We start from the raw sequence: 57,671 nt of genomic DNA, 5'->3' as shown, positions 1-57,671 counted from the left end.
AGGAGCACGAAGGTTGGCTAAGTACGGTCGGACATCGTACGGTTAGTGCAATGGCATAAGCCAGCTTAACTGCGAGACATACACGTCGAGCAGGTACGAAAGTAGGTCATAGTGATCCGGTGGTTCTGAATGGAAGGGCCATCGCTCAACGGATAAAAGGTACTCCGGGGATAACAGGCTGATACCGCCCAAGAGTTCATATCGACGGCGGTGTTTGGCACCTCGATGTCGGCTCATCACATCCTGGGGCTGAAGTCGGTCCCAAGGGTATGGCTGTTCGCCATTTAAAGTGGTACGCGAGCTGGGTTCAGAACGTCGTGAGACAGTTCGGTCCCTATCTGCCGTGGGCGTTGGATGATTGAAGGGAGCTGCTCCTAGTACGAGAGGACCGGAGTGGACGAACCGCTGGTGTTCGGGTTGTTATGCCAATAGCATTGCCCGGTAGCTACGTTCGGAATCGATAACCGCTGAAAGCATCTAAGCGGGAAGCGAGCCCTAAGATGAGTCATCCCTAGGTCTTTAAGACCTCTAAAGAGCCGTTCGAGACTAGGACGTTGATAGGCATGGTGTGTAAGCGTTGTGAGGCGTTGAGCTAACATGTACTAATGACTCGTGAGGCTTAACCATACAACCCAGATGGGTTTTACTGATACTTAGTATTAGAATGAAGCGCTTAAGCAGTGCAGAGAAACTCAAACAATCAGCTTTCCGAATTAACTAAATTTTGGTTATTAAGACGCAGGAAATTGTTAGGCTAACAAAGCCGTGACGAGCGAAGCGCGGAGTGTAGTTTACTACATGAGCACTAGAGCGAGGAAACAATGCCGTTAGACGGACAGTTAACCAGTATTTAGACAAAATTTGTCTGGAAACCATAGAGCTGTGGTACCACCTGATCCCATTCCGAACTCAGAAGTGAAACACAGTATCGCCGATGGTAGTGTGGGGTCTCCCCATGTGAGAGTAGGTCATTTCCAGACGCCTAATAAAACAATGAGGCCACCCTAATCGGGTGGCCTTTTTGTTTTGCGATAAAATACTTCTCGAATATTAACCATAAAATAGGTAATCGTGACTTATTAACTTTGGCTGGAACAGCCAGCGGCTCTTGCTCTCGTGAAGGTAAGTAATTTTTCCGCTGTAAGTAAAGCTTCAAATCACAATAAACACGGTACACGCGTTTATGGTTCCATTTATGCCCTAGGAGCCGTAATCGTTTAAATATTTTCCAAAACCATAAGCCCTATGCTTCTCAGCAATATCTGATATGGCCTCAATGATGTCATTATCATCGACACGTTTACGTTGGTAACAAAATGTGCAACGACTGATCCGTAATGCATCACAAGCCAACACAACTCCTAGGCCAAACTCATGAATGGCATAGTGGGCTAACACCTTCCGCTCAGCTGGCTTTATAGCTTTTTTTCAACAATATCTTTGAGTGCAATGTTTTGTAAGCTGACATCAGCAAACATCTTTTTAAGTTTGGCGTTCTCGGCTTCTCATTCCCGCATACGGGTTAAATCAGAGGCTTGCATACCACCATATTTAGATTTCCATTAGTAATAGGTATTTTGACCGACATTATGTTTGCGGCATAACTCTGGCACGTGAGTGCGCTAGACTCGTCTTCTTTGAGGATGTTGATAATTTGGCTTTCAGTAAAACATGTCTTTTTCATGTAATTTTCCATTTGGTTTAGTGTAAATGGAAAACTCTATTTAAAACATTCTGATTTTTAACGAGGGTTACAATATCAAGATGCCCAATATAGAAAAGTGAATGACTAATATTTTAATGACCATAAAATTGATAACGTCACCTCATGGAGCTGATTCTCTATAGTTTCGATTACTTTGGGCCGTTAAGCGTGACGCCTTTTCATTTATAATAATTATTCTACGAGTAAACAATGGGAATATAGCAAGTTAATGTACAATATCATCACTGTTTAGAAACGTAATCATCCTATGTCTATTTCACTAAAGCCGTTCAATACTTTTGGTCTGCAGCAGAATTGTTTATCTCTTATTAATGTAGACACAAAAAGTGATCTCATTTCGACTTGCGATAAACTTTATAAAGGCGATTTTCCCTTATTAATCTTGGGCGGCGGAAGTAACCTTATTTTCACTGAAAACTATCAAGGTTCTGTCGTCAAAGTATCGACAAAAGGGATAGAAATCACTAGTGATGACACACATTATTATCTAACGGTTCAGGCAGGCGAGAATTGGCATCAGCTTGTTGAATTTTGTTTAGCAAGAAAGATTTATGGTTTAGAAAATATGGCGCTGATTCCAGGTACGGTTGGAGCTGCTCCAATTCAAAATATTGGTGCTTATGGGGTCGAATTCAATCTTTTTTGCCATCAGGTTGAGTTTTGGCGGTTAGACACAGAACAATTGATAACATATAGCAACGAACAGTGCGAATTTGATTATCGTGAGTCAGTGTTTAAACAACGTTTAAAAAACTTAGCTGTGATAACTCAAGTGACATTGAAATTAGCTAAACACTGGGTACCTGTTATCAACTATGGACCATTACAGCACTTTGATCTTGCCACAGTGACAGCTAGGGATATATTTGAATGTGTTTGTCATGTTCGGCAGGCCAAATTACCCGATCCTACCATGTTAGGCAACGTTGGCAGTTTCTTTAAGAATCCTGTGATACCTGTTGAACATTACAATTCTTTGAAAGCATCATTTTCAAATTTGATTGCCTATGAGCAAGCTGACGGACAATTCAAGTTAGCCGCCGGTTGGCTTATTGACCAAGCTGGATTGAAAGGTGTTAAGGTAGGTGGTGCTGCAGTGCATCAAGATCAAGCTTTAGTACTGGTAAATCTTGGTAATGCAAATGGCAGTGACGTCTGCCAATTAGCGCGTAAAATCATTAATGCCGTTTATGATAAATTTTCGGTGGTTTTACATCCTGAACCTAGAGTTATTGGTTCTCAAGGGGAGATAGATATTAAATGAACGATCATTGGTTACGAAAACGCCAAATTCTCAATTGTTTAACTCATCAATATTTTGTCTCTGGAGAGGTGATAGCAAAGCAATTGTCACTTACTCGAGCTGCGATTAATCAACACATCGACGGCTTGAAAGATTACGGTATTGAAATTTATAGTGTTAAGGGTAAAGGGTACAAATTAGCCAATCCAATTTCATTAATTATTGAGAGTCAACTGGTTAATGCCATAGACAATCGCTGTTTTTATTTTGATGACACAAATAGTACCAATGCATTTATGTTAGGGCATGCCGCTGAACTTAAATCTGGAGATATTTGCGTAGCAGAGTATCAGTCTGCTGGTCGCGGACGGAGAGGTCGAAAGTGGATTTCACCCTACGGGCATCATATTTATGCATCGTTGTTTTGGCGTTTTAATCAGGATATTACTAAGGCAAGTGGTTTTAGTTTGGTTGTAGGTTGCGCAATAGTCGAAGTGTTAAAAGATTTTGGTGTGGAAGGGTTAGGTTTGAAATGGCCAAATGACATTTATTTAGATCATAAAAAATTAGCGGGAATTTTGATCGAGGTAAGCCAAACAACTTCACAATATACTGACTTAGTCATCGGATTCGGTATCAATATGAGTATGTCAGCTGAGCAAGGTGAACTCATAGATCAGCCATGGAGTGACTTATCAACTATGGCTCGTATGCCTGATAAAACAGCATTGTTAATTAAGCTGCATGCGCAACTTAAGCGTGATTTACAGTTATTTGAAAAGCATGGTTTATCTGAATTTGCAACGCGTTGGAATGCGCATGATTTATTCATTAATCGTGAAGTGACACTTACGATGTCACCTAATGCTGTCACAGGTATTTGTCGGGGTATCGATAGTCAAGGAGCTATTTTGTTGGAGACCGAGCAAGGTATTAGTGCATTTGTGGGCGGCGAAATCAGTTTGCGGGCAGCACAGTAAAGTTAATCTTCAAAAATCAATTTATACCGATTGTGCAAAATATTTACTTACGTAACAACACCTTGTCCATTAGATGGTTTGGGCCTTTTTGTAAGATTAAATGGGCTCTTTCACGTGTTGGTTGAATATTAAGATTTAAATTAGGTCCATTAATGGTATCCCAAATGTTTGCGGCAATTGCATTAGCTTCATCATCTGTTAATGATGAATAATGATGGAAGAAAGACTCTGGTTCGCTAAATGCGCCTTCTCTAAACTGCAAGAAACGTTGTTTATACCATTGTTTTAATAGTGATTCGTCAGCATCGACATAGATAGAAAAATCGACAAAATCAGAAACAAAAGGTCTTCTTGTATCAATAGGTGTGTCTAAGCCTGTTTGGAGTACGTTTAGGCCTTCAAGGATCAAAATATCTGGTTGTCGAATGGCTTGATGTTCGTCATGACGTCTGTCATAGGTAACATGTGAATATAACGGTGCTAATACTTCTTTGTTACCTGCTTTTACCGCTGAGATAAACTCAACCAACATTTTCATGTCGTAACTTTCAGGAAATCCTTTACGTTGTAATAACCCTTTTCGCTTCAGGTCTGCTAATGGGTATAAAAATCCATCAGTAGTGACAAGATCGACCTTAGGGTGCTCAGGCCAGCGTTGTAATAGGGTTTGTAGGATACGTGCTGTGGTACTTTTCCCCACAGCGACACTGCCGGCTATACTGATAATATAGGGGCTTGGGGTCGTTTGTTGTTCTAAAAACTTATCAAGAACAAGGCCTCGTTGTTGTTTAGAGCCTACAAACAGGTTGAGCAAGCGACTGAGAGGAAGGTAAATGTCGGTCACTTCATCGAGCGACAGTTTTTCATTCATGCCTCGTAAGTTTTCGAGTTCAGTTTGACTCAATGTGAGAGGCACTGATTTACGAAGTTCAGCCCAATGCTCGCGCTGAAAAGCAAAGTAAAGTGCATCTTGTATTGAGTTAATTGAAGTCATAACCATTCCTCTAGGTTGGTCAGGCACATTACACTATCGAATAATGACCGACAATACTTTGATATTGATTTGTGGTCATGCGTAATATAATCGATTATAAATTGTGCTTTTTTCATAAAACGAGACCAAAAAAGCGTCATTTGAAACTTTTTTTAAGTTTTTTAGCATTTATCTATTGCACTCCTGAGCACATTTACCTAATATCCGAACCCGAAATGACACGCCGGCATAGCTCAGTTGGTAGAGCAACTGACTTGTAATCAGTAGGTCCCGAGTTCGACTCTTGGTGCCGGCACCATTTTACTGGAGGGGTTCCCGAGTGGCCAAAGGGATCAGACTGTAAATCTGACGGCTCAGCCTTCGAAGGTTCGAATCCTTCTCCCTCCACCATTTTTTCTAGGTAGTTAGGTAGCCTATGTTAGGTTGCGCGGATGTCGTATAATGGTATTACTCCAGCCTTCCAAGCTGATAACGCGGGTTCGATTCCCGCCATCCGCTCCAAAATTTGATTGCTGATATGGCTCAGTTGGTAGAGCGCACCCTTGGTAAGGGTGAGGTCGGCAGTTCGAATCTGCCTATCAGCACCAGCCTGTCATTATTCTAACGCCTAAACGATAATTGATTCGATGTCATATATATGCATCGGATTTTTACTATATCTGTGTTTTCATCACCAAACTATTGGATTGAGGCAATACCATGGCAAAAGCTAAATTTGAACGTAATAAGCCCCACGTAAACGTAGGCACCATCGGTCACGTTGACCATGGTAAAACAACTCTTACTGCAGCTATCTCTGCAGTATTGTCTAAGACTTATGGTGGTGAAGCTCGTAACTTCGCTCAAATCGATAACGCTCCAGAAGAGCGTGAGCGCGGTATTACCATTAATACTTCTCACATCGAATATGACACACCTTCACGTCACTACGCACACGTAGACTGTCCAGGTCACGCGGATTATGTTAAAAACATGATCACGGGTGCTGCACAGATGGACGGCGCAATCCTAGTAGTAGCAGCGACAGATGGCCCAATGCCACAAACTCGTGAGCACATCCTACTTTCACGTCAGGTAGGTGTACCTTTCATCATCGTATTCATGAACAAGTGTGACATGGTAGATGACGAAGAGTTACTAGAATTAGTAGAAATGGAAGTTCGTGAACTTCTATCAGAATACGACTTCCCTGGTGATGATTTACCAGTAATCCAAGGTTCTGCATTAAAAGCGTTAGAAGGCGATGCAGCATGGGAAGGTAAAATTATCGAGCTTGCAGAAGCACTAGACTCTTACATTCCAGAGCCAGAGCGTGACATCGATAAGCCATTCCTACTACCAATCGAAGACGTATTCTCGATTTCAGGTCGTGGTACAGTGGTAACAGGTCGTGTTGAGCGTGGTATCATCCGTGTATCTGACGAAGTAGAAATCGTTGGTGTTCATGCGACTACTAAGACAACTTGTACTGGTGTTGAAATGTTCCGTAAACTGCTTGACGAAGGTCGTGCAGGTGAGAACTGTGGTGTGTTATTACGTGGTACTAAGCGTGATGACGTAGAACGTGGTCAAGTACTAGCTAAGCCTGGTTCAATCACGCCTCACACAACGTTCGAATCAGAAGTATACGTGTTATCAAAAGAAGAAGGCGGACGTCACACTCCATTCTTCAAAGGTTACCGTCCACAGTTCTACTTCCGTACAACAGACGTAACTGGTACTATCGAGCTTCCAGAAGGCGTGGAAATGGTAATGCCTGGTGATAACATCAAGATGGTTGTTACACTAATCTACCCAATCGCGATGGACGACGGTTTACGTTTCGCTATCCGTGAAGGTGGCCGTACAGTTGGTGCTGGTGTTGTAGCTAAAATCATCGCGTAATAGCGACTTTAGTGAACACTGAAAAAGGAAGCTTCGGCTTCCTTTTTTGTTTTTAGATAAAAAAAACAGATTAATTGGTTTTTTTATCTAATTTGTCGCGCTAACTTTACCTGTATTGTTGCGAACAAAGCTGAATAAGAATACAATCTATGGCCGATTTTTGACCCTGTGCTTATGCATTTTCTGGGAAAGCTCGGAAATGCGGATTTGGTAAATATGCTGTTTACCAAGCTAAGCTCAGGTCGTAGTGAGTAACGGAATTAACCGATGACAACAAATACTGAAAACCAGAGTAATTCTTTGGATATCGTTAAGTGGAGCGTAGCAGCATTGCTCATCGCTGCCGCTGTTATAGGCAATCAATTTTATGCAGATGCTAGTGTTGTGGCACGTGTTGCTGGGGTAATTATTGCCTTTGCTATTGCAGGTGGTATTGCATTGCAAACTATCAAAGGTAAGCAAGCATTATCATTTGCTCGCGAAGCACACATTGAAGTGCGTAAAGTGGTATGGCCAACTCGCCAAGAGGCGCTAAACACTACATTTATTGTACTTGCAGCAACAGCTGTAGTGGCACTGATCCTTTGGGGATTAGATGCTGTATTGTTACGAGTAGTCAATTTAATTACTGGCGTATAGGCATCTAAAAATGACTGAAGCTACAGAAGCGAAAAAAAGATGGTATGTAATTCAAGCCTTTTCGGGTTATGAAGGTCGTGTGCTTAAAACACTGCTTGAACATATCAAAATGCATAACATGGAACACTACTTTGGTGAGATTTTAGTTCCTACTGAAGAAGTGGTAGAAATGCGTGCGGGTCAGCGTCGTAAAAGCGAACGTAAATTTTTCCCTGGCTATGTACTCGTTCAGATGGAAATGAACGATGAAAGCTGGCACTTAGTAAAGAGCATTCCACGTGTAATGGGCTTTATTGGTGGAACATCTGATCGTCCAGCGCCGATTTCTGACAAAGAAGCTAATGCTATTCTTCAGCGTCTACAAGATACCGTTGAGTCTCCAACTCATCGCGTGATGTATGAACCAGGTGAAGTAGTTCGCGTATGTGATGGCCCATTTGCTGACTTTAACGGCACTATCGAAGAAGTTGATTACGATAAAAACCGTGTTAAGGTTTCGGTAATGATCTTCGGCCGTTCAACACCAGTTGAGTTAGACTTTAATCAGGTTGAAAAAAGCTGATTAAAATAACTACAAAATAAATATTGTTTGCGGGTGCGTATTTTACTATAATTCGCACCCGTTGTTTTGAGGGGAGCAAATTGGCATGTCGCCGAGATGCGTTTGAACCCAAATAGAGGAAATGTCGACATGGCAAAGAAAATTGAAGCTTATATTAAGCTACAAGTAGCAGCCGGTGCTGCAAACCCGTCTCCACCAGTTGGTCCTGCTTTAGGTCAAAAAGGTGTGAACATCATGGAATTCTGTAAAGCATTCAACGCTCGTACTGAAAAGTTCGAGAAAGGCATGCCAATTCCTGTTGTTATCACTGTATATAACGACCGTTCTTTCACTTTTGAAACTAAGACTCCACCTGCGTCTTTCCTACTGCTTAAAGCAGCTGGTTTGAAATCAGGTTCTGGCCGTCCTAACACTCAAAAAGTAGGAACTATCAAGCGTAGCGCAGTTCAGGAAATCGCTGAAACTAAAGCCGCTGATATGACTGGTGCTGATATTGAAGCGATGATTCGCTCAATTGAAGGTACTGCACGTTCAATGGGTTTGGTAGTAGAGGACTAATATAATGGCAAAGCTAACTAAGCGCGCTCGCGTAATCCGCGAAAAAGTTGATGCAACTAAACAGTACGACATCAACGAAGCAGTAGCACTTTTAAAAGAACTAGCAACTGCTAAGTTCGTAGAAAGTGTTGACGTAGCTGTTAACCTTGGTATCGATCCTCGTAAATCAGACCAAAACGTGCGTGGTGCTACTGTACTTCCACACGGTACTGGTCGTGACGTTCGTGTTGCTGTATTCACTCAAGGTGCAAACGCTGAAGCTGCTAAAGCTGCTGGCGCAGAACTAGTGGGTATGGAAGATTTAGCTGAACAAGTTAAAGCTGGCGAAATGAACTTCGACGTAGTTATCGCATCACCAGACGCAATGCGCGTTGTTGGTATGTTAGGTCAAATCCTAGGCCCACGTGGTTTAATGCCTAACCCTAAAACTGGCACTGTAACACCTAACGTTGCAGAAGCAGTTAAAAATGCTAAAGCTGGTCAGGTTCGTTACCGCAACGACAAAAACGGTATTATCCACACTACTATCGGTAAAGTGGATTTCACCGCTGAACAGTTGAAAGACAATTTAGAAGCGTTAGTGTCTGCACTGAAAAAGGCTAAGCCTGCAGTTGCAAAAGGCGTTTACGTGAAAAAAGTAAGCATCTCTACCACTATGGGTGCAGGTGTTTCTGTTGACCAAGCTAGCTTGGAAGACATTAAGTAATTTTACAAAATGTGCGGATTAGTCTATAATGCGCGCACTTTGTGGGTTGAAGCTGTTTTTAGCCAATAATTATCCAATTACTGGCCAATAATTAGCTTCCGTCCAAGACCGCAGGCGTCAATCGTAAGGTTAACTTAATTTCCTGCGTAGACGGTGTCAGGCCCCAGCTAAATTTTTTTACTGGAATATCTGCACCGTAAGTAACTAGGTACATGTTGTGCTTAGTTTGGTAAATTCTAGGGGGATCCCTAGGTAGAATCCAGGAGTAAAGCCAATGGCATTAAGACTCGAAGACAAAAAGGCAATTGTTGCTGAAGTCAACGAAGCTGCCAAAGGTGCACTTTCTGCAGTAGCCGCTGATTCTCGCGGTGTAACTGTAGGTGCTATGACTGTTTTGCGTAAAACAGCTCGCGCTAATGGCGTTTATGTACGTGTAGTACGTAACACTTTAGCTCGTCGTGCTGTTCAAGGTACTGCTTTTGAGTGCCTAGCCGAAACATTCACTGGCCCAACTTTACTTGCTTTCTCTACTGAGCACCCAGGTGCTGCAGCGCGTCTTTTAAAAGATTTCGCTAAAGAGCAAGCTAAGTTTGAAGTTAAAGGTGCAGCTTTCGAAGGGGAATTTATCCCTGCAGCTGATATTGATCGTTTAGCGAAACTACCAACATACGAAGAAGCACTAGCTCAGTTAATGATGACTATGAAAGAAGCATCTGCTGGCAAGTTCGTTCGTACATTGGCCGCCCTTCGCGATCAAAAACAAGACGCCGCTTAATTTTAAGTCGGCCGCTTAATCAAATTGAATTCAGAACAATAGGAAATATTTCTAATGTCTATCACTAAAGACCAAATTTTAGAAGCTTTTGCAGCTATGTCTGTAATGGAAGTTGTTGAACTAATCGAAGCAATGGAAGAGAAGTTCGGCGTATCTGCTGCAGCTGCTGCTGTTGCTGTTGGCGGTGACGCTGGCGCTGCTGCTGAAGAGCAAACAGAATTCGACGTAATTCTTACTTCTCACGGCGACAACAAAGTAGCTGTTATTAAAGCTCTACGTGGCGCTACAGGTCTAGGCCTGAAAGAAGCTAAGACTATGGCTGAATCTTCGCCAATCGCTGTTAAAGAAGCGGTAAGCAAAGAAGAAGCTGAAGCTCTTAAAGCTGATCTAGAAGCAGCTGGTGCAGCTGTTGAAATCAAGTAAGCTATAACTTACTTGCTCACCCAAGCAATTGGGTGAAGGCTGGCGGTTTTTTAACCGTCGGCCTTTTTTGCGCTTTATGCGCAGGCGATTTTTATTCACCGTTTGTCGCCAGTTTTAGCAGTCCCTAGCAGAGATTACTGGTTAGGTTCTTGCCATCAACGGTGATGGGCAAACGTGCTGATTTAATTATATTATTTCAGTCTTGGTCACATCTCGTAAGCAGAGGAAACCCATGGTTTACTCCTATTCTGAAAAGAAGCGTATTCGCAAAGACTTTGGTAAGCGTCCAAAAGTTTTGGATATCCCTTATTTATTGTCTATCCAGTTAGACTCTTTTAAGAAGTTCACCGATCAAGACCCTACGGGTGAGCGCGGCTTAGAAGCTGCATTCCGTAGCGTTTTTCCTATCAAGAGCTTTTCTGGCTATTCTGAGCTGCAATATGTCAGCTACAAGCTAGGTGAGCCAGTTTTTGATGTGAAAGAATGTCAGATCCGCGGTGTTACTTATTCAGCACCACTTCGCGTTAAATTACGCATGGTGTTGTTTGACCGTGAAGCTGCTGCTGGCACTGTTAAAGACATTAAAGAGCAAGAAGTCTATATGGGTGATATCCCATTGATGACTGATAACGGCACTTTCGTTATTAATGGTACTGAGCGCGTTATCGTATCTCAGTTACACCGCTCTCCAGGTGTGTTCTTTGATCATGACCGTGGTAAAACCCACTCTTCAGGTAAGGTGCTGTATAACGCACGTATTATTCCTTACCGTGGTTCATGGCTTGATTTTGAATTCGATCCTAAAGATGCGTTATTTGTGCGTATTGACCGTCGTCGTAAATTACCGGCAACGATTATTTTACGTGCACTTGAATACTCTACTCAGGACATCTTAGATTTATTCTTTGAGCGTATTGAGTTTAAGATCAAGAAAGATTCACTTGTTATGGCACTTGTGCCTGACCGTTTACGTGGCGAAACGGCAAGTTATGACATTAAAGATGCTGAAGGCACTTTATTGGTTGAAGCTGGCCGTCGTATTACTGCGCGTCATATTAAACAACTTGAAAAAACCAACACCACTGAGCTCGAAGTGCCAGTTGATTACATTGTTGGTAAGTATGCTGCACAAGACTATATCGATGAAGATACAGGTGAAGTATTAGTTACTGCAAACAGCGAAATTACCTTAGAAGATTTAGCTAAGTTATCGCTTGCTGGTATTAAGAACATTGATACATTATTTATCAATGATCTTGATCATGGTGCTTATATTGCTGACACATTACGCATTGACTCTACAACTAACCGCCTAGAAGCTTTAGTTGAGATTTACCGTATGATGCGTCCTGGCGAGCCACCAACCAAAGATGCAGCAGAAGGTTTATTCCAAAACCTATTCTTCAGTGAAGAACGTTATGACTTATCTAAAGTAGGTCGTATGAAGTTTAACCGTCGTCTTGAGATTGCTGAAGACGAAGGTAACGGTGTGTTGTCTAAAGAAGACATCGTATCGGTAATGAAGAAAATTATCGAAATCCGTAACGGCTACGATGAAGTCGACGATATTGACCACTTAGGTAACCGTCGTATTCGTAGCGTAGGTGAAATGGCTGAAAACCAATTCCGTGTTGGTTTAGTTCGTGTAGAGCGCGCTGTTCGTGAACGTCTATCACTAGGCGATTTAAACGAGCTTATGCCACAGGACTTAATTAACGCTAAGCCAATTTCTGCGGCAGTGAAAGAATTCTTTGGTTCTTCACAGTTGTCACAGTTTATGGATCAAAACAACCCGCTATCAGAAGTCACGCACAAGCGTCGTATTTCTGCACTTGGCCCAGGTGGTTTGACTCGTGAACGTGCTGGCTTCGAAGTCCGTGACGTACATCCAACTCACTACGGTCGTTTATGTCCAATTGAGACCCCTGAAGGTCCAAACATTGGTCTAATCAACTCGCTAGCAAGTTTTGCTCGCACTAACTCTTATGGTTTCTTAGAAACACCTTACCGCAAAGTGGTTGATGGTGTGATTACTGATGAAGTTGAATATTTATCAGCAATCGAAGAAGGCCGTTATGTTATTGCACAGGCAAACATTGAAGTTGATGCTGACGGTCGTATGGTTGAAGAACAGATCGCGTGTCGTCATAAAGGTGAATCTACCTTTATGCGTGCTGCTGATGTTCAATATATGGACGTATCACCACAACAGATTATTTCTGTTGCGGCATCACTTATTCCATTCTTAGAACACGATGATGCTAACCGCGCATTGATGGGTGCAAACATGCAACGTCAAGCCGTTCCTACTTTACGTGCTGATAAGCCGTTAGTGGGTACAGGTATTGAGCGTACGCTTGCTGTTGACTCTGGTGTGGTTGTTGCTGCGAAACGTGGTGGTGTTGTTGACTACGTTGACGCTAGCCGTATCGTTGTTAAAGTTAATGAAGATGAGCTACGCCCAGGCGAAGCCGGTATCGACATTTATAACTTAACGAAATATACCCGTTCAAACCAAAACACCTGTATTAACCAACGTCCTTGTTGTTTCGTTGGTGAGCCAGTGGTTCGTGGTGACGTATTAGCCGATGGTCCATCTACCGATTTAGGTGATTTGGCTCTTGGTCAAAACATGCGTATCGCGTTCATGCCTTGGAACGGTTATAACTTCGAAGATTCGATCTTAATTTCTGAGCGCGTTGCGCAAGAAGATCGTTTCACTACTATCCATATCCAAGAGCTTTCTTGTATTGCTCGTGATACGAAATTGGGTAGCGAAGAAATCACAGCTGATATTCCAAACGTAGGTGAGTCTGCTCTATCTAAATTAGATGAATCAGGTATCGTTTACATTGGTGCAGAAGTGAAGGGTGGCGACATTCTAGTGGGTAAAGTGACACCTAAAGGTGAAACACAGTTAACCCCAGAAGAGAAACTACTCCGTGCTATTTTTGGTGAGAAAGCTTCTGACGTTAAGGACAGCTCATTACGTGTACCTAACTCAGTGAAAGGCACCATCATCGACGTTCAGGTATTTACCCGTGACGGCGTTGAAAAAGACAAGCGCGCGCTTGAAATCGAAGAAATGCATGTTCGCCAAGCTCGTAAAGACCTAGGTGAAGAGTTCAAAATCCTTGAAGAAGGTGTATTGAGCCGTGCACGTAACTTGTTACTGTCTGTAGGTTATTCTGAAGCTAAATTAGCCGAAATCCCACGTAAAGACGTGTTAATTCAAGTTATCGACGATGAAGCAAAACAAACTGAATTAGAACAGTTAGCTGAACAGCACGAAGAGCTAAAAGCTGACTTTGACAAGAAGTTTGAAGTCAAGCGTCGTAAGATCACCCAAGGTGATGATTTGGCACCAGGTGTACTGAAAATTGTTAAGGTTTACTTAGCCGTTAAACGTACCATCCAACCAGGTGACAAAATGGCGGGTCGTCATGGTAACAAAGGTGTTATCTCGAAGATCTGTCCAATCGAAGACATGCCATACGATGAAGAAGGTAACCCTGTAGACATCGTACTTAACCCATTGGGCGTACCATCGCGTATGAACATCGGTCAGGTACTTGAAGTTCACATGGGTGCTGCAGCCAAAGGCATTGGTAACAAGATTACCGCTATGCTTGAAGAGCAGCGTGAAATTGCCGAACTTCGTAACTACATCAAGCAAGTTTACGAGTTAGGTGACGACGTGCTACAGCGTGTTGACATTGATTCGTTTAGCGATGATGAGATCGTGCGTCTGGCTACTCACCTTAAAGGTGGTGTGCCGATTGCTACACCAGCATTCGACGGTGCTAAAGAGAAAGAGATCAAGCAAATGCTTGCTCTTGCAGGCTTACCTGAGTCAGGCCAATTAACATTATGTGATGGCCGTACCGGTAACGAATTTGAGCGTAAAGTAACTGTTGGTTACATGTATATGCTCAAACTGAACCATTTAGTTGATGACAAGATGCACGCCCGTTCTACCGGTTCGTACAGCTTAGTGACTCAACAACCATTGGGCGGTAAAGCTCAATTTGGTGGTCAGCGTTTCGGTGAGATGGAAGTGTGGGCACTTGAAGCATACGGTGCCGCTTATACTCTACAAGAAATGCTAACAGTTAAGTCAGATGACGTTAACGGCCGTACTCAGATGTATAAAAACATCGTCGACGGTAACCATCAGATGCAACCAGGCATGCCTGAGTCTTTCAACGTGTTGTTGAAGGAAATCCGTTCACTTGGTATTAATATCGAGTTGGACCAAGAGTAAGCATCGCACTTAAGCAATGTTTGGTAACCAAGGGTGCTTTGCATCAGCAAAGCACCTGGTTTAACTCCTTCAGGAGAGAAACGTGAAAGACTTATTAAAGTTTCTTAAACAGCAAAGTAAGACTGAAGAATTCAACGGAATTAAAATTGGTTTGGCCTCGCCAGATCTCATCCGTTCTTGGTCTTTTGGTGAAGTAAAGAAGCCAGAAACCATTAACTACCGTACATTCAAGCCTGAGCGTGAAGGTTTGTTCTGTGCGCGTATCTTTGGTCCGGTTAAAGATTACGAATGTTTGTGTGGTAAATACAAACGCCTTAAGCACCGTGGTGTGATTTGTGAAAAGTGTGGCGTAGAAGTTACCCAGACTAAAGTGCGTCGTGAGCGCATGGGTCACATTGAATTGGCTAGCCCAGTTGCCCACATTTGGTTCTTAAAATCACTTCCGTCACGTATCGGCTTAATGCTTGATATGACGTTACGTGATATCGAACGCGTACTGTACTTTGAATCATTTGTTGTGATCGAGCCTGGCATGACCACGCTTGAGCGCGGCCAAATGCTAACCGAAGAAACGTATCTTGATGCGTTAGAAGAATACGGTGACGAGTTTGAAGCTAAGATGGGTGCCGAAGCAGTGTTAGAATTGCTACGTGCTATCAACTTAGAAGAACAGATCGAACAAATGCGCGAAGAGTTGCCATCTATCAACTCTGAAACCCGTCGTAAAAAGGTGACAAAACGCCTTAAACTGATGGAAGCATTCTTCACATCTGGCAACAAGCCAGAGTGGATGATCTTAAAAGTATTACCGGTTCTGCCACCTGATCTACGTCCATTAGTGCCGTTAGATGGCGGTCGTTTCGCGACTTCAGATCTTAACGATCTTTACCGTCGTGTGATTAACCGTAACAACCGTTTGAAGCGTCTGTTAGATTTAGCTGCGCCTGACATTATCGTACGTAACGAAAAGCGTATGTTACAAGAGTCAGTTGATGCGCTATTAGATAACGGTCGTCGCGGTCGTGCTATTACCGGTTCTAACAAGCGTCCGCTTAAATCTCTTGCAGATATGATCAAGGGTAAGCAAGGTCGTTTCCGTCAAAACTTACTTGGTAAGCGTGTTGACTATTCAGGCCGTTCGGTAATTACCGTAGGTCCTACTTTACGTCTGCATCAGTGTGGTCTTCCTAAGAAGATGGCACTTGAGCTATTCAAACCATTTATTTATGGCAAGTTAGAAGGTCGTGGTTTAGCCACTACCATCAAAGCGGCTAAGAAAATGGTTGAACGCGAACAGGCTGAAGTATGGGATGTATTAGACGAAGTCATTCGTGAACATCCTGTGATGCTTAACCGTGCACCAACACTTCACAGACTGGGTATTCAAGCATTTGAACCTGTTCTGATTGAAGGTAAAGCAATTCAATTGCACCCGTTAGTTTGTGCGGCATATAACGCCGACTTCGACGGTGACCAAATGGCGGTTCACGTACCATTAACGCTTGAAGCTCAGTTAGAAGCTCGTGCGCTAATGATGTCAACCAACAACATTTTGTCACCAGCTAACGGTGAGCCTGTAATTACACCGTCTCAAGACGTGGTATTAGGTTTGTACTACACTAGCCGTGAATGTATTAATGGTCGCGGTGAAGGTATGGCTTTCTCTTCAGTTGCTGAAGTGGAAAAAGCCTACGCTACCGGTGCAGCAGAACTACATGCTCGCGTTAAAGTGCGTATTACTGAAACATCAATTGCAGCAGACGGTGAAAGAACTAAAGCCACTCGTATCGTTGATACTACAGTCGGCCGTGCTCTTTTATCATTGATCCTGCCAGAAGGCTTATCATATGATTTGGTTAACCAAAACATGGGTAAGAAGCAGATCTCTAAGCTATTGAACACCTGTTACCGTCAACTAGGCCTTAAAGATACTGTTATCTTTGCTGACCAATTGATGTATACCGGCTTCCGTTTTGCAACCATCTCTGGTGCCTCTGTAGGTATCGACGATATGGTTATTCCAGCTGAGAAATACACACTAGTTGCCGATGCTGAAGCTGAAGTACTTGAAATTCAAGAACAGTTCCAGTCAGGTCTAGTAACCGCTGGTGAGCGTTACAACAAAGTTATCGATATCTGGGCAAGTGCCAACGAAAAAGTTTCTAAAGCGATGATGGAAAACCTGTCAACTGAGACAGTGGTTAACCGTGATGGCGTTGAAGAAAAACAAGCCTCGTTTAACAGCATCTATATGATGGCTGACTCAGGTGCTCGTGGTAGTGCGGCTCAGATCCGTCAGTTAGCGGGTATGCGTGGTCTGATGGCAAAACCTGATGGTTCTATCATCGAAACCCCAATTGTGGCTAACTTCCGTGAAGGTCTAAACGTACTACAGTACTTTATTTCTACTCACGGTGCGCGTAAAGGTCTTGCCGATACCGCATTGAAGACAGCTAACTCGGGTTACCTAACTCGTCGTTTAGTAGACGTAGCACAAGACTTAGTTGTTATTGAAGACGACTGTGGTGTTGAGCATGGTCTAACAATGAAGCCGCTTATTGAAGGTGGTGATGTTGTTGAGCCACTACGCGAACGTGTTCTAGGTCGTGTTGTTGCTGTTGACGTATTGAAGCCTGGTACTGAAGAAGTGCTTGCACCACGTAACACACTGCTTGATGAAGCATGGTGTGACACGTTAGAAGAGAACAGTATCGATGAAGTGATTGTACGTTCTGTAATTACCTGTGAAACAGACTTTGGTGTGTGTGCTGCGTGTTACGGCCGTGATTTGGCTCGTGGTCATATTATTAACCACGGTGAAGCCATTGGTGTTGTTGCAGCACAGTCAATCGGTGAACCTGGTACACAGTTAACCATGCGTACGTTCCACATCGGTGGTGCGGCATCACGAGCTTCTGCAGAAAACAACGTTCAAGTTAAGAACGCGGGTTCTCTGAAGTTACACAATGCTAAGCATGTTTCTAATATCGACGGTAAGCTCGTTATCGTGTCTCGTTCTTCTGAGTTAGCCATCATCGATGAGCTAGGTCGTGAAAAAGAGCGTTATAAAGTGCCTTACGGTACCGTTTTAGAGAAATTGGAAGACAGTGAAGTGGCGCCAGGCGAAATTATCGCTAACTGGGATCCACATACTCACCCAATTATTTCTGAAGTAGCGGGTAGTGTTAAGTTTGTTGACATGATCGATGGCGTAACCATGACACGTCAAACTGACGAGTTAACAGGTTTGTCTTCAGTTGTTGTACTTGAAATTGGTGCGCGTACTTCAGCAGGTAAAGAATTACGTCCAGCCATTCGTCTCGTTGACGCTGATGGTAATGACTTAATGATCCCTGGCACTGAAGTTCCAGCTCAATACTTCTTACCAGGTAACGCGATTGTATCGAAAGACGATAACGCTAAAATCAACGTTGGTGACGCTTTAGCACGTATTCCACAAGAATCGTCTAAAACGCGCGATATCACCGGTGGTTTACCACGTGTTGCTGACTTATTCGAAGCGCGTAAACCAAAAGAGCCAGCAATTCTTGCTGAAATCTCTGGTACGATCTCGTTCGGTAAAGAGACCAAAGGTAAGCGTCGTCTAGTGATTACACCAGCTGATGGTGGCGAACACTATGAAGAGATGATCCCTAAATGGCGTAACTTAAACGTGTTCGAAGGTGAAAAAGTCGAACGTGGTGAAGTTATTGCTGACGGTCCAGAAGCTGCACATGACATTCTGCGCCTTCGTGGTATCCACAACGTAGCAAACTACATTGTGAACGAAGTACAGGACGTTTACCGTCTACAGGGTGTAAAAATCAACGACAAGCACATCGAAGTTATCATTCGTCAAATGCTACGTAAGTGTTTAATCACTACGGCAGGTGACAGTGAGTTCTTAGAAGGTGAACAAGTTGAAGTCTCTCGCGTGAAGATTGCTAACCGCGAACTTGAAGCGCAAGGTAAGGCTCCAGCAACGTTTGAGCGTGAATTACTTGGTATTACTAAAGCCTCTTTAGCTACTGAGTCGTTTATCTCTGCTGCATCGTTCCAGGAAACGACGCGCGTACTGACTGAAGCAGCTGTTGGCGGTAAGAGCGATCAATTACGTGGCCTGAAAGAAAACGTCATCGTAGGTCGTCTAATTCCTGCAGGTACCGGTTATGCTTATCATAAGAGCCGTAATGAAGAACGTGCGAAAGCAAGCTCATCAAAAGGCACTGAAGAGGTATCAACTGTCACCGCAAGTGAAGCTGAACAGAACCTAGCAGATCTACTAAATCTGGCTGGTAGCCAAGATTAAGTTAGTATTTTGTTAAAAAAAGGCGCCAAAGGCGCCTTTTTTATTGGAATTTGCATCAAAAGTTGGCTATTTCTTGACAGGCAGCCATTACCTTTCTAAAATTCCGCGTCCCACCATTGTGGGATATAGATTTTTCACACCTAATTGTTGAGTTTTAATCAACTGTCGGAGCTATACATGGCAACTGTTAACCAGTTGGTACGTAAGCCACGCGCGCCAAAAGTCGAAAAGACTAATGTGCCTGCGTTGAACGCGTGCCCACAAAAACGTGGTGTTTGTACTCGTGTGTACACTACAACACCTAAAAAACCTAACTCTGCACTACGTAAAGTAGCTCGTGTGCGCTTAACTAACGGTTTCGAAGTGACTTCGTACATCGGCGGTGAAGGCCATAACTTGCAAGAACACAGTGTAATCCTAATCCGTGGTGGTCGTGTTAAAGACTTACCAGGTGTGCGTTACCACACTGTTCGTGGCGCATTAGACTGTGCTGGCGTGACTACACGTCGCCAAGGCCGTTCTAAGTACGGTGCTAAGCGTCCTAAGTCTTAACGTATCCCGTTTAAGTAAGGCCAAGCTAGTATTTATTTGACATTCCAGTTTTGGAAATACCTGAAGCATACGGAGAATTGATATGCCAAGACGTCGCGTTGTAGGACAACGTAAAATCCTACCAGATCCAAAGTTTCACAGTGAGTTGTTGGCTAAGTTCATCAACGTCATTATGCAGGACGGCAAAAAGTCGACTGCTGAAAAAATTATCTACAAGGCGTTAGATGTTGTCGCTGAAAAGAAAAGCGAAAACCATTTAACTATCCTTGAAGCAGCTCTTGATAACGTTCGCCCTTCAGTCGAGGTTAAATCTCGTCGTGTTGGTGGTTCAACGTATCAAGTACCATGTGAAGTTCGTCCAGTGCGTCGTAACGCACTAGCGATGCGCTGGTTAGTTGAAGCTGCTCGCAAGCGTGGTGAAAAATCTATGGCTCTACGTCTAGCAGGTGAAATGCTAGATGCATCTGAAAACAAAGGTACTGCTGTTAAGAAGCGTGAAGACGTGCATCGCATGGCTGAAGCTAACAAGGCCTTTGCTCATTACCGTTGGTAATATGATGGAGCGGGCTTTTGCCCGCTCCATATTGTTGATATTGCTAAAACCAAAAGTTTTAGTTGAGAGGGTATAAATAGTGGCTCGTACAACCCCAATTGAGCAGTATCGTAATATCGGTATTGTTGCTCATGTGGATGCAGGTAAAACTACGACAACAGAACGTGTTCTGTTCTATACCGGTATGTCTCACAAAATCGGTGAGGTGCATGATGGCGCCGCCACGACCGACTGGATGGTACAGGAACAAGAGCGTGGTATTACTATTACGTCTGCTGCTGTAACGACCTTTTGGCGAGGTATGGATGCTCAATTCACTGAACACCGTATTAATATCATCGATACCCCAGGTCACGTAGACTTCACTATTGAAGTTGAGCGTTCATTACGCGTACTTGATGGGGCCGTAGTTGTATTCTGTGGCTCATCGGGCGTTGAACCGCAATCTGAAACTGTTTGGCGTCAAGCTGACAAGTACCACGTTCCACGTATGGTATTCGTTAACAAGATGGACCGCGCAGGTGCAGATTTTGACCGAGTAATAAATCAAATTCGTAACCGCCTTGGTGCAACTTGTGTGCCGATCCAATTAAACATTGGTGCAGAAGAGAACTTCAAGGGTGTTATTGATTTAATTAAGATGAAAGCCATTAACTGGTCTGAGGAAGATCAGGGAATGACATTCACTTATGAAGACATTCCTGCAGATCTCGCAGCAAAAGCTGCCGATATGCATGAGTATCTCGTGGAAGCAGCCGCTGAAGCCTCAGATGAACTGATGAACAAATACCTTGAAGAAGGTGAGTTGTCAGAACAAGAGATTAAAACAGCACTGCGTCAGCGCACAATTAATAATGAGATCGTGCTTGCTACCTGTGGTTCTGCATTTAAGAACAAAGGTGTGCAGGCGGTTCTTGATGCGGTTATTGACTTCCTTCCAGCGCCTAGTGAAGTACCTGCAATTAAAGGTATTGACGAAGACGAAAATGAAGTTGAACGCCCATCGGATGATAATGCACCATTTGCTGCATTAGCATTTAAAATTGCGACTGATCCATTTGTTGGAACACTTACCTTTATCCGAGTTTATTCCGGCGTACTTGAGACAGGCGCGGGCGTTTACAATTCTGTTAAACAGAAACGTGAACGTATTGGTCGAATGGTGCAAATGCACGCAAACGACCGTACCGAGCTAAAAGAAGTTCGTGCAGGTGATATCGCTGCGGCTATAGGTCTAAAAGATGTTACAACCGGTGATACTCTTTGCGATAATAATCACAAAGTGATTCTTGAGCGCATGGAGTTCCCAGAACCCGTGATTACCATTGCCGTTGAGCCTCGTTCGAAAGCAGATCAGGATAAAATGGGTATCGCGCTGCAAAAGTTAGCAGCTGAAGATCCATCTTTCCGAGTTGAAACTAACGAAGAGTCAGCTCAAACACTGATATCAGGAATGGGTGAGCTACACTTAGATATTATCGTCGATCGTATGCGTCGCGAATTCAGTGTAGAGTGTAACGTAGGTAAACCTCAGGTTGCCTATCGTGAAACAATTCGTTCTAAAGTTGAAGTGGAAGGTAAGTTCGTACGTCAATCTGGCGGACGTGGTCAGTTTGGCCATGTATGGCTAAGACTCGAACCACTTGAAGAAGGTGCGGGCTACGAATTTGTCAATGAAGTCGTAGGTGGTGTTATTCCTCGCGAATACATCCCAGCCGTTGACAAAGGTATTCAAGAGCAGATGAAAAACGGCGTACTAGCTGGCTATCCTGTTCTTGATGTGAAGGTCACATTGTTTGACGGTTCATATCATGATGTGGACTCGAACGAAATGGCGTTCAAAATTGCAGGTTCAATGGGCTTCAAACAGGGTGCGCTAGACGCAAACCCTGCGTTGCTCGAACCTTGTATGAAAGTAGAAGTGACTACACCTGAAGATTATATGGGCGACGTTGTTGGTGATTTAAACCGCCGTCGTGGCATAATTGAAGGTATGGACGATGGCATCGCAGGTGTTAAACTTGTTCATGCGGTAGTACCTCTATCTGAAATGTTTGGTTATGCGACTGATTTGCGCTCTGCATCTCAGGGTCGTGCTTCTTACTCTATGGAGTTTTACAAGTACGCAGATGCACCGCAAAACATTGCAAAAGCGATTATAGAATCTCGTAACTAATATCGGTTACGGCATCAATGTTATATTGCTCGAATTAAACGAGCACTTCTGAAAAGAAAGGAATTTATCGTGGCAAAAGCTAAATTTGAACGTAATAAGCCTCACGTAAACGTAGGCACCATCGGTCACGTTGACCATGGTAAAACAACTCTTACTGCAGCTATCTCTGCAGTATTGTCTAAGACTTATGGTGGTGAAGCTCGTAACTTCGCTCAAATCGATAACGCTCCAGAAGAGCGTGAGCGCGGTATTACCATTAATACTTCTCACATCGAATATGACACACCTTCACGTCACTACGCACACGTAGACTGTCCAGGTCACGCGGATTATGTTAAAAACATGATCACGGGTGCTGCACAGATGGACGGCGCAATCCTAGTAGTAGCAGCGACAGATGGCCCAATGCCACAAACTCGTGAGCACATCCTACTTTCACGTCAGGTAGGTGTACCTTTCATCATCGTATTCATGAACAAGTGTGACATGGTAGATGACGAAGAGTTACTAGAATTAGTAGAAATGGAAGTTCGTGAACTTCTATCAGAATACGACTTCCCWGGTGATGATTTACCAGTAATCCAAGGTTCTGCATTAAAAGCGTTAGAAGGCGATGCAGCATGGGAAGGTAAAATTATCGAGCTTGCAGAAGCACTAGACTCTTACATTCCAGAGCCAGAGCGTGACATCGATAAGCCATTCCTACTACCAATCGAAGACGTATTCTCGATTTCAGGTCGTGGTACAGTGGTAACAGGTCGTGTTGAGCGTGGTATCATTCGTGTATCTGACGAAGTAGAAATCGTTGGTGTTCATGCGACTACTAAGACAACTTGTACTGGTGTTGAAATGTTCCGTAAACTGCTTGACGAAGGTCGTGCAGGTGAGAACTGTGGTGTGTTATTACGTGGTACTAAGCGTGATGACGTAGAACGTGGTCAAGTACTAGCTAAGCCTGGTTCAATCACGCCTCACACAACGTTCGAATCAGAAGTATACGTGTTATCAAAAGAAGAAGGCGGACGTCACACTCCATTCTTCAAAGGTTACCGTCCACAGTTCTACTTCCGTACAACAGACGTAACTGGTACTATCGAGCTTCCAGAAGGCGTGGAAATGGTAATGCCTGGTGATAACATCAAGATGGTTGTTACACTAATCTACCCAATCGCGATGGACGACGGTTTACGTTTCGCTATCCGTGAAGGTGGCCGTACAGTTGGTGCTGGTGTTGTAGCTAAAATCATCGCGTAATAGCGACTTTAGTGAACACTGAAAAAGGAAGCTTCGGCTTCCTTTTTTGTTTTTAGAAAAAACATCACAATCTAGTGGCATAAATACATAATTTGTGTAAAATGCGCGGCAATTGATTGTGAACAGACTTTCTGAAGACTATTTACACAATGGGCTTGATCTCCAATAAAAGATCTGTATAATTGCCCACTCGCTGACATGTGCAGCGTTAAATATAATGTTAAACCAATAGGGTTTTTCATTTTCATAGCGACTCCGATTGGGAGTCGAACGGTTAAATCATCTCGCTCTGCTTTTCTAATAAAGAAAAAGCTAGAGGGTGATTTTTTATGTGTCCATTTTAGGAGCTCTGGTCAATGCAGAACCAAAGAATCCGTATCCGCTTGAAAGGCTTTGATCATCGTTTGATTGATCAGTCTACAGCGGAAATCGTTGAAACTGCTAAGCGTACAGGCGCGCAGGTACGTGGTCCAATTCCACTACCAACACGCAAAGAGCGTTATACCGTTTTGATCTCTCCGCACGTTAATAAAGATGCTCGTGACCAGTATGAAATCCGTACTCACAAGCGTTTAGTTGACATCGTAGAGCCAACAGAAAAGACTGTAGACGCATTAATGCGTTTAGATCTTGCGGCTGGTGTCGACGTTCAGATTAGCTTAGGTTAATTGAGATCCTTAGAAGAGGTTTGAGAGATGGCTATCGGTCTTATTGGTCGTAAAGTGGGTATGACTCGCATCTTCACTGAAGATGGTATGTCAATCCCTGTAACAGTGATTGAAGTCGCTGGCAACCGCGTAACTCAAGTGAAAACTTTAGAAACTGACGGTTACCGTGCACTTCAAGTGACTACTGGTACCAAAAAAGCCAATCGCATCACTAAAGCAGAAGCAGGTCATTTTGCCAAGGGCGGCGTAGAAGCCGGTCGTGGTTTATGGGAATTGCGTTTAGCAGATGGTGAAGGCGAAGGCATTGAAGTTGGTGCTGAGCTTAATGTTGATATTTTCGCTGAAGTAGCGAAAGTAGATGTTACTGGTCAATCAAAAGGTAAGGGCTTCCAAGGCGGTATTAAGCGTTGGAACTTCCGTACTCAAGATATGACTCACGGTAACTCATTGGCGCACCGCGCGAACGGTTCTATCGGTCAGAACCAAACGCCTGGTCGTGTATTCAAAGGCAAAAAAATGTCAGGTCATATGGGTGCTGAGCAAGTAACTACTCAAAATCTACACGTTGTACGTGTTGATGCAGAGCGTAACTTGTTATTAGTACGCGGCGCAGTTCCAGGCGCTACCAATGGTGATCTAATCATTAAGCCTGCAGTTAAAGCTTAGGTCTGAGGAGATAGTAATGGAATTGGTATTGAAAGACGCGCAAAGCGCTCTTGAAGTTTCCGAAACTACCTTCGGCCGTGACTTTAACGAGGCACTGGTTCATCAGGTAGTTGTAGCTTACGCTGCAAACGCACGTCAGGGCACTCGTGCTCAAAAGACACGTGCGGAAGTAACTGGCTCTGGTAAAAAGCCATGGCGCCAAAAAGGCACTGGCCGCGCTCGTGCCGGTAGTGTTAAAGGCCCAATCTGGCGTGGCGGTGGCGTAACATTCGCTGCTAAAACACAAGATCACAGCCAAAAAGTTAACAAGAAGATGTACCGTGGTGCTCTTAAGAGCATTCTTTCTGAATTGGTACGTCAAGAACGTTTAGTAGTTGTTGAATCATTTAGCGTTGAAGCCCCTAAAACTAAAGAGTTGAAAGCTAAGTTAGCAGCAATGAACCTAGAAGACGTTCTAATTGTTACTGCTGAAGTTGATGAGAATTTATTCTTAGCAGCTCGCAACTTATACAAAGTTGACGTACGTGACGTAGCGGGTCTTGACCCAGTTAGTCTAATTGCGTTTAACACTGTTCTTGTTACTGCTGATGCAGTGAAGCAAATCGAGGAGATGCTAGCATGATCCGCGAAGAACGTTTGCTAAAAGTGATTCTAGCTCCACACATCTCTGAAAAGAGCACTGTAGTTGCTGAGAAGAACAACACTGTAGTTTTCCGCGTAGCAATCGATGCGACTAAAGCAGAGATCAAAGCTGCAGTAGCGAAGCTATTTGAAGTTGAAGTAGATTCAGTTCGCACTCTAGTTAACAAAGGCAAAACTAAGCGTACCGGTGGCCGTGTTGGTCGTCGTAGCGATTGGAAAAAAGCTTATGTTACTTTAGCTGCTGGTGCTGACATCGATTTCGTCGGCGGCGCTGAGTAAGCAAAGGAGAATTATCATGGCAGTTATTAAGTGTAAGCCAACCTCTCCAGGTCGTCGCCACGTAGTTAAAGTGGTGAATACGGACCTGCATAAGGGTAAACCTTTTGCTGGCCTGTTGGCGAAAAAATCTAAAAGTGGTGGCCGTAACAATACTGGCCGTATCACAGTACGCCACGTTGGTGGTGGACATAAGCAGCACTATCGTCTAATCGACTTTAAACGCGATAAAGATGGTATCCCTGCGAAAGTTGAACGTCTTGAATACGATCCAAACCGTACAGCGCACATCGCGTTAGTACTGTATGCAGATGGTGAGCGTCGTTATATTCTTGCTGCTAAAGGCATGAAAGCTGGCGATGCAATCAAATCTGGCTTAGATGCAGACATCAAGACTGGTAACGCAATGCCGTTACGCAACATTCCTGTAGGTAGTGTTGTACATGCTGTTGAGATGAAGCCTGGTAAAGGCGCTCAGATCGCACGTTCAGCTGGTGCTTATGTACAAGTTGTTGCTCGTGATGGTGCTTATGCAACTCTACGTCTTCGCTCTGGCGAAATGCGTAAAGTTCCAGTAGATTGCCGCGCGACATTTGGTGAAGTTGGTAATGCCGAGCATATGCTACGCCAGTTAGGTAAAGCAGGTGCTAAGCGCTGGAGAGGCATTCGCCCTACAGTACGTGGTGTTGCAATGAACCCAGTAGACCATCCACATGGTGGTGGTGAAGGCCGTACTTCTGGTGGACGTCATCCAGTGAGTCCATGGGGTGTGCCGACTAAGGGTTATAAAACTCGTAGCAACAAGCGCACTGACAAGTACATCGTACGTCGTCGTAATAAATAGTAAGAGGATTCGCCATGCCACGTTCTCTCAAGAAAGGTCCCTTCATTGACCTGCACTTGCTGAAGAAGGTAGAGAAAGCGATGGAAGCGGGAGACAAAAAGCCAATTAAGACTTGGTCTCGTCGCTCAATGATCATCCCTAACATGATTGGGTTGACCATCGCTGTCCATAATGGTCGTCAGCACGTACCTGTGTTCGTAACTGACGAAATGATCGGTCACAAGCTTGGTGAATTTTCACCAACTCGCACTTATCGCGGCCATGCTGCAGATAAGAAAGCGAAGAAGCGTTAATACGGGAGGAATAAGATGGAAGTTTTAGCTAAACATCGTTTTGCTCGTACGTCTGCGCAGAAGGCCCGTCTAGTTGCTGATCAAATTCGTGGATTGCCTGTTTCTAAGGCACTCGAAATCTTGACCTTCAGCCCAAAGAAAGCCGCCGTACTAGTTAAAAAAGTACTTGACTCAGCTATCGCAAACGCCGAACACAACGAAGGTGCTGACATCGATGAGCTTAAAGTTGGAGCCGTCTTCGTAGATGAAGGCCCAACAATGAAGCGAATCATGCCACGTGCTAAAGGCCGCGCTGATCGTATCATGAAGCGTACCAGCCACATTACTGTGGTTGTATCAGATCGCTAGGAGAAGAGAGCAATGGGACAGAAAGTACATCCTAATGGTATCCGTCTGGGTATCACGAAGCCTTGGATCTCTACCTGGTACGCAGATAAGTCAGATTATGCAAAAAATCTGAACAGCGACTGGGAAGTGCGTCAATATTTAACTGAAAAGTTAAAAGCCGCATCAGTATCTAAGATTGTTATTGAACGCCCAGCGAAGAGCATCCGCGTTACTATTCACACTGCCCGTCCAGGTGTTGTGATTGGTAAGAAAGGTGAAGACGTTGAAGTATTACGTGCATATGTGTCTAAAATCACAGGCACTACTGCTCAAATCAACATCGCTGAAATCCGTAAGCCTGAATTAGACGCTAAGCTCGTTGCTGACTCTATTGCTCAGCAGTTAGAGCGTCGTGTTATGTTCCGTCGTGCTATGAAGCGCGCGGTACAGAATGCAATGCGCATTGGTGCTCAAGGTATCAAAGTTGAAGTGAGCGGCCGTTTAGGCGGTGCTGAAATCGCACGTTCTGAATGGTATCGTGAAGGTCGTGTACCTTTGCATACTCTACGTGCTGATATCGACTATTCAACTGCTGAAAGTCACACGCAATATGGTGTGATCGGTATTAAAGTTTGGATCTTCAAAGGCGAAGTTCTAGACGGTTTAGTACCAGCGATTGAAGAGCCGAAGCAGCAACCTAAGCGTAAGCCTCGTGGTAAATAGGAGAAACTTTAATGCTGCAACCTAAACGTATGAAGTTTCGCAAGATGTTCAAGGGCCGCAACCGCGGTCTAGCGAACGGTACTGAAGTTAGCTTTGGTACTTTCGGTTTGAAAGCAGTAGGCCGTGGCCGTTTAACTGCTCGTCAAATTGAATCTGCACGTCGTGCCATGACACGTCATATTAAACGTCAAGGACAAATTTGGATTCGAGTTTTCCCTGACAAGCCAATTACCTCTAAGCCTCTTGAAGTGCGTATGGGTAAAGGTAAAGGTAACGTTGAATACTGGGTATGTCAGATTCAACCTGGTAAGGTTCTTTATGAGATGAATGGTGTACCTGAAGCGTTGGCTCGTGAAGCCTTTGCTCTAGCTGCTGCCAAGCTTCCTTTAAAGACTACCTTCGTAACTAAGACGGTGATGTAATGAAAGCGAGCGAACTAAGAGAAAAAAGCGTTGAGGAACTGAACGCTGAACTACTTGGTCTGCTGCGTGAGCAGTTTAACCTGCGTATGCAACACGCTACTGGTCAGTTGACTCAAACGAATCAATTGAAACTAGTGCGTCGTAACATTGCACGTGTTAAGACCATTATTACTTCTAAGGCAGGTGCGTAATGTCTGATAAAATCCGTACTTTGCAAGGTAAAGTTATTAGCAACAAAATGGAAAAATCTATTACTGTTGCTATTGAACGCCAAGTGAAACACCCAATTTATGGGAAGTACATTAAGCGTACAACTAAGATCCATGCACATGACGAAACTAATCAGTGTAATGAAGGTGACATCGTGACTATTAGTCAGTGTCGTCCTTTATCTAAGACTAAGTCTTGGACCCTTGCTGAAGTAGTAACAAAAGCCTAATATTCATTAGGATAACGTAAACGGCTCCAGTATTTGGGGCCGTTTGTTTTTTTTGCTATGCATTCGCAAAATGTGGTGTTATACTTGCGCGCCATTTTTGAGTAAATTATTGCTTAAATTTGGTTCAAATATACTCCCATAGTGGGATTGTGTAGTAACGATAGCGGAGCACTTGAAATGATCCAAATGCAATCGACTCTAGACGTCGCATGTAACAGCGGCGCACGCAGAGTTCAGTGTATTAAGGTCTTGGGTGGCTCTCATCGTCGTTATGCCGGTATCGGCGACATCATCAAAGTTTCTGTTAAAGAAGCAATTCCTCGCGCTAAAGCGAAGAAAGGTGATGTATATAACGCGGTGGTAGTCCGTACTAAGAAAGGCGTACGTCGTCCAGACGGTTCTGTCATTCGCTTCGATCGGAATGCAGCGGTATTGCTTAACGCAAACCTTGCACCGATTGGTACTCGTATCTTTGGCCCAGTGACACGTGAATTGCGTAATGATAAATTCATGAAAATTGTCTCGCTGGCACCAGAAGTACTGTAAGGAGCTTCAAATGGCAGCTAAAATCCGTCGCGAAGACGAAGTAGTAGTATTAGCAGGTAAAGACAAGGGTAAACGCGGTAAGGTTTCTCAAGTTCTACCTACTGGTAAATTAATTGTTGAAGGCATCAATCTAGTTAAAAAGCACCAGAAGCCAAACCCACAATTGGGCGTGACTGGCGGCGTTATCGAGAAAGAAGCACCGATTCAAGCATCAAACGTTGCGATCTTTAACCAAGCCACAGGCAAGGCAGATCGTGTTGGTTTCCGATTTGAAGACGGCCAAAAAGTCCGTTTCTTTAAATCGAACAGCGAACTCGTTAAGTAATTTGGAGTAAACGATGGCGAAACTGCATGATAAATATCAAGAGACTGTAGTCGCTGAACTAGCTAAAAAGTTCGGTTATAGCAGTGTCATGCAAGTCCCTCGGATTGAAAAAATCACCCTAAACATGGGTGTTGGCGAAGCTGTTGCAGATAAGAAAGTTATGGAGCATGCGCTTCGTGACATGACTGCAATCGCTGGTCAAAAACCAGTTGTAACTGTAGCTCGTAAATCAGTTGCTGGTTTTAAAATCCGTGAAGGCTACCCTATTGGCTGTAAAGTGACCCTACGCGGTGAGCGTATGTGGGAATTTTTAGAGCGTCTAGTTGACATTGCAATTCCACGTATTCGTGACTTCCGTGGCTTAAGCGCTAAAGCGTTTGACGGCCGTGGTAACTACGCAATGGGTGTGAAAGAGCAGATCATCTTCCCAGAAATCGATTACGATAAAATCGATAAGATTCGTGGTATGGATATTGTTATCACTACTACTGCGAAGAATGACGAAGAAGGTCGTGCTTTGTTGACCGCTTTTAACTTCCCATTTAAGAAATAAGGGTAGCATAATGGCTAAAACATCTATGAAAGCACGTGAAGCAAAACGTGCACAGCTCGTAGCTAAGTATGCTGAAAAGCGTCTAGCACTTAAGGCTATCATCAGCAACCCAGAGACTTCTGAAGAAGATCGTTGGGATGCTGTACTTAAGTTGCAAGCACTACCACGTGATTCAAGCGCATCGCGTCAACGCAATCGCTGTAATCAAACTGGTCGCCCACATGGCGTTTTACGTAAATTCGGCTTAAGCCGTATTAAATTACGTGAAGCAACTATGCGCGGTGAAGTTCCTGGTCTGCGTAAGGCCAGCTGGTAAGCACTTGTCACGGAGTAAGCTAATATGAGCATGCAAGATCCTATTGCGGATATGTTAACCCGTATTCGTAACGGCCAAGCTGCTAACCACGTATCTGTAAAGATGCCTTCAGCTAAGTTAAAAGTAGCAATCGCGAAATTACTTAAAGATGAAGGTTTCATTACTGACTACGCCGTAGCAGATGAAGCTAAGCCTGAATTAGAAATTACATTAAAGTATTTCCAAGGCAAACCAGTCGTTGAGACTATCCAGCGCGTAAGCCGTCCTGGTCTTCGTATTTACAAAGGTAAAGACGAATTACCAAAGGTTATGGGCGGTCTGGGTATCGCAATTGTGTCCACTTCTAAAGGCTTGATGACTGATCGTGCCGCCCGCCAAGTTGGCACGGGTGGTGAGGTTATCTGCTACGTAGCGTAAGGAGTTAGTAATGTCTCGTGTTGCAAAGGCACCAGTCACTATCCCTGCTGGCGTAGAGGTGACTAAAAACGAACAGACTTTAACCGTCAAAGGCGGTAAAGGAAGTCTGACTCGAGTAATCAACAATGCGGTTAATGTTGTTATTGAAGATGCACAAATTAAGTTCCTACCTGTTGAAGGCGTTGTTGACGCTTGGGCACAGGCTGGTACTGCACGTGCATTAGTAAACAACATGGTGTTTGGTGTTTCTCAAGGTTTTGTGAAAAAACTTAAATTAGTTGGTGTAGGTTACCGTGCAAAGATTGCTGGTAGTGACTTAGACTTAACTTTAGGTTTCTCACATCCGTTAGTACACAAACTACCCGCAGGCGTTACTGCCGAATGTCCTAGCCAAACTGAAATCGTCCTAACCGGCGTTGATAAGCAGTTAGTAGGTCAGACAGCAGCCAACATTCGTGGTTACCGTCCACCAGAGCCTTACAAAGGCAAAGGTGTTCGCTATGACGATGAAGTTGTACGCCGTAAAGAGGCTAAGAAGAAGTAGGTAACGCGATATGGATAAGAAAACATCTCGCTTACGTCGCGCGTTGCGTGCACGTAAGAAGATCCAAGAGCTAGGCGTGAATCGTCTGGTTGTACATCGTACACCGCGTCACATTTATGCTCAGGTGATCAGTCCTGAAGCTCAGGTGTTAGCTGCTGCATCAACTGTTGAAAAAGCAGTTAAAGAGCAACTAAAGAGTACCGGTAACGTAGATGCGGCTAAAGCAGTAGGTAAAGCTGTTGCTGAGCGTGCGATCGAAAAGGGCGTAGCAATTGTTGCGTTCGACCGTTCTGGTTTCAAGTATCACGGACGTGTAGCTGCATTAGCAGACGCCGCTCGTGAAGCTGGCCTGAAGTTCTAAGGGGTTATAAAATGGCTAAATTAGAAGCTCAGCAAAAAGACGATCTGCAAGAAAAATTGATTGCAGTTAATCGTGTTTCTAAAGTAGTTAAGGGCGGTCGTATCTTTAGCTTCACAGCACTAACAGTAGTGGGTGATGGTAACGGTAAGATCGGCTATGGCTATGGTAAAGCGCGTGAAGTTCCAGCTGCTATTCAAAAAGCAATGGAAAAAGCCCGTCGTAATATGGTAACCGTGGAGTTGAATGCAGGTACTTTGCATCACCCAGTTAAAGGTCGCCATACTGGTTCAAAAGTTTATATGCAACCAGCATCAGAGGGTACCGGTATTATTGCCGGTGGCGCAATGCGTGCCGTATTAGAAGTTGCAGGCGTGCATAACGTTCTGTCAAAAGCATACGGTTCTACTAACCCGATCAACATCGTTCGCGCAACTGTCGATGCGTTGGTGCACATGAAGTCACCAGCTCAAATCGCAGCAAAACGTGGCCTGAATGTTGATGAAATTCGGGGGTAATGCACCATGGCTACTAAAACTTTAAAAGTAACACAGACTAAAAGCAGCATCGGTCGTTTACCAAAACACCGTGCAACCCTAACCGGTTTAGGTCTGCGTCGTATTGGTCACACTGTAGAAGTTGAAGATACTCCTTCTGTACGTGGCATGATCAATAAGGTGTACTACATGGTTTCGGTGGAGGAATAAGATAATGCGTCTAAATACTCTATCTCCAGCAGCAGGTTCTAAATCTGCTCCTAAGCGTGTAGGCCGTGGTATTGGTTCAGGTTTAGGTAAAACAGCGGGTCGTGGCCATAAAGGTCAGAAGTCTCGTTCAGGCGGCGGCGTTCGCGTCGGCTTCGAAGGTGGTCAAATGCCACTTAAGATCCGTCTACCTAAGTTTGGTTTTACCTCGCGTCGCGCTTTGGTAACAGCTGAAGTTCGTGTACTCGAACTAGCAAAAGTTAACGGTGATGTTGTCGATTTGAATGCACTGAAAGATGCGAACGTTATTACTCGCAACATCCAGTTTGCGAAAATCGTTCTTTCAGGTACCATTGACCGCCCAGTGACTGTAAAAGGTCTGAAGGTAACCAAAGGTGCTCGTGCAGCTATTGAAGCTGCCGGTGGCAAGATCGAGGAATAATACGTCGATGGCAAAACCAGGACTTGATTTAAAAAGCGCGAAAGGCGGTTTATCTGAACTGAAAACTCGTCTCCTGTTCGTGATTGGTGCAATTATCGTCTTTAGAGCCGGTTCGTTTGTGCCAATTCCTGGTATTGACGCAGCTGTATTGGCAGAACTATTTGCCCAGCAAAAAGATACCATCCTTGGCATGTTTAACATGTTCTCGGGTGGTGCTTTAGAGCGTGCTTCTATCTTTGCATTAGGTATCATGCCGTACATTTCGGCTTCGATTATCATGCAATTATTGACTGTTGTGCATCCTGCACTTGCTGAATTGAAAAAAGAAGGCGAGTCAGGGCGTAAAAAAATAAGTCAATATACTAGATACGGTACACTTGTGTTGGGTACATTGCAGTCTATCGGTATCGCAACAGGTTTACCAAATCTCATGCCTGGTCTTGTGGCCAATCCTGGGTTTGGATTTTACTTTGTTGCTGTTGTTAGCTTAGTGACAGGAACGATGTTCCTTATGTGGCTAGGTGAACAAATTACCGAACGTGGTATAGGTAATGGTATCTCGATATTAATTTTCGCAGGTATTGTTGCTGGTTTACCATCGGCCATCGGCTCTACAGCCGAGCAGGCGCGTCAAGGTGACATGAATGTATTGGTACTACTGTTGCTCGCGGTTATTGTATTTGCCGTAACATATTTAGTGGTATTTGTGGAACGTGGTCAACGTCGTATCGTCGTTAACTACGCTAAGCGTCAGCAAGGCCGTAAGGTTTTTGCAGCGCAAAGCACCCACTTACCATTAAAAGTGAACATGGCAGGTGTGATTCCACCAATTTTTGCATCCAGCATTATTTTGTTCCCAGGCACACTGGCTCAGTGGTTTGGTCAAAATGAGTCTATGTCATGGTTAAGCGATTTCGCCTTAGCTGTGTCACCAGGACAACCGCTGTATTCATTATTGTACGCGACAGCAATCATCTTTTTCTGTTTCTTCTACACTGCGTTGGTTTTCAATCCACGCGAAACAGCAGATAACTTGAAAAAGAGTGGTGCATTCATTCCTGGGATCCGTCCCGGAGAACAGACTTCGCGTTACATAGATAAAGTAATGACACGTTTAACCTTAGCGGGTGCGTTATACATTACCTTTATCTGCTTAATTCCGGAGTTCATGTTAATTGCGTGGAAAGTACAGTTCTATTTTGGCGGTACTTCACTACTAATTATTGTAGTCGTAATCATGGACTTCATGGCTCAGGTTCAGACCCATATGATGTCTCATCAGTATGAGTCTGTGATGAAGAAAGCTAATCTTGTGAACAAAGCGAATTTAGATCGCTTTGGTAAATAAGATTACTTTGACGGAGTGATGAAATGAAAGTTCGAGCTTCCGTGAAGAAGATCTGCCGTAATTGCAAGATCGTCAAGCGTAGTGGCGTTGTGCGCGTTATCTGTGTTGAACCAAAACACAAACAGCGTCAAGGCTAGAAAGAAGTTTGGTCAGCTCAATAATGGGCTGACCAAAAATATTGTTTGCAAATCTGTCGTCTGTCGAGTATCCTTTCGGGCTTTTCGCAGATGGCCTTTAACTTTAAGGAGTGCATAGTGGCCCGTATCGCTGGCATTAACATTCCTGATCAAAAGCATACAGTCATTGCATTGACTGCAATCTTTGGTATTGGTCGTACACGCGCTAGAGCAATCTGCGCATCTACGTCAATTGCTGAAGACGCTAAGATCAAGGAATTGAGCGAAGCTCAAATAGATATCCTACGCGAAGAAGTCGCCAAATACACCGTAGAAGGTGACTTGCGTCGTGAGATTTCAATGAACATCAAGCGTCTTATGGACCTTGGCTGTTATCGTGGTCTCCGCCATCGTCGTAGCCTGCCTCTTCGTGGGCAACGTACTAAGACCAATGCGCGTACGCGTAAAGGTCCACGTAAACCAATTAGAAAGTAACGGGAAGGTAAACCAAAATGGCTAAAGTTCCGTCACGTTCTCCGCGTAAGCGCGTACGTAAACAGGTTGCAGATGGCATGGCTCATATCCATGCGTCTTTCAACAACACAATTGTCACCATTACAGATCGTCAAGGTAATGCGTTGTCATGGGCTACCTCAGGTGGTTCTGGTTTCCGTGGTTCACGTAAATCAACACCATTCGCTGCACAGGTTGCTGCTGAGCGTGCAGGTATTGCTGCTCAAGACTACGGTGTTAAAAACCTTGAAGTTTTCGTGAAGGGTCCTGGTCCAGGTCGTGAGTCAGCCATTCGTGCGCTGAACGCTGTTGGTTATAAAATTACCAACATTACCGATGTGACGCCTATCCCTCATAATGGCTGTCGTCCACCTAAAAAACGTCGTGTATAACGCTGCGTATATAGGATAGTTGGAGAAAGATCATGGCAAGATACTTGGGTCCTAAGCTCAAGCTCAGCCGCAGAGAAGGTACAGACCTTTTCCTAAAAAGCGGTGTGAGAGCAATCGATTCGAAGTGTAAGCTTGAAGCTGCACCAGGTCAACATGGCGCTCGTAAGCCACGTTTATCTGAGTACGGTTTACAATTACGCGAGAAACAAAAAGTTCGTCGTATTTACGGTGTTTTAGAAAAACAATTCCGTAACTACTACAAAGAAGCTGCACGTCTAAAAGGTAATACCGGTGAAAACCTATTACAACTTTTAGAAATCCGCCTAGATAACGTTGTTTATCGTATGGGTTTCGGTGCAACACGTGCAGAATCACGTCAGCTAGTAAGCCATAAATCAGTTATGGTTAACGGTCGTGTTGTTAACATTCCGTCATTCAAAGTGTCTGCGAATGATGTTGTAAGCATCCGTGAAAAGTCACGCACTCAAGCTCGTATTAAAGCGGCTTTAGAAGTGGCTGGTCAACGCGAAAAGCCTACATGGGTAGAAGTCGACAGTGCGAAAATGGAAGGTGCTTTTAAGCGTATTCCAGAACGTAGCGATTTGTCTGCGGATATTAACGAACAGCTGATCGTCGAGCTTTACTCTAAGTAAAGCTAACAAACAAGAGAGGACACAATGCAGGGTTCTGTTACAGAATTTCTTAAACCGCGTCTCGTTGATATTGAGCAGGTTAATTCAACTCGCGCCAAAGTTACACTAGAGCCACTCGAACGTGGTTTTGGCCATACCTTAGGTAACGCGTTGCGTCGCATCCTATTGTCGTCTATGCCAGGCTGTGCAGTTACTGAAGTCGAAATTGACGGCGTACTGCATGAGTACAGCAGTAAGGAAGGCGTACAAGAAGATATCCTTGAGATATTGCTAAATCTTAAGGGATTAGCAGTGACAATCGAGGGTAAAGACGAGGCTTTGCTTACATTAAGCAAGTCCGGCACAGGCCCTGTTACAGCAGCAGATATCACGCATGATGGTGATGTTACCATTATGAATCCTGATCATGTTATCTGTCACTTGACTGGTAATAATGATATCAGCATGCGTATCCGCGTTGAGCGTGGTCGTGGTTATGTGCCTGCTTCGGCTCGTGCACAAACCGAAGACGATGATCGCCCAATTGGTCGCTTGTTGGTTGATGCTTCTTTTTCACCTGTTGCCCGCATTGCATATAATGTTGAAGCCGCTCGTGTAGAACAGCGTACTGACTTAGATAAACTTGTGATTGATATGACCACTAACGGTACTATTGATCCTGAGGAAGCAATTCGTCGCTCTGCAACCATTTTAGCCGAACAGCTAGATGCGTTTGTTGAACTACGAGATGTTACTGAGCAGGCTGTCGTAGAAGAGAAACCGGAATTCGATCCGATTTTGCTGCGTCCTGTCGACGATTTAGAGCTAACTGTACGTTCGGCTAACTGTTTAAAAGCCGAAGCGATTCATTACATCGGAGATCTGGTACAACGCACTGAAGTTGAGTTGCTTAAGACCCCTAACTTAGGTAAGAAATCTCTTACTGAAATTAAGGATGTTTTAGCGTCTCGCGGACTGTCGTTAGGTATGCGTCTTGAAAACTGGCCTCCAGCTAGTTTAGCAGACGACCTATAAGTCTCAGGTTAGTACAGATTTAGGTTATAAGGATTAGGTCATGCGCCATCGTAAGAGTGGTCGTCAACTAAACCGCAACAGCAGTCATCGTCAAGCTATGTTCCGTAACATGGCATGTTCAATAGTTCGTCATGAAATTATCAAGACAACTGTTGTTAAAGCGAAAGAACTGCGTCGCGTAGTTGAACCTCTAATAACACTTGCTAAAGTTGACAGCGTTGCAAATCGCCGCTTAGCTTTCGCTCGTACTCGCGACGCTGAAGTCGTAGGTAAGTTATTTACTGAATTGGGTCCACGCTTCCAGGAACGTCCTGGTGGTTACACCCGTATTCTTAAGTGTGGTTTACGTACCGGTGATAAAGCCCCAATGGCTTTCATCGAGTTAGTAGGTCGCCCTGAAGCTGCTGAAGCTGTTGAAGTTGAAGCTGCTGAGTAATTTTTAATTACTCAATTAAAAACCGAGCTTAGGCTCGGTTTTTTTATGTCTTTTTTCGTTGTATCAACAAGCTATTACATGTGGCTATTTGTGATTGATTAATGTTTTGTCTAAGATTAACTCAGTGGTTGTAATGCGTATCCAATTAGCATAATTAAAGGTTGCGTTTGCTTTAGTTAACGGTTGAAGGATGCCGTTATGGTTACGACTTCTCATCTTCGCACTATGACGTTCAATCCTCTTCTGACTCGTCCACGCGTTTCTTTAAATGACTTCATGCTTTGTTAAACCTATTAAAATGTTAAACACGGTTTATCCTTTCCATACAAATTAACGCATTGCCACCTTCAATAGAGTGCTTATGCTGTCGTTATTCCCCTGCAGCATCTAGTTGTCGCCCTTATATATGCATTGTTGATGGCCAGTATAATCATGTTCTTAAATATGTTTTGTTATTTCAAGACCCAAGACCCCACTCAGCCAATCTGAATTGATTATTATATAGTCGTTAGTTAAATTGTCGTTCCTGCTAAAGCATGAATATTTTATACCCACTTATATAGGGGCAATAATTTACACAGATTAACCAATACCAGTATCAAGCTGTTTTTTAAGCAGTGTGTGGCCTAATGAGTTGTAAGTCTGATAGCTTATACAGTCTGACTTTCTATTTAAGTATTGGCAATGCTGCTTACCTTGCTTGTGGAATCATTGAATTGAACATCATTTTATGTCGTTACTAACGATATGCTTGGCCTCAAAACCTATGTGCTTCAACGCCATACAGAAACACTATAGATCACTTTTTATTGACCTTCATGCAACTTGTATAGCGGCGTGATGTTGTAGTTTTTGTATGGGTCAACCTGTAGGGGCGGTTGTTTATGAGATTCAGCAATTGCTTAGAAGCGTTATAAGATTACTTAGAGCGGTTAATTTTGTGCCATATGCAATATCAATGTGACTTATTTGATTATTGTTGATTAATTAATACCGCGTATAGAGTTTAGCGGTCTAGAATAGGCATATAAAAATGCCAATCAATTGATTGGCATTTTATGTTATCAATTCTTTAAATAAGCTTTAATTCAGATGCTTAATACTGGTAGCCTTCAGATGGCTTTTGCTCTGGATAATCTAGTTTTTCATGTTTTTGACCCATCGCTTCAGCTACTTCAGGTGGCATATAGTTTTCATCATGCTTTGCTAATACTTCTGTAGCTTCCAATTTGCCTGACTCAACTAATACGCCCTGCGCTACGATGCCTTGCCCTTCGCGAAATAGATCGGGTAATAAATCATCAAAAGTCACCATTACCTCACCGCCAGCAGAATCGTGAACCGCAAATTCAACATGGAGGCTGTTGGGGTCGCGTTTCATTGAGCCCATCGTTACCATACCGCCCACACGTATGCGTTGTCCGACTTCGGGTTTTACACCTGTATCCGCTTTACCATGTACAATTTCGTATGGTGTATAGAATAAGTTTAAGTTTGAATTAAGTGCATACAGTAATAGTGACGCAACTGCTGCTACACCCGCAATTAGTGCGACTGCTAATGTTAGTCTCTTTTTACGTCTTGGATTCACGATTTTGTACCTCTATTTTCTTTAAGGCGTTGTTCACGCGTCATCTTTTTAGCTATTTCAATAAGTACTTTGCGTTTCTTTCTAACACTTAGAGTAATTAAAGTGGCTAAACAACCAAAGGTTACACCATAGGATAACCACACATAAAATCCGTAGCCACCCATATTGATAAATTCAGCAAACGATTCAAATTGCATTATTTTGCCTCCTCAGCTTTTGCGAGTTCTCTTACCCATGGGCGCATGCCATTACGCGCCAATATCTCTGCACGATAGCGGATTAAAGTGATGGCACCTATCATCATGCCAAAGCCGAAAATATTAATCAGTAATGGATAAAGCATATCTGTAGACATGGTTGATTTTTCGGTGATTTTGATTGTAGAAGGTTGATGTAAGCTACTCCACCAATCTACCGAATACTTGATAATCGGAATATTTATGACACCAACAATGGCCAAAATGCCTGCGGCTCTCGCGGCCAATACTTTGTCTTCAAATGAGGCGTATAGAGAAATAACACCTAAATATAAAAACAGCAATACAAGTTCAGATGTTAAGCGTGCATCCCATACCCACCATGTTCCCCACATAGGTTTACCCCATGCAGCACCAGTGAGTAATGCAATAAAGGTAATGACAGCTCCAATAGGGGCAATTGCAGCAGCGGCCCAGTCAGCAGATTTAATTTGCCACACTAAACCAATAAATGAAGCGACTGCCATGCCCATATAGGCTGCCATAGACATAGATGCTGCAGGTACATGAATAAAGATAATGCGATAACTGTCACCTTGTTGGTAATCTGTTGGAGCAAATAACAATCCCCAAATACTGCCGGTACCAACAAGTAATATTGCTAATATAGAAAACCATGGCAATAAAGTGCCTGATAATTTATATGCCCGTTCAGGGTCTGCGTAAGAATGTAGCCATTTCCACATTAGTTTGTACTCACACGTAGGGAGGCGCCAATAGCAAAAGGTGCCAAGATTAAAGAACCGACCAACATTGCCGCTAGTATTGCAAGTTGACCATCATAAGCTAAATTCAAACCAGCAGCGTCAATTGCGCTGGTTGCAAAAATCAAAACCGGTATATACAAAGGCAAAATCAGTAAGCTGAGTAGCACGCCGCCTTTCCTTAATCCTACTGTTAATGCGACCCCAATCGCGCCCAATAGAGATAAAACAGGTGTGCCCAAAGCCAGTGTAGCCATTAGCGCACCATAACTATTGCTGTCTAAATGTAACAATACCGCTAACAACGGGGCGACTAAAATAAGCGGTACGCCAGTTAAAATCCAATGGGCTAAAACTTTTGCTAAAACCAATAAAGATAAAGGTTGCGGACTTAATAGCATTTGTTCGAGAGTGCCGTCACTAAAATCCGCTTTAAATAATCGCTCAAGTGACAGCATTGAGGCCAATAGGGCCGCGACCCAAATAATCCCTGGTGCAACTCTTGTAAGCACTTGTGGCTCGGGTCCTATTCCCAAAGGGAACAAAGTTACAACTAATATAAAAAACAATAATGGGTTGAAAATATCACCACGATGACGAATCGCAATTCTTAAATCTCGTTGCAAAAGCGTCATGAATGCTGCGGTGTAGCTTATTCCTCGTTTCATTCAAATACCTTATACAAAGCGATAGTCAAGAGTGACTTTTCGTAAAATATCGTTATTGATGATGCTCATATCCTGGTGTGTCGTTAAGATCACGCAACCACCAGATTGAGCATGTGCTATAAATAAGTGCTCCAACTCTTCTACACCTTTTTTATCAATAGCAGTAAATGGTTCATCTAAAATCCATATCTTACAATCAGTATGCTGTAATCTTGCTAGTGCGGTTCGTCGATGTTGGCCAGCAGATAAATGTCCCGCGAGAGCTTCTTCAAATCCAGTTAAGTTAACTTTGGCCAATAACTTCGTTGTATCAAAGTCATCATAGCCACTTATTCTTAAATTGAAGTTAAGATTTTCTTCGGCAGTCAGTTCACTTTTTACTCCAGCAAGGTGTCCAAAATAGAGTAAGTCGTGGTTAAATTCATCACGACAACGAGTGATATTTTCGCCGAGGTACTCGACCTCTCCCGCATATGGGCGAGACAGACCGGCAATGATGCGTAGTAAGCTGGTTTTACCTGCGCCATTGGGACCTTCAATTTGAACGATATCACCAGCATTAATATTAAAGCTGAGCTCATCAAATAGAATACGCTCTTCGCGGATGCAGGTTAACTCATTGGCACTTAATAGTACTTGTGATGGGGTTGTTATGGTCACTTATCCCTCTTGTTCTACGCGTGAGGATGAATACGAAAAAGATATTAACACAAACGGATTTATCGGTTTAGCTTTGTCACTGACTAAGTGCTAGCAATTTGATATGGTTCCAAAAAACTTAAAATTGTTTGAACTTTTTTAATGATTACTAATATATTACCTGAACTGAACAAATTGTCTTGATTTAGAGACTAAGCTGAGATAGTTATCACAAAAAGATGAGTTTTTTTGCTATTTGTAGTAACCTACTCGTGCTAAAAAGAGTCTGCCTTCTAAATCAAAGGGCAGCGTTAAGCTTTGTATATTTGCAATTAGGAACGTTGAACATGAAAAAATTGTTAGCAATGACTGCAGTAGCTGCATTAACTTTGTCTGCGAATGTGTTTGCTCAAGAAGGTGAAGCTATTTACAATAAAGCGTGTCAAGTTTGTCACAGCATGGGAGTGGCCGGTGCGCCTAAAGTTCATGATGCTGCCGCTTGGGAACCACGTCTAGCTAAAGGTTTAGATACCTTAGTTGGTTCAGTTAAGTCTGGTTTAAATGCAATGCCACCAGGTGGTATGTGTACAGACTGTACTGACGAAGATTACAAAAACGCTATCGAGTTTATGTCTAAGTAATTTTTCGACTAAACCAAAAACCGGCTTAATAGCCGGTTTTTTTATGCGAGTTTGTTTCTGATTTATACATTACCATACACGTCGAATTTTTCTCTATGTATGGCAATGGTAGGTTAGTGCTTATTGTACTAAGGTATCTAACGTTAGCTTGGCGTTGCCACCAACCGCAATAGCGTCAATACTGCCTTTCAGATCACCCGTTTGTGGTTTTACACTGCCGTTTTTAGATAGAACCGCAATTACTTCCACTTCTTTTACTGAGCTAAGTTTCATATCGCCGCCCATTGAAGTGCTGTCATCTAAAGTAATCGTTGCTGGTAGGTTTGCAGCGTTAATTTTTGTTGCAGCTAACGGCACTTTGGGTCCTTGAGTTGCACGAGCAAAGATAAATACGATATCCGTGTCGCTGACTTTGTCGGCAAGTTCATTTGATATGGACACTTCAATGGCAAGTGTGTTGGCATTGGCTGTCGCCATACCTTTATGGTTAGCATCATTCGGCATTGTATTAGTGTTGTCACCCATGCGCATTTTAGCTGATTCAATCGCATTCATTAATGCGGTACGGTCAACATCATTGCGGTCACTGTCTAAAATCATTTGCCAAGCATCAATGGCTTTAGTGTAATCTGCAGTAAAAAATGCATCCATACCGACTAATAACAACGTTGAAGGATCTTGTGGATCTAACGAAAGCGACTGGTCAATAATCGCTTGAATTTCAGGAGTGATTTGTTGGCCTGCTTTATAATAAAGCGCTGTTGCTTTTGGGCCGAGTAATTCAGCATGCGTGCCCACTAATTCCATTACCTTATCGAAGGCTGCAGCTGCTTGGTCGTATTTATTTGCAGACACGTATGCATGGCCTAAGCTAAACCAAGCTTGGCTATTGTCTGGTTCGGCCTGGACTTGAGCTTCCATCATTTGCACACGCTGTGACATGATTTGTGCAGGGTCCATACCTTGATGCGGATTATTTGCTTGTGGCGGATTGGCAATTTCATTATACGCGCCCAGTTGCTGGTAGAAGTAACCTGAAATGGCTAATAAGCAAATTGTCATAAATGCAGGCCACAATGCGCTTTTAGGCTTAATCGCTGCATCTAGTGAGTCATCACCTTCTTGTTTCATATCTTGCAGAAGGTTGATTTCTAATTCTTTCTTGAGTGCATCAAACTCGGCTTGATCGAGTAACTCATCTTGTAACTCTTTTTCGAGTATTGCTAACCGCTCACCAAAAAGCTCGAGGTTAGTTTGTTTACGAACGCCAGCTTCTTCTGCTTTTAATAGCTGTTGTTGGCGAAAGTGAGGGACCCAAATCATGATTAGGCCGATGAGTACGACAAGCGCAATAAAAATCCAAAATGTGGTCATTGTTTAAATATTCACTTTTAGGTTAACAGAAGAAGCGGTGTTTACCGCAGTGCTTGAAACGTTGATTATACGGAAAGATTATTAATTGAATAGTAATATAAGGAAGATATGAATCTAAATCCTGAGAGTTGCGTACTGGTTCACAGATTGAATGGGTTTGTTAAATAGTATGAAACTTTATATTCCTACTTGTGTCAGATGCCGAACCTAGGTAATCATTTTGATGTATTAGATGTTCATAATGAGACTAGCGACCCAGTTTTGTACGAAAAGGGCAGACAGATGTAATAGCAAGTTCTAAAATGCGTTAAAATTCGTTTAAGCTAATGTGCGTATATTAGTTTCAATGCATTGATTGATCGTGCCGTGGTTTGTTTGTTTCAGATCCGCTTAATTATTTAGACTAAGGAATACCCATGATTCCAGAACTTGGACATTTCTCGCTAATTCTCGGTTTGGCTTTTGCCTTACTGTTAGCTAGCGTGCCTTTATTTGGTTCCGCACGTAAAGACCAGTATCTTGTTCGTTATGCTTGGCCACTGACATACGGAATGTTTTTTTTCATCAGTCTATCTGTTATTACCTTAGGCTACAGCTTTGCTACCGATGACTTCTCCGTCGCATACGTAGCGCATCACTCAAACTCGCAACTGCCAATTTTCTTCAAAATTGCAGCTGTTTGGGGTGGCCATGAAGGGTCATTATTGTTTTGGGTATTTGCACTCTCTGTGTGGGCAATGTCAGTGGCAATATTTAGTAAAGGCTTAGAAGAAGTCTTTACCGCAAGGGTGTTATCCGTTCTTGCGATGATTGTTGTTGGCTTTACCTTATTCATGATTTTAACTTCTAGCCCATTCGAACGGTTATTTCCGGTACCAATGGAAGGGCGAGATTTAAATCCAATGTTGCAAGATGTCGGGCTTATCTTCCACCCTCCAATGTTGTATTTGGGCTATGTAGGCTTTTCTGTTTGTTTTGCCTTTGCGATTGCTGCGTTAATGAGTGGCAGACTTGACTCTGCATGGGCACGCTGGAGTCGCCCATGGACACTTGCTGCTTGGATTTTCTTAACCGGTGGTATTTCACTGGGTTCTTGGTGGGCATATTACGAATTAGGCTGGGGCGGCTGGTGGTTCTGGGACCCAGTTGAAAACGCATCATTTATGCCATGGTTAGTGGGCACTGCATTATTACATTCACTGATTGTGACCGAAAAGCGCGGCGCATTCCGTAACTGGACCGTATTGCTTTCAATCTTTGCATTTTCATTAAGTCTGCTAGGTACCTTTATTGTTCGTTCTGGGGTACTAACATCAGTGCATTCATTTGCTGCCGATCCAAGTCGTGGTTTGTTTATCTTACTATTGCTAGGTCTTGCGGTCGGTGGGTCGTTAACGCTGTTTGCCTTCCGTGCCAGTGAAATGAGTAGCCCTGCGCGTTTTGAGCTCAAATCAAAAGAAACCATGCTGCTTATCTGTAACGTGTTACTAACCGTTGCTGCAGGTACAGTGTTATTAGGCACATTATATCCATTGCTAATCGATGCGTTAGGTATGGGTAAAATATCAGTTGGACCTCCATATTTTAATGCTGTATTCGTTCCTATTGTCCTTGTGTTATTCGGCTTTATGGGTATTGGTCCAATCATTCGCTGGAAAAAATCTAAAGCGGGTGAGATTAAACGTCAGTTATTAGTACCAGCAATTATTTCATTAGTCATAGGTGCAATAGTGCCGTTTGTTGCAGGTGGCGAGTTCAATGCTTGGGTTATGGCAGGTGTCACTGCAACCGCTTGGATTATGTTATCAACACTTCGTGCTGGCTATAATATTGTAAGCCGAAAAGAAGGTGGTATTAGCCTGAGCAGAATGGGACGTAGTCAATTAGGTATGATGATTGCTCACTTTGGTATTGCTGTGTCAGTACTGGGTGGCACTATGGTATCTAATTACTCAATCGAGAAGAGTGTGCGTATGGGGCCTGGTATCTCACAAGAGTTAGCGGGTTATACCTTTAAGTATTTAGAAACCAAAAACGTAGTGGGTCCTAATTATACTGCTCAACAAGGTCAGATAGAAATTTACAAAGATGATGAGTTCATCACTTTATTAAAACCTGATCGCAGACAATATAATGTGCGCACCATGGACATGACCGAAGCGGGTATCGATTGGGGTTTATTTCGTGACTTATATGTCACGATGGGTGATCCAATTAGCTTAACTGAGTTTGCTGTTCGTCTTAACTACAAGCCGTTCGTTCGTTGGTTATGGTTTGGATCAATCTTTATGATGATTGGTGGTTTCCTTGCTGCATCAGATAAACGTTACCGTGTAAAACAGGTGGCTAAGCAGCAAGCAGCAGAAAAAGCAAAATTAGCGACAGCTTAATCACTCGGAGACACTATGAAGAAGTTTGTACTGTTTATACCTTTAGTTATTTTCTTGGGTATGGGCGTGTTCTTATATAAAGGATTATTTTTAAACCCTAAAGTGCTCGACTCTGCATTAGAAGGAAAGCCTTTACCGGCTTTCCAACTCGAGCGTTTAGAAGTGGCGACTGATGTACTGTCTGAGAAAGATCTCAGCGGTAAAGTCTCAATGCTTAACTTTTGGGCGACATGGTGTCCGGCATGTAAATATGAACATCCGTATTTGCTGATGCTATCTAAGCGTAATCTGTTACCTATATATGGCATCAATTACCGAGATGAACGTGCATTAGCGATAAAAGAACTTCGCAACCAAGGCGACCCATATACACTCAACATATTCGATAAAGATGGCCGTTTAGGGCTAGACCTTGGTGTATATGGCGCTCCTGAAACTTTTATTGTTGATCACAATGGTATTATCCGTTACCGATATGCAGGTCCTATCGACCAAACGGTGTGGTCACAAACATTGTTTCCTATGATCCAACAATTGCAAACTGAAGCTAAAGCTGACGGAGCATCTTAATGAACATGATAGCTAAATGGGTAATCTGCTTAGCCTTTGCACTTTTTGCAGTATCGGTTATGGCAACTCCAGTAGATACCTACGAATTTAAATCAGTTGAAAATCAAGAGCGGGCATTGTCACTCGCGCATCAATTACGTTGCCCGCAGTGCCAAAACCAAAACTTAGTCGATTCAAATTCACCTGTAGCGCAAGATTTACGTCTTGAAGTCTACAAGATGGTTGATAACGGTAAGTCAGAGCAAGAAATTATCGACTTTATGACAAGCCGCTACGGTGACTTTGTATTGTATAAGCCTAAGCTTGACCCAAAAACCTACATTTTGTGGTTAGGACCCTTTGGGTTATTAATATTCGGATTATTTATCGGATATATCTTTGTGCGTAAACAGCGTATCCAACCGACAGAAGCCGGATCGCTAACAGCAGAGCAACAAGCTGAATTAGACGCATTGCTTAATAAGAACAAGGCTAAGTAAATAACTGTTTGGAGTAACAATGAAAAAGTGGCTAGCAATATTGCTATCAAATTTACTGCTATTAAGCGTAGCAACTATGGTGAGTGCATATCCTGGTATGCAAGCACAAAGCAAGCAAGCCACTCAATCAACACTCGAAAGGATAAGTGTTTTACCGCAACCTTTTCCAATAGCCTTAGTAGACTTTACTGACGCAAGTGGACAACAGGTAAATTTTGAACGCTATAAAGGTAAGGTTGTTGTCATTAACCTATGGGCAACGTGGTGTCCACCTTGTGTAAGAGAGCTCCCTGCGCTTCATCGTTTAAATCAAGCGTTAGATTCAGAACAATATGTCTTATTACCAATATCGATAGACGCAGACGCAGACAAAATAGTGAAGCCATTTTTAGCAGACTTAGGCTTATCTGCATTTGATTCATACTTTGACCCGCAACAACAACTGCGTGACGTATTTCCACTCGACACAATTCCTGCGACATTTATTTTAAATGAACAAGGTGAGCTAGTGGCCTATGTACGTTCATACATAGACTGGGATGACGAAAATGCGATTTCGTTTTTAGCGCAGTTCAGTAAAAGCAGCAAAAAAGCACAATAAATCAGCACAAAGTAGATAAAAACCTCTAAAAGGATCGTTTTTGGTGAAAAGATCGCCAAGCGATCCTTTTTTATTAAAAAAGGGGTTGCACTAAATCTTATGGTGCCTATAATGCGCATCCACTGACACGGCAGACAGCGAAAGCAGTCACCAGGTTAGGTTGAATTAAGTGCTTCAAAACACTCGATTCAACGGCGAAAAGAAAGTTTGAAAAAACACTTGACGCGAAGATGGGAAAGCGTAGAATACGCAGCCCAAGCCGACGACCTAGCGTCCAAGGCGATGCACGAAACACGGCATCAACGCTCTTTAACAATCTAAACAAGAAATCTGTGTGGACATTCACAGGTATTGAGTTATTCGAAATTGTCTTCTTGTTCTTCGGAATGTAGGCAATCAAAAAATTTAAACTCAATGCAACGATGAGTGTTCATAGCAATATGTACAAAAGACTTGTTTCACCTTGGTGAAATAAGCAATCAGAATTCATTGAGCCGTTCGACGTAGTCGAACAAAAAAACTTTAATTGAAGAGTTTGATCATGGCTCAGATTGAACGCTGGCGGCAGGCCTAACACATGCAAGTCGAGCGGTAACACAAGGGAGCTTGCTCCTGAGGTGACGAGCGGCGGACGGGTGAGTAATGCCTAGGGATCTGCCCAGTCGAGGGGGATAACAGTTGGAAACGACTGCTAATACCGCATACGCCCTACGGGGGAAAGGAGGGGACCTTCGGGCCTTTCGCGATTGGATGAACCTAGGTGGGATTAGCTAGTTGGTGAGGTAATGGCTCACCAAGGCGACGATCCCTAGCTGTTCTGAGAGGATGATCAGCCACACTGGGACTGAGACACGGCCCAGACTCCTACGGGAGGCAGCAGTGGGGAATATTGCACAATGGGCGAAAGCCTGATGCAGCCATGCCGCGTGTGTGAAGAAGGCCTTCGGGTTGTAAAGCACTTTCAGTAGGGAGGAAAGGGTATTGCTTAATACGYAATATCTGTGACGTTACCTACAGAAGAAGGACCGGCTAACTCCGTGCCAGCAGCCGCGGTAATACGGAGGGTCCGAGCGTTAATCGGAATTACTGGGCGTAAAGCGTGCGCAGGCGGTTTGTTAAGCCAGATGTGAAATCCCCGGGCTCAACCTGGGAATTGCATTTGGAACTGGCGAACTAGAGTCTTGTAGAGGGGGGTAGAATTCCAGGTGTAGCGGTGAAATGCGTAGAGATCTGGAGGAATACCGGTGGCGAAGGCGGCCCCCTGGACAAAGACTGACGCTCATGCACGAAAGCGTGGGGAGCAAACAGGATTAGATACCCTGGTAGTCCACGCCGTAAACGATGTCTACTCGGAGTTTGGTGCCTTGAGCACTGGGCTCTCAAGCTAACGCATTAAGTAGACCGCCTGGGGAGTACGGCCGCAAGGTTAAAACTCAAATGAATTGACGGGGGCCCGCACAAGCGGTGGAGCATGTGGTTTAATTCGATGCAACGCGAAGAACCTTACCTACTCTTGACATCCACAGAAGATTGCAGAGATGCGATTGTGCCTTCGGGAACTGTGAGACAGGTGCTGCATGGCTGTCGTCAGCTCGTGTTGTGAAATGTTGGGTTAAGTCCCGCAACGAGCGCAACCCCTATCCTTATTTGCCAGCACGTAATGGTGGGAACTCTAGGGAGACTGCCGGTGATAAACCGGAGGAAGGTGGGGACGACGTCAAGTCATCATGGCCCTTACGAGTAGGGCTACACACGTGCTACAATGGCGAGTACAGAGGGTTGCAAAGCCGCGAGGTGGAGCTAATCTCACAAAGCTCGTCGTAGTCCGGATTGGAGTCTGCAACTCGACTCCATGAAGTCGGAATCGCTAGTAATCGTAGATCAGAATGCTACGGTGAATACGTTCCCGGGCCTTGTACACACCGCCCGTCACACCATGGGAGTGGGCTGCAAAAGAAGTGGGTAGTTTAACCTTCGGGAGAACGCTCACCACTTTGTGGTTCATGACTGGGGTGAAGTCGTAACAAGGTAGCCCTAGGGGAACCTGGGGCTGGATCACCTCCTTACCTATACGACTAACTCAATACTTGGTAGGCAATAAACTGCATCCGTGCGTTTATTGCACACAGCACATCCATGTGCTTGAGTGTTCACACAGATTGCTTGTTAACTTCTTCGGAAGTAGAGCGAAAACACACCGCGAGCCGGTTAAGTGTWGTTCTTTAACAATTTGGAAAGCTGATAGTATTTAATTGCATGAGTCTGTCATGTGATTAATTACAAATCGTTTGATGCGGCACTTTATTTTAGGTGACGTATCAAACATTGAGTTCTCAAAACACTGTTTAAGTGTCTTGAATATTCTAAAAACTAAGGCGATTTCGTGTGCGAAAGTGCATGAATTATCAAAGTAAAAACCAGCTAGTTGCAATGCAACTCAAGTTTTTCTTATCTTTTGTTTAGGCAAAGGGTGAGCGCAGTTAATCGCTTATTAGGCAAGGCTTGAAGTTGAACGACGAATGAGTGTAGCAGCGCTACATGATTGAAGAGTGAAACTGAACACGCCGCATAATAAGATGAGTAACAAGCGTAAGAAAGACCCATTTGGGTTGTATGGTTAAGTGACTAAGCGTATACGGTGGATGCCTTGGCAGTCAGAGGCGATGAAGGACGTAGTAACTTGCGAAAAGCGTTGGCGAGCTAGTAACAAGCATTTGAGCTAACGATGTCCGAATGGGGAAACCCACTCACATAAGTGAGTATCTGCACATGAATACATAGTGTGTAGAGGCAAACCCGGGGAACTGAAACATCTAAGTACCCGGAGGAAAAGAAATCAACCGAGATTCCCCTAGTAGCGGCGAGCGAACGGGGATTAGCCCTTAAGTCAGTGGGGTGTTAGTGGAATGTGTTGGAAAGCACAGCGGCACAGGGTGATAGCCCCGTACACGAAAACTAACCATTGATGAAAACGAGTAAGGCGGGACACGTGACATCCTGTTTGAATATGGGGGGACCATCCTCCAAGGCTAAATACTCCTGACTGACCGATAGTGAACCAGTACCGTGAGGGAAAGGCGAAAAGAACCCCTGTGAGGGGAGTGAAATAGAACCTGAAACCGTATACGTACAAGCAGTGGGAGCGGTTCTTGAGACCGTGACTGCGTACCTTTTGTATAATGGGTCAGCGACTTACATTTTGTAGCGAGGTTAAGCGAATAGCGGAGCCGTAGGGAAACCGAGTGTTAACTGCGCGTTTAGTTGCAAGGTGTAGACCCGAAACCCGGTGATCTAGCCATGGGCAGGTTGAAGGTTGAGTAACATCAACTGGAGGACCGAACCGACTTATGTTGAAAAATGAGCGGATGACTTGTGGCTGGGGGTGAAAGGCCAATCAAACCGGGAGATATCTGGTTCTCCTCGAAAGCTATTTAGGTAGCGCCTCGTACGAACACCATTGGGGGTAGAGCACTGTTAAGGCTAGGGGGTCATCCCGACTTACCAACCCTTTGCAAACTCCGAATACCAATGAGTGCTATACGGGAGACAGACGGCGGGTGCTAACGTCCGTCGTCAAAAGGGAAACAACCCAGACCGTCAGCTAAGGTCCCAAAGTGTATGTTAAGTGGGAAACGATGTGGGAAGGCTTAGACAGCTAGGATGTTGGCTTAGAAGCAGCCATCATTTAAAGAAAGCGTAATAGCTCACTAGTCGAGTCGGCCTGCGCGGAAGATGTAACGGGGCTAAACATACCACCGAAGCTACGGGTGCATGCCATTAGGTGTGCGCGGTAGAGGAGCGTTCTGTAAGCGGTTGAAGGTGAAGGGGTAACCCACACTGGACGTATCAGAAGTGCGAATGCTGACATGAGTAACGATAAAGGGAGTGAAAAACTCCCTCGCCGAAAGACCAAGGGTTCCTGTCCAACGTTAATCGGGGCAGGGTGAGTCGACCCCTAAGGTGAGGCCGAAAGGCGTAATCGATGGGAAACAGATTAATATTTCTGTACTTCTGCTAACTGCGATGGAGAGACGGAGAAGGCTAGGCTAGCGCGGCGTTGGTAGTCCGCGTTTAAGGTGGTAGGCTGATTTCTTAGGCAAATCCGGGAAATCTTAAGGCCGAGAGCTGATGACGAGTCACTAAGGTGATGAAGTAGTTRATGCCATGCTTCCAGGAAAATCTTCTAAGCTTCAGGTTAGTAGGAATCGTACCCCAAACCGACACAGGTGGTCGGGTAGAGAATACCAAGGCGCTTGAGAGAACTCGGCTGAAGGAACTAGGCAAAATGGTACCGTAACTTCGGGAGAAGGTACGCTCTTGGCGGTGATGAGACTTGCTCTCTAAGCTGCTGGGAGTCGCAGATACCAGGTGGCTGCAACTGTTTATCAAAAACACAGCACTGTGCAAAATCGCAAGATGACGTATACGGTGTGACGCCTGCCCGGTGCCGGAAGGTTAATTGATTGGGTTATCGCAAGAGAAGCTCATGATCGAAGCCCCGGTAAACGGCGGCCGTAACTATAACGGTCCTAAGGTAGCGAAATTCCTTGTCGGGTAAGTTCCGACCTGCACGAATGGCGTAATGATGGCCACGCTGTCTCCAGCCGAGACTCAGTGAAGTTGAAATTGCGGTGAAGATGCCGTATACCCGCGGCTAGACGGAAAGACCCCGTGAACCTTTACTATAGCTTGGCACTGAACATTGAACCTACATGTGTAGGATAGGTGGGAGACTTTGAAGCATGAACGCTAGTTTGTGTGGAGTCGTCCTTGAAATACCACCCTTGTAGTTTTGATGTTCTAACTCTGACCCCTAATCGGGGTTGAGGACAGTGCCTGGTGGGTAGTTTGACTGGGGCGGTCTCCTCCCAAAGAGTAACGGAGGAGCACGAAGGTTGGCTAAGTACGGTCGGACATCGTACGGTTAGTGCAATGGCATAAGCCAGCTTAACTGCGAGACATACACGTCGAGCAGGTACGAAAGTAGGTCATAGTGATCCGGTGGTTCTGAATGGAAGGGCCATCGCTCAACGGATAAAAGGTACTCCGGGGATAACAGGCTGATACCGCCCAAGAGTTCATATCGACGGCGGTGTTTGGCACCTCGATGTCGGCTCATCACATCCTGGGGCTGAAGTCGGTCCCAAGGGTATGGCTGTTCGCCATTTAAAGTGGTACGCGAGCTGGGTTCAGAACGTCGTGAGACAGTTCGGTCCCTATCTGCCGTGGGCGTTGGATGATTGAAGGGAGCTGCTCCTAGTACGAGAGGACCGGAGTGGACGAACCGCTGGTGTTCGGGTTGTTATGCCAATAGCATTGCCCGGTAGCTACGTTCGGAATCGATAACCGCTGAAAGCATCTAAGCGGGAAGCGAGCCCTAAGATGAGTCATCCCTAGGTCTTTAAGACCTCTAAAGAGCCGTTCGAGACTAGGACGTTGATAGGCATGGTGTGTAAGCGTTGTGAGGCGTTGAGCTAACATGTACTAATGACTCGTGAGGCTTAACCATACAACCCAGATGGGTTTTACTGATACTTAGTATTAGAATAGAGCGCTTAAATAGTGTAGAGAAACTCAAACAATCAGCTTTCCGAATTATTATTTAATGCCTAATGAAGAATTGGTGCGTTAAATAAACAATTTTTTGTCTGGAAACCATAGAGCTGTGGTACCACCTGATCCCATTCCGAACTCAGAAGTGAAACACAGTATCGCCGATGGTAGTGTGGGGTCTCCCCATGTGAGAGTAGGTCATTTCCAGACGCCTAATTATCTCGTCAAGAGATGCTCGAAAGAGCAAGTCTCCTAGTGCTGACACACTAGCGACTTAAAAGCATTTAGCATCCTGCGTAAGCAACTTGCTAAAGGAGCGGTAGTTCAGTTGGTTAGAATACCGGCCTGTCACGCCGGGGGTCGCGGGTTCGAGTCCCGTCCGCTCCGCCAATTACATCGAGGCCTCGTCTAATGACGAGGCTTTTTTGTATCTGAAATTCACAAGATTGGAAAATTGCATATTGCGGATGTGTAGTTTTTGCTCAATAAGTCACAATAAAATTGATGATGCCGTTGAACTGTCACGCCAATTACATCGAAGCCTCGTCTAATGACGAGGCTTTTTTGTATTTGAAGTTTAAAAGTAATATATGAAGCTGAATGTGTGTTTTGAAAATATTTTAAAAGATGGCACATTTATGTTGGATTGTTGTAATCCATTCATTTAATTAAGCGTTAATTTTAAACTAAATCGATCTATTTTCTTGCCATTCTCATATTGCTCCCCTAAGTTAAGTGCCAATTGCATGGGATAAGGGTTAACAATGAAGTTAGAAATGATTTGTACAGGCGAAGAAGTATTATCAGGTCAGATTATCGATACCAATGCTGCGTGGGTTGCTAATACATTGATGGAAATCGGTATTGAGATGCAACATCGGGTAACTGTGGGTGATCGTCTTGAAGATCTTATTGCAGTGTTTCAAGAGCGCAGTAAGCATGCAGATGTGATTATTGTTAATGGTGGTTTGGGGCCTACCAGTGATGATATGTCTGCATTAGCTATGGCGAAGGCTAAAGGCGAAGAGTTAGTTGAAAATACCCAGTGGCGTGAACATTTAGAAGAATGGTTTACCCGTAATCGACGCTTTATGGCTAAAAGTAATTTAAAACAAGCATTGTTGCCAGAATCTGCAGTGATGGTGGATAACCCTGTTGGAACTGCCTGTGGGTTTAGAGTTAAGCTCAATAATGCATGGTTGTTTTTTACACCTGGTGTGCCATTTGAATTAAAGCGCATGATTACAGAACAGTTTATTCCCTTTATTACCGAAGAGTTTGGCGTTCAACAGAAGTCAGCGTTAGAAAAGTTGTTAACGATAGGCCATGGGGAATCATCTCTTGCAGACACGTTATCTGAATTAGCCTTACCTGAAGGGATTGAGTTAGGCTATCGCTCGTCAATGCCACACATCGAAATTAAAGTTTTCGCTCGCGGCGATAAAGCAATACGCCAGTTACCAGATGTCACTAAACAGGTAAAAGCATTGCTCGGTACGGCAGTTGTTGCAGAAAATCGACCAACATTAGCAGCAGAAATTCATCATCGTTTGTATCAGTCTGGTTTGAGTTTAAGTGTCGCAGAGTCATGTACAGGCGGCATGATAACCAGTCAGTTAATCGACTTTCCTGGCAGTTCATCATACTTACACCATGGCCTTGTGACATACAGTAATGAGTCGAAAGTGAAAGTGTTAGGGGTAAACCCGCAGATCCTTGATGATCATGGTGCAGTGTCTATTGCCACCGTTGAAGCAATGGCTCAAGGTGCGCGTGATATTCTAGGAAGTGACTTTGCCTTGGCAACCAGTGGTATTGCAGGCCCTGATGGTGGATCTGATGAAAAGCCCGTAGGAACTGTCGCAATTGCGCTTGCAACCAAACATGGTATTTACAGTCAAATGGTTAAATTACCAAGACGCTCACGCCAACTTGTACGAAGCTTAAGCACAGCCATTGCATATGACATGCTACGCCGTGCTTTACTTGAAGAAGCTGTCATTGTTGATTACCCAGCAGTAGAGCGCTTCGCAAAATAGCTTTCATGGATATCACCGTCTATTCTATGTTTGCCAGTATTTCTAGCTGGCAAACATAAATGTTAACTATGCTGTTAAGCTTTGTGGTTGCAATTTATTCTTTGCTTTTTGATAAAAGTACGCCACCGTCAGCAAAATCACACCAATCACAATAAAGGCGACAATCTTTTGGACTAATTCGAAAGAGGCCATGTCGATAACAATCACTTTCATGCATGCTAGTGCAAAGAGTAGTGCGGCGAGTCTAACCAAATTAGTTTGTAATGCTCGTAAGCTGATAAACATCACCACGCTTGCGTGAACAACCAATAATATGGCGCTCATTGTCGCAGCTATACTGATATCTAATTGATAACACCACAACATATAGCTTATTGTTAACAGTCCATGCCAAGCCCAATGCAATATAGTGGTTGGGAGAATTTTTTTGTGGATTCGAATCGCTAATCTAGCCGTCATTAAGTACCGCGCTAATAAAATAAGTACCCCCAACTCAGCCATATTCACGAGTAAATTGTCTATGCTCAACGACAACGACATTTCGCTATGCAGTATGATGGGTAACAACGCACAGGCAAAAATAGCAAAATAAGCGAGGCTATAACTCGGAGCGAGTGCATCCTTTAACCTTCGCCCTAAAGTATTATGTCGCTCGGTAATTAACGTAAAGTAACCACACATAATTAAGGCCGTTATTGCCCATGATGGATAAAAAATATTGGTTAAGGTTTGGCTAATGACAGCAATAACCAGCCCTAGATAATACGGGCTGATATGCCAATGTAATCTGGTTATTTGTTGCCATTCAGTCGGTAATTGTGAAAAGCGCAAGGTAATAAACCCTAGCAACAATAGCCCAATAGCCAACGCCATAAGCCCTTGCCATAGCTCTGCGAGACACATTGCGGCAGTAATTAATATGGCTAACACCGTGAGGATTTGTGCTTCATAACGTAAAACCTTATGCCGAACAAAATAGGCAATCGCCAAACTGCCAATGCAGCTTAACCATAAGTAAATCGCAATATATTCGGGCCAGCTACGCATGACTTTAGGCAATAACAACAGCGGAAGTGTTATATAGCAGGCCAACTGAACATAGTAGGCAAGGCGTATCAATTTAGCGTTGGAATCGTACTTTTTGTACCAGTAGTAGGCCAGCAATAAGCCAACAAACAATTCAATTCGGGCAAGTTTGGCGTTCAATGCTTGGTCTGCAAAGCTAAGGCTGTTGGCATCTAGTATGGCAAAGATTACTAAGCCTAATAATGGTAATTGCCATAGCCAAGCCAGTATCTCACTAAACCGCAAAGTGTATTTTGCACTTATATAAAGCAGTAATAGGCTAATCAAAGGTAGGGTGTTTAACCAATACTCATCAGAGACAAAATAGCAGATGACCACGATAGTCACAGAGTAAAGCACGCCAAGCAACTCGCGAATAAAGTGTACAGCTAGGCGATCAATTTTCATTAAATCAGTTTGATACTGACTAATAAGCTTTTGAGCCATATAGGTCAATGTACAAGTGAGTAACATCGATAAGCTTAGTAATGCCTGATAACTTAATATACTTTGCTGTGGGTAATGTGATTGTGTCAGTATATCGACTAGGTTAATAAAGCTGCTAACAATACCTAACATTAATAGTACATAAGCTTCAGCTCTAATTGGGCTAAATCGATGTTTACAACCTATCCACAGTAACAATAATCCCTCTAACAGTAGCACGAGCCCCATCAGTTTAGCACTGAGTAAAAACAGTGCTGCAAAGCCGGCAAAGCTACCTGCAAAAGCAAGTGCTAGAGCACTGATGTCTTTGTCGCGTTTTAAGGCCCAATACAATAACGAACATAAAAGCGCATTTACCGCAAATAACTCACCAGCAAAACGGCTCCACTCTGTCAGTGTGTAAAGGATAAATATCATGAGTGCGACAGGCACCGCGAGTAAACGTGGTGTCAGTGACGACTTAATGACAAATAATAAGCTGGCAATACTGTAGAGATAAAATAACCCGTTAATCGCGACTAATGTCAGGGCTATTTGCCAGTCAACTGAATCAAATGGTAATGGAATAAACACACTAAGCACTTGAATACAGGCAATATGCAGTAGAGCGGTCACTTCAACTAAAATTGGCCAAGCTAACTTATGGCTTTGTACCATAGAACAAATGCCAATAAGTAATAAGTAAGGCAAATAGAGTAATGGAGCTTGCCCGCCATCGAGCAACATTAATGGCGCCAACGATCCGCCTAATAAGGCGATAATTGCAACCACTTTTGTGTCGAGTCTAAATGACAAACCATAACCGAGTAAGGTATTAAGCAGTAATAAGCCAAAGCAAGCAGTGTCGGGAATAATGGTAAAATAAGGCCCAAGAAAATACAGACACAAATAGTTAAGAATCAGCCCGAGTCCTACCAATCCTGAACCAAAATCTTCCATTCCAGCGCGTTTATGTCGAATAAAAATACCGCCAGCAATAATACTGTTAGCTACACCAAGCCCAAATAAGGCTTTAGCTAATTCAGAAAACCAGTTGTTGATTGAATATTGTAATAAGTAGCCAAAGCCTAGGGTAAGA

General features: G+C 43.8%; 57 protein-coding genes, 5 tRNA genes and 5 rRNA genes (2 of these 67 only partly in view). 59 read left to right on the top strand and 8 right to left on the bottom strand.

Annotation, left to right across the window (positions count from 1 at the left end; translation table 11 throughout):
* From PQR79_RS15490 to birA, 4 genes are all read left to right on the top strand, one after another.
* Nucleotides 1-627: ribosomal RNA gene (locus PQR79_RS15490) — 23S ribosomal RNA — on the top strand (it extends 2,267 nt beyond the left edge of the window).
* A 237-nt stretch (nt 628-864) separates the two neighbouring features.
* Nucleotides 865-980 (top strand): 5S ribosomal RNA (rrf, locus tag PQR79_RS15485).
* Between the two features lie 993 nt (nt 981-1,973).
* Nucleotides 1,974-2,990: a UDP-N-acetylmuramate dehydrogenase gene (murB, locus tag PQR79_RS15480; RefSeq protein ID WP_238107606.1), complete on the top strand. Its 1,017-nt coding sequence runs from the start codon at nt 1,974-1,976 to the stop codon at nt 2,988-2,990.
* Nucleotides 2,987-3,949: a bifunctional biotin--[acetyl-CoA-carboxylase] ligase/biotin operon repressor BirA gene (gene birA, locus PQR79_RS15475; RefSeq protein ID WP_238107605.1), complete on the top strand. Its 963-nt coding sequence runs from the start codon at nt 2,987-2,989 to the stop codon at nt 3,947-3,949. Before murB ends, birA begins: the two co-directional genes overlap by 4 nt.
* 43 nt (nt 3,950-3,992) lie before the next feature.
* Here the strand turns inward: birA and coaA are convergent, their stop codons facing one another.
* Nucleotides 3,993-4,943, bottom strand: a complete 951-nt coding sequence (gene coaA, locus PQR79_RS15470; RefSeq protein ID WP_238107604.1) for a type I pantothenate kinase — start codon at nt 4,941-4,943, stop codon at nt 3,993-3,995.
* Nucleotides 4,944-5,165: 222 nt separating this feature from the next.
* Between coaA and PQR79_RS15465 the strand changes: the two genes are divergently transcribed.
* The 45 genes from PQR79_RS15465 to rplQ all read left to right on the top strand — a co-directional run bounded on the left by PQR79_RS15465 (nt 5,166) and on the right by rplQ (nt 37,575).
* Nucleotides 5,166-5,241: transfer RNA gene (locus tag PQR79_RS15465), tRNA-Thr, on the top strand.
* A gap of 7 nt (nt 5,242-5,248) precedes the next feature.
* A tRNA-Tyr gene (locus tag PQR79_RS15460) sits at nt 5,249-5,333 on the top strand.
* 37 nt (nt 5,334-5,370) lie between these two features.
* A tRNA-Gly gene (locus PQR79_RS15455) sits at nt 5,371-5,444 on the top strand.
* 10 nt (nt 5,445-5,454) lie between these two features.
* Nucleotides 5,455-5,530: transfer RNA gene (locus tag PQR79_RS15450), tRNA-Thr, on the top strand.
* A 112-nt stretch (nt 5,531-5,642) separates the two neighbouring features.
* Nucleotides 5,643-6,827: an elongation factor Tu gene (tuf, locus tag PQR79_RS15445; RefSeq protein WP_238107603.1), complete on the top strand. Its 1,185-nt coding sequence runs from the start codon at nt 5,643-5,645 to the stop codon at nt 6,825-6,827.
* Between the two features lie 267 nt (nt 6,828-7,094).
* Nucleotides 7,095-7,466: a preprotein translocase subunit SecE gene (secE, locus tag PQR79_RS15440; RefSeq protein WP_238107602.1), complete on the top strand. Its 372-nt coding sequence runs from the start codon at nt 7,095-7,097 to the stop codon at nt 7,464-7,466.
* A 10-nt stretch (nt 7,467-7,476) separates the two neighbouring features.
* Entirely contained in the window at nt 7,477-8,028 is a 552-nt protein-coding gene (gene nusG / locus PQR79_RS15435; RefSeq protein WP_188923168.1) for a transcription termination/antitermination protein NusG, read from the top strand.
* 129 nt (nt 8,029-8,157) lie between these two features.
* A complete protein-coding gene (gene rplK, locus PQR79_RS15430; RefSeq protein WP_238107601.1) occupies nt 8,158-8,586 on the top strand; it encodes a 50S ribosomal protein L11 in 429 nt (142 codons plus the stop codon).
* Between the two features lie 4 nt (nt 8,587-8,590).
* Complete coding sequence (rplA, locus tag PQR79_RS15425) at nt 8,591-9,292, top strand: 50S ribosomal protein L1 (RefSeq protein WP_238107600.1); 702 nt, start codon at nt 8,591-8,593, stop codon at nt 9,290-9,292.
* A gap of 274 nt (nt 9,293-9,566) precedes the next feature.
* On the top strand, nt 9,567-10,067 hold the full coding sequence (gene rplJ, locus PQR79_RS15420; protein WP_188923170.1) for a 50S ribosomal protein L10: 501 nt from the start codon (nt 9,567-9,569) through the stop codon (nt 10,065-10,067).
* A 54-nt stretch (nt 10,068-10,121) separates the two neighbouring features.
* Entirely contained in the window at nt 10,122-10,490 is a 369-nt protein-coding gene (rplL, locus tag PQR79_RS15415) for a 50S ribosomal protein L7/L12 (protein ID WP_238107599.1), read from the top strand.
* A gap of 232 nt (nt 10,491-10,722) precedes the next feature.
* Entirely contained in the window at nt 10,723-14,754 is a 4,032-nt protein-coding gene (rpoB, locus tag PQR79_RS15410; RefSeq protein WP_238107598.1) for a DNA-directed RNA polymerase subunit beta, read from the top strand.
* A gap of 82 nt (nt 14,755-14,836) precedes the next feature.
* A complete protein-coding gene (rpoC, locus tag PQR79_RS15405) occupies nt 14,837-19,063 on the top strand; it encodes a DNA-directed RNA polymerase subunit beta' (RefSeq protein WP_238107597.1) in 4,227 nt (1,408 codons plus the stop codon).
* A gap of 177 nt (nt 19,064-19,240) precedes the next feature.
* Nucleotides 19,241-19,615, top strand: coding sequence for a 30S ribosomal protein S12 (rpsL, locus tag PQR79_RS15400; RefSeq protein WP_025823559.1), 375 nt, complete (start codon nt 19,241-19,243; stop codon nt 19,613-19,615).
* Nucleotides 19,616-19,697: 82 nt separating this feature from the next.
* On the top strand, nt 19,698-20,168 hold the full coding sequence (gene rpsG, locus PQR79_RS15395; RefSeq protein ID WP_160056453.1) for a 30S ribosomal protein S7: 471 nt from the start codon (nt 19,698-19,700) through the stop codon (nt 20,166-20,168).
* Nucleotides 20,169-20,247: 79 nt separating this feature from the next.
* Entirely contained in the window at nt 20,248-22,344 is a 2,097-nt protein-coding gene (gene fusA / locus PQR79_RS15390; RefSeq protein WP_238107596.1) for an elongation factor G, read from the top strand.
* A gap of 69 nt (nt 22,345-22,413) precedes the next feature.
* Nucleotides 22,414-23,598, top strand: a complete 1,185-nt coding sequence (tuf, locus tag PQR79_RS15385) for an elongation factor Tu (RefSeq protein ID WP_238107603.1) — start codon at nt 22,414-22,416, stop codon at nt 23,596-23,598.
* Between the two features lie 356 nt (nt 23,599-23,954).
* Nucleotides 23,955-24,266, top strand: coding sequence for a 30S ribosomal protein S10 (gene rpsJ / locus PQR79_RS15380; RefSeq protein WP_011635639.1), 312 nt, complete (start codon nt 23,955-23,957; stop codon nt 24,264-24,266).
* Nucleotides 24,267-24,293: 27 nt separating this feature from the next.
* Nucleotides 24,294-24,932, top strand: a complete 639-nt coding sequence (gene rplC, locus PQR79_RS15375; RefSeq protein ID WP_238107840.1) for a 50S ribosomal protein L3 — start codon at nt 24,294-24,296, stop codon at nt 24,930-24,932.
* Between the two features lie 16 nt (nt 24,933-24,948).
* A complete protein-coding gene (gene rplD / locus PQR79_RS15370) occupies nt 24,949-25,554 on the top strand; it encodes a 50S ribosomal protein L4 (protein ID WP_160056445.1) in 606 nt (201 codons plus the stop codon).
* Nucleotides 25,551-25,853 (top strand): 50S ribosomal protein L23, encoded by a 303-nt coding sequence (rplW, locus tag PQR79_RS15365; RefSeq protein WP_124729276.1) that lies wholly within the window; start codon nt 25,551-25,553, stop codon nt 25,851-25,853. The genes rplD and rplW overlap by 4 nt, the downstream gene beginning before the upstream one ends.
* 16 nt (nt 25,854-25,869) lie before the next feature.
* Nucleotides 25,870-26,694: a 50S ribosomal protein L2 gene (gene rplB / locus PQR79_RS15360; protein ID WP_188923003.1), complete on the top strand. Its 825-nt coding sequence runs from the start codon at nt 25,870-25,872 to the stop codon at nt 26,692-26,694.
* A gap of 14 nt (nt 26,695-26,708) precedes the next feature.
* Nucleotides 26,709-26,987: a 30S ribosomal protein S19 gene (gene rpsS / locus PQR79_RS15355; protein ID WP_006083596.1), complete on the top strand. Its 279-nt coding sequence runs from the start codon at nt 26,709-26,711 to the stop codon at nt 26,985-26,987.
* A 15-nt stretch (nt 26,988-27,002) separates the two neighbouring features.
* Entirely contained in the window at nt 27,003-27,335 is a 333-nt protein-coding gene (rplV, locus tag PQR79_RS15350) for a 50S ribosomal protein L22 (protein ID WP_160056441.1), read from the top strand.
* Nucleotides 27,336-27,347: 12 nt separating this feature from the next.
* Nucleotides 27,348-28,037, top strand: coding sequence for a 30S ribosomal protein S3 (gene rpsC, locus PQR79_RS15345; protein ID WP_188923001.1), 690 nt, complete (start codon nt 27,348-27,350; stop codon nt 28,035-28,037).
* 11 nt (nt 28,038-28,048) lie between these two features.
* Nucleotides 28,049-28,459, top strand: coding sequence for a 50S ribosomal protein L16 (gene rplP / locus PQR79_RS15340; protein WP_188922999.1), 411 nt, complete (start codon nt 28,049-28,051; stop codon nt 28,457-28,459).
* Entirely contained in the window at nt 28,459-28,650 is a 192-nt protein-coding gene (gene rpmC, locus PQR79_RS15335; protein ID WP_006083592.1) for a 50S ribosomal protein L29, read from the top strand. Before rplP ends, rpmC begins: the two co-directional genes overlap by 1 nt.
* Nucleotides 28,650-28,898, top strand: a complete 249-nt coding sequence (rpsQ, locus tag PQR79_RS15330; protein WP_188922997.1) for a 30S ribosomal protein S17 — start codon at nt 28,650-28,652, stop codon at nt 28,896-28,898. The genes rpmC and rpsQ overlap by 1 nt, the downstream gene beginning before the upstream one ends.
* Nucleotides 28,899-29,075: 177 nt before the next feature.
* Entirely contained in the window at nt 29,076-29,444 is a 369-nt protein-coding gene (rplN, locus tag PQR79_RS15325) for a 50S ribosomal protein L14 (protein WP_011635649.1), read from the top strand.
* Nucleotides 29,445-29,454: 10 nt separating this feature from the next.
* Nucleotides 29,455-29,769: a 50S ribosomal protein L24 gene (rplX, locus tag PQR79_RS15320; protein WP_188922995.1), complete on the top strand. Its 315-nt coding sequence runs from the start codon at nt 29,455-29,457 to the stop codon at nt 29,767-29,769.
* Between the two features lie 13 nt (nt 29,770-29,782).
* Nucleotides 29,783-30,322 (top strand): 50S ribosomal protein L5, encoded by a 540-nt coding sequence (rplE, locus tag PQR79_RS15315; RefSeq protein WP_160056431.1) that lies wholly within the window; start codon nt 29,783-29,785, stop codon nt 30,320-30,322.
* Nucleotides 30,323-30,332: 10 nt separating this feature from the next.
* On the top strand, nt 30,333-30,638 hold the full coding sequence (gene rpsN / locus PQR79_RS15310) for a 30S ribosomal protein S14 (protein WP_188922994.1): 306 nt from the start codon (nt 30,333-30,335) through the stop codon (nt 30,636-30,638).
* 24 nt (nt 30,639-30,662) lie between these two features.
* Nucleotides 30,663-31,055 carry a 30S ribosomal protein S8 gene (gene rpsH, locus PQR79_RS15305; RefSeq protein WP_238107841.1) on the top strand — a complete coding sequence of 131 codons (393 nt, stop codon included), beginning with the start codon at nt 30,663-30,665 and terminating at the stop codon, nt 31,053-31,055.
* Between the two features lie 10 nt (nt 31,056-31,065).
* Entirely contained in the window at nt 31,066-31,599 is a 534-nt protein-coding gene (rplF, locus tag PQR79_RS15300; protein WP_238107842.1) for a 50S ribosomal protein L6, read from the top strand.
* Between the two features lie 10 nt (nt 31,600-31,609).
* Nucleotides 31,610-31,960 (top strand): 50S ribosomal protein L18, encoded by a 351-nt coding sequence (gene rplR, locus PQR79_RS15295; RefSeq protein WP_238107843.1) that lies wholly within the window; start codon nt 31,610-31,612, stop codon nt 31,958-31,960.
* Nucleotides 31,961-31,971: 11 nt separating this feature from the next.
* The gene (gene rpsE, locus PQR79_RS15290; RefSeq protein WP_137224583.1) at nt 31,972-32,475 is read left to right on the top strand and encodes a 30S ribosomal protein S5; all 504 of its coding nucleotides are present in this window, start codon (nt 31,972-31,974) and stop codon (nt 32,473-32,475) included.
* Nucleotides 32,476-32,481: 6 nt separating this feature from the next.
* The gene (gene rpmD / locus PQR79_RS15285) at nt 32,482-32,664 is read left to right on the top strand and encodes a 50S ribosomal protein L30 (RefSeq protein ID WP_137224586.1); all 183 of its coding nucleotides are present in this window, start codon (nt 32,482-32,484) and stop codon (nt 32,662-32,664) included.
* Between the two features lie 4 nt (nt 32,665-32,668).
* The gene (gene rplO, locus PQR79_RS15280; protein ID WP_124017684.1) at nt 32,669-33,103 is read left to right on the top strand and encodes a 50S ribosomal protein L15; all 435 of its coding nucleotides are present in this window, start codon (nt 32,669-32,671) and stop codon (nt 33,101-33,103) included.
* 7 nt (nt 33,104-33,110) lie between these two features.
* Complete coding sequence (secY, locus tag PQR79_RS15275; protein WP_188922982.1) at nt 33,111-34,451, top strand: preprotein translocase subunit SecY; 1,341 nt, start codon at nt 33,111-33,113, stop codon at nt 34,449-34,451.
* Between the two features lie 23 nt (nt 34,452-34,474).
* A complete protein-coding gene (gene rpmJ, locus PQR79_RS15270; RefSeq protein WP_006083579.1) occupies nt 34,475-34,588 on the top strand; it encodes a 50S ribosomal protein L36 in 114 nt (37 codons plus the stop codon).
* 117 nt (nt 34,589-34,705) lie between these two features.
* Nucleotides 34,706-35,062, top strand: coding sequence for a 30S ribosomal protein S13 (rpsM, locus tag PQR79_RS15265; RefSeq protein ID WP_011635660.1), 357 nt, complete (start codon nt 34,706-34,708; stop codon nt 35,060-35,062).
* Nucleotides 35,063-35,079: 17 nt separating this feature from the next.
* Nucleotides 35,080-35,472, top strand: coding sequence for a 30S ribosomal protein S11 (gene rpsK, locus PQR79_RS15260; RefSeq protein ID WP_011635661.1), 393 nt, complete (start codon nt 35,080-35,082; stop codon nt 35,470-35,472).
* Nucleotides 35,473-35,504: 32 nt separating this feature from the next.
* The gene (gene rpsD, locus PQR79_RS15255) at nt 35,505-36,125 is read left to right on the top strand and encodes a 30S ribosomal protein S4 (protein WP_188922980.1); all 621 of its coding nucleotides are present in this window, start codon (nt 35,505-35,507) and stop codon (nt 36,123-36,125) included.
* A gap of 24 nt (nt 36,126-36,149) precedes the next feature.
* Nucleotides 36,150-37,139: a DNA-directed RNA polymerase subunit alpha gene (locus PQR79_RS15250; protein WP_160056417.1), complete on the top strand. Its 990-nt coding sequence runs from the start codon at nt 36,150-36,152 to the stop codon at nt 37,137-37,139.
* 40 nt (nt 37,140-37,179) lie between these two features.
* Nucleotides 37,180-37,575, top strand: a complete 396-nt coding sequence (gene rplQ / locus PQR79_RS15245) for a 50S ribosomal protein L17 (protein ID WP_188922970.1) — start codon at nt 37,180-37,182, stop codon at nt 37,573-37,575.
* Nucleotides 37,576-38,671: 1,096 nt separating this feature from the next.
* Here the strand turns inward: rplQ and ccmE are convergent.
* From ccmE to ccmA, 5 genes are read right to left on the bottom strand one after another with little or no spacing between them, the layout of a single operon-like run.
* The gene (ccmE, locus tag PQR79_RS15240; RefSeq protein ID WP_238107844.1) at nt 38,672-39,166 is read right to left on the bottom strand and encodes a cytochrome c maturation protein CcmE; all 495 of its coding nucleotides are present in this window, start codon (nt 39,164-39,166) and stop codon (nt 38,672-38,674) included.
* Entirely contained in the window at nt 39,163-39,363 is a 201-nt protein-coding gene (ccmD, locus tag PQR79_RS15235) for a heme exporter protein CcmD (RefSeq protein ID WP_188923287.1), read from the bottom strand. Before ccmD ends, ccmE begins: the two co-directional genes overlap by 4 nt.
* Nucleotides 39,363-40,109: a heme ABC transporter permease gene (locus PQR79_RS15230; protein ID WP_238107845.1), complete on the bottom strand. Its 747-nt coding sequence runs from the start codon at nt 40,107-40,109 to the stop codon at nt 39,363-39,365. Before PQR79_RS15230 ends, ccmD begins: the two co-directional genes overlap by 1 nt.
* Nucleotides 40,109-40,795 (bottom strand): heme exporter protein CcmB, encoded by a 687-nt coding sequence (ccmB, locus tag PQR79_RS15225; protein ID WP_238107846.1) that lies wholly within the window; start codon nt 40,793-40,795, stop codon nt 40,109-40,111. Before ccmB ends, PQR79_RS15230 begins: the two co-directional genes overlap by 1 nt.
* A 9-nt stretch (nt 40,796-40,804) precedes the next feature.
* Entirely contained in the window at nt 40,805-41,455 is a 651-nt protein-coding gene (gene ccmA, locus PQR79_RS15220; protein ID WP_238107847.1) for a cytochrome c biogenesis heme-transporting ATPase CcmA, read from the bottom strand.
* Nucleotides 41,456-41,781: 326 nt separating this feature from the next.
* Here ccmA and PQR79_RS15215 point away from each other — a divergent pair, with 326 nt between their 5' ends.
* Entirely contained in the window at nt 41,782-42,075 is a 294-nt protein-coding gene (locus tag PQR79_RS15215; RefSeq protein ID WP_188923284.1) for a c-type cytochrome, read from the top strand.
* Nucleotides 42,076-42,195: 120 nt separating this feature from the next.
* Here the strand turns inward: PQR79_RS15215 and ccmI are convergent, their stop codons facing one another.
* Nucleotides 42,196-43,449 carry a c-type cytochrome biogenesis protein CcmI gene (gene ccmI / locus PQR79_RS15210; RefSeq protein ID WP_238107848.1) on the bottom strand — a complete coding sequence of 418 codons (1,254 nt, stop codon included), beginning with the start codon at nt 43,447-43,449 and terminating at the stop codon, nt 42,196-42,198.
* A 416-nt stretch (nt 43,450-43,865) separates the two neighbouring features.
* Between ccmI and PQR79_RS15205 the strand changes: the two genes are divergently transcribed.
* The 9 genes from PQR79_RS15205 to PQR79_RS15165 all read left to right on the top strand — a co-directional run bounded on the left by PQR79_RS15205 (nt 43,866) and on the right by PQR79_RS15165 (nt 55,081).
* Nucleotides 43,866-45,839: a heme lyase CcmF/NrfE family subunit gene (locus PQR79_RS15205; RefSeq protein WP_238107849.1), complete on the top strand. Its 1,974-nt coding sequence runs from the start codon at nt 43,866-43,868 to the stop codon at nt 45,837-45,839.
* Between the two features lie 15 nt (nt 45,840-45,854).
* Nucleotides 45,855-46,409, top strand: a complete 555-nt coding sequence (locus PQR79_RS15200; protein ID WP_238107850.1) for a DsbE family thiol:disulfide interchange protein — start codon at nt 45,855-45,857, stop codon at nt 46,407-46,409.
* A complete protein-coding gene (nrfF, locus tag PQR79_RS15195; protein WP_438270824.1) occupies nt 46,409-46,888 on the top strand; it encodes a heme lyase NrfEFG subunit NrfF in 480 nt (159 codons plus the stop codon). The genes PQR79_RS15200 and nrfF overlap by 1 nt, the downstream gene beginning before the upstream one ends.
* A gap of 19 nt (nt 46,889-46,907) precedes the next feature.
* Complete coding sequence (locus PQR79_RS15190) at nt 46,908-47,489, top strand: TlpA disulfide reductase family protein (protein WP_238107851.1); 582 nt, start codon at nt 46,908-46,910, stop codon at nt 47,487-47,489.
* 523 nt (nt 47,490-48,012) lie between these two features.
* A 16S ribosomal RNA gene (locus tag PQR79_RS15185) occupies nt 48,013-49,555 on the top strand.
* Nucleotides 49,556-50,104: 549 nt separating this feature from the next.
* Nucleotides 50,105-52,998: ribosomal RNA gene (locus PQR79_RS15180) — 23S ribosomal RNA — on the top strand.
* 138 nt (nt 52,999-53,136) lie between these two features.
* Nucleotides 53,137-53,252: ribosomal RNA gene (gene rrf / locus PQR79_RS15175) — 5S ribosomal RNA — on the top strand.
* The 16S, 23S and 5S rRNA genes sit together here with 1 tRNA gene alongside, the layout of an rRNA operon.
* Nucleotides 53,253-53,355: 103 nt before the next feature.
* Nucleotides 53,356-53,432 (top strand) — tRNA-Asp (locus PQR79_RS15170).
* Between the two features lie 374 nt (nt 53,433-53,806).
* The gene (locus tag PQR79_RS15165; RefSeq protein ID WP_238107811.1) at nt 53,807-55,081 is read left to right on the top strand and encodes a CinA family nicotinamide mononucleotide deamidase-related protein; all 1,275 of its coding nucleotides are present in this window, start codon (nt 53,807-53,809) and stop codon (nt 55,079-55,081) included.
* Between the two features lie 66 nt (nt 55,082-55,147).
* On the opposite strand, the gene PQR79_RS15160 is transcribed toward PQR79_RS15165, so the two are convergent.
* Nucleotides 55,148-57,671: the 3' portion of a DUF2339 domain-containing protein gene (locus PQR79_RS15160; protein ID WP_368389132.1), read on the bottom strand. Its footprint extends 563 nt past the window's final position; only the last 2,524 of its 3,087 coding nucleotides appear in the window; the start codon falls outside the window, past its right edge; its stop codon occupies nt 55,148-55,150.

The sequence above is a fragment of the Shewanella metallivivens genome (assembly GCF_028750675.1).
GTDB classification, from domain to species: Bacteria; Pseudomonadota; Gammaproteobacteria; order Enterobacterales; family Shewanellaceae; genus Shewanella; species Shewanella metallivivens.
This window is presented reverse-complemented; position numbering and strand designations above follow the sequence as displayed.

What these genes read in the sequence shown, in the direction of transcription:
- murB (WP_238107606.1), top strand. Translation starts at nt 1,974, where the DNA reads ATGTCTATTTCACTAAAGCCGTTCAATACTTTTGGTCTGCAGCAGAAT.
- birA (WP_238107605.1), top strand. Translation starts at nt 2,987, where the DNA reads ATGAACGATCATTGGTTACGAAAACGCCAAATTCTCAATTGTTTAACT.
- coaA (WP_238107604.1), bottom strand. Translation starts at nt 4,943, where the DNA reads ATGACTTCAATTAACTCAATACAAGATGCACTTTACTTTGCTTTTCAG.
- tuf (WP_238107603.1), top strand. Translation starts at nt 5,643, where the DNA reads ATGGCAAAAGCTAAATTTGAACGTAATAAGCCCCACGTAAACGTAGGC.
- secE (WP_238107602.1), top strand. Translation starts at nt 7,095, where the DNA reads ATGACAACAAATACTGAAAACCAGAGTAATTCTTTGGATATCGTTAAG.
- nusG (WP_188923168.1), top strand. Translation starts at nt 7,477, where the DNA reads ATGACTGAAGCTACAGAAGCGAAAAAAAGATGGTATGTAATTCAAGCC.
- rplK (WP_238107601.1), top strand. Translation starts at nt 8,158, where the DNA reads ATGGCAAAGAAAATTGAAGCTTATATTAAGCTACAAGTAGCAGCCGGT.
- rplA (WP_238107600.1), top strand. Translation starts at nt 8,591, where the DNA reads ATGGCAAAGCTAACTAAGCGCGCTCGCGTAATCCGCGAAAAAGTTGAT.
- rplJ (WP_188923170.1), top strand. Translation starts at nt 9,567, where the DNA reads ATGGCATTAAGACTCGAAGACAAAAAGGCAATTGTTGCTGAAGTCAAC.
- rplL (WP_238107599.1), top strand. Translation starts at nt 10,122, where the DNA reads ATGTCTATCACTAAAGACCAAATTTTAGAAGCTTTTGCAGCTATGTCT.
- rpoB (WP_238107598.1), top strand. Translation starts at nt 10,723, where the DNA reads ATGGTTTACTCCTATTCTGAAAAGAAGCGTATTCGCAAAGACTTTGGT.
- rpsL (WP_025823559.1), top strand. Translation starts at nt 19,241, where the DNA reads ATGGCAACTGTTAACCAGTTGGTACGTAAGCCACGCGCGCCAAAAGTC.
- rpsG (WP_160056453.1), top strand. Translation starts at nt 19,698, where the DNA reads ATGCCAAGACGTCGCGTTGTAGGACAACGTAAAATCCTACCAGATCCA.
- rpsJ (WP_011635639.1), top strand. Translation starts at nt 23,955, where the DNA reads ATGCAGAACCAAAGAATCCGTATCCGCTTGAAAGGCTTTGATCATCGT.
- rplC (WP_238107840.1), top strand. Translation starts at nt 24,294, where the DNA reads ATGGCTATCGGTCTTATTGGTCGTAAAGTGGGTATGACTCGCATCTTC.
- rplD (WP_160056445.1), top strand. Translation starts at nt 24,949, where the DNA reads ATGGAATTGGTATTGAAAGACGCGCAAAGCGCTCTTGAAGTTTCCGAA.
- rplW (WP_124729276.1), top strand. Translation starts at nt 25,551, where the DNA reads ATGATCCGCGAAGAACGTTTGCTAAAAGTGATTCTAGCTCCACACATC.
- rplB (WP_188923003.1), top strand. Translation starts at nt 25,870, where the DNA reads ATGGCAGTTATTAAGTGTAAGCCAACCTCTCCAGGTCGTCGCCACGTA.
- rpsS (WP_006083596.1), top strand. Translation starts at nt 26,709, where the DNA reads ATGCCACGTTCTCTCAAGAAAGGTCCCTTCATTGACCTGCACTTGCTG.
- rplV (WP_160056441.1), top strand. Translation starts at nt 27,003, where the DNA reads ATGGAAGTTTTAGCTAAACATCGTTTTGCTCGTACGTCTGCGCAGAAG.
- rpsC (WP_188923001.1), top strand. Translation starts at nt 27,348, where the DNA reads ATGGGACAGAAAGTACATCCTAATGGTATCCGTCTGGGTATCACGAAG.
- rplP (WP_188922999.1), top strand. Translation starts at nt 28,049, where the DNA reads ATGCTGCAACCTAAACGTATGAAGTTTCGCAAGATGTTCAAGGGCCGC.
- rpmC (WP_006083592.1), top strand. Translation starts at nt 28,459, where the DNA reads ATGAAAGCGAGCGAACTAAGAGAAAAAAGCGTTGAGGAACTGAACGCT.
- rpsQ (WP_188922997.1), top strand. Translation starts at nt 28,650, where the DNA reads ATGTCTGATAAAATCCGTACTTTGCAAGGTAAAGTTATTAGCAACAAA.
- rplN (WP_011635649.1), top strand. Translation starts at nt 29,076, where the DNA reads ATGATCCAAATGCAATCGACTCTAGACGTCGCATGTAACAGCGGCGCA.
- rplX (WP_188922995.1), top strand. Translation starts at nt 29,455, where the DNA reads ATGGCAGCTAAAATCCGTCGCGAAGACGAAGTAGTAGTATTAGCAGGT.
- rplE (WP_160056431.1), top strand. Translation starts at nt 29,783, where the DNA reads ATGGCGAAACTGCATGATAAATATCAAGAGACTGTAGTCGCTGAACTA.
- rpsN (WP_188922994.1), top strand. Translation starts at nt 30,333, where the DNA reads ATGGCTAAAACATCTATGAAAGCACGTGAAGCAAAACGTGCACAGCTC.
- rpsH (WP_238107841.1), top strand. Translation starts at nt 30,663, where the DNA reads ATGAGCATGCAAGATCCTATTGCGGATATGTTAACCCGTATTCGTAAC.
- rplF (WP_238107842.1), top strand. Translation starts at nt 31,066, where the DNA reads ATGTCTCGTGTTGCAAAGGCACCAGTCACTATCCCTGCTGGCGTAGAG.
- rplR (WP_238107843.1), top strand. Translation starts at nt 31,610, where the DNA reads ATGGATAAGAAAACATCTCGCTTACGTCGCGCGTTGCGTGCACGTAAG.
- rpsE (WP_137224583.1), top strand. Translation starts at nt 31,972, where the DNA reads ATGGCTAAATTAGAAGCTCAGCAAAAAGACGATCTGCAAGAAAAATTG.
- rpmD (WP_137224586.1), top strand. Translation starts at nt 32,482, where the DNA reads ATGGCTACTAAAACTTTAAAAGTAACACAGACTAAAAGCAGCATCGGT.
- rplO (WP_124017684.1), top strand. Translation starts at nt 32,669, where the DNA reads ATGCGTCTAAATACTCTATCTCCAGCAGCAGGTTCTAAATCTGCTCCT.
- secY (WP_188922982.1), top strand. Translation starts at nt 33,111, where the DNA reads ATGGCAAAACCAGGACTTGATTTAAAAAGCGCGAAAGGCGGTTTATCT.
- rpmJ (WP_006083579.1), top strand. Translation starts at nt 34,475, where the DNA reads ATGAAAGTTCGAGCTTCCGTGAAGAAGATCTGCCGTAATTGCAAGATC.
- rpsK (WP_011635661.1), top strand. Translation starts at nt 35,080, where the DNA reads ATGGCTAAAGTTCCGTCACGTTCTCCGCGTAAGCGCGTACGTAAACAG.
- rpsD (WP_188922980.1), top strand. Translation starts at nt 35,505, where the DNA reads ATGGCAAGATACTTGGGTCCTAAGCTCAAGCTCAGCCGCAGAGAAGGT.
- PQR79_RS15250 (WP_160056417.1), top strand. Translation starts at nt 36,150, where the DNA reads ATGCAGGGTTCTGTTACAGAATTTCTTAAACCGCGTCTCGTTGATATT.
- rplQ (WP_188922970.1), top strand. Translation starts at nt 37,180, where the DNA reads ATGCGCCATCGTAAGAGTGGTCGTCAACTAAACCGCAACAGCAGTCAT.
- ccmD (WP_188923287.1), bottom strand. Translation starts at nt 39,363, where the DNA reads ATGCAATTTGAATCGTTTGCTGAATTTATCAATATGGGTGGCTACGGA.
- PQR79_RS15230 (WP_238107845.1), bottom strand. Translation starts at nt 40,109, where the DNA reads ATGTGGAAATGGCTACATTCTTACGCAGACCCTGAACGGGCATATAAA.
- ccmB (WP_238107846.1), bottom strand. Translation starts at nt 40,795, where the DNA reads ATGAAACGAGGAATAAGCTACACCGCAGCATTCATGACGCTTTTGCAA.
- PQR79_RS15215 (WP_188923284.1), top strand. Translation starts at nt 41,782, where the DNA reads ATGAAAAAATTGTTAGCAATGACTGCAGTAGCTGCATTAACTTTGTCT.
- ccmI (WP_238107848.1), bottom strand. Translation starts at nt 43,449, where the DNA reads ATGACCACATTTTGGATTTTTATTGCGCTTGTCGTACTCATCGGCCTA.
- PQR79_RS15205 (WP_238107849.1), top strand. Translation starts at nt 43,866, where the DNA reads ATGATTCCAGAACTTGGACATTTCTCGCTAATTCTCGGTTTGGCTTTT.
- PQR79_RS15200 (WP_238107850.1), top strand. Translation starts at nt 45,855, where the DNA reads ATGAAGAAGTTTGTACTGTTTATACCTTTAGTTATTTTCTTGGGTATG.
- nrfF (WP_438270824.1), top strand. Translation starts at nt 46,409, where the DNA reads ATGAACATGATAGCTAAATGGGTAATCTGCTTAGCCTTTGCACTTTTT.
- PQR79_RS15190 (WP_238107851.1), top strand. Translation starts at nt 46,908, where the DNA reads ATGAAAAAGTGGCTAGCAATATTGCTATCAAATTTACTGCTATTAAGC.
- PQR79_RS15165 (WP_238107811.1), top strand. Translation starts at nt 53,807, where the DNA reads ATGAAGTTAGAAATGATTTGTACAGGCGAAGAAGTATTATCAGGTCAG.